This window comes from Xanthomonas sp. DAR 35659 (genome assembly GCF_041242975.1).
GTDB lineage: Bacteria > Pseudomonadota > Gammaproteobacteria > Xanthomonadales > Xanthomonadaceae > Xanthomonas_A > Xanthomonas_A medicagonis.
In genome coordinates, this window is sequence record NZ_CP162488.1 from 3284090 (window position 1) to 3341760 (window position 57671).

General features: G+C 67.9%; 34 protein-coding genes and 1 pseudogene (1 of these 35 cut by a window edge). 5 read left to right on the forward strand and 30 right to left on the reverse strand.

The annotated features are described in order from the left end of the window. From ggt to rsmD, 5 genes are all read right to left on the reverse strand, one after another. Positions 1-1507 carry the 5' portion of a gamma-glutamyltransferase gene (gene ggt, locus AB3X07_RS13710; RefSeq protein WP_369939153.1) on the reverse strand. It extends 242 nt beyond the left edge of the window, so the window shows 1507 of its 1749 coding nt (coding positions 1-1507); it begins with the start codon at positions 1505-1507; its stop codon lies off the left edge, out of view. Next, complete coding sequence (locus AB3X07_RS13715) at positions 1504-1788, reverse strand: YfhL family 4Fe-4S dicluster ferredoxin (protein WP_369939154.1); 285 nt, start codon at positions 1786-1788, stop codon at positions 1504-1506. The genes ggt and AB3X07_RS13715 overlap by 4 nt, the downstream gene beginning before the upstream one ends. 351 nt (positions 1789-2139) lie before the next feature. Beyond that, positions 2140-2631, reverse strand: coding sequence for a hypothetical protein (locus AB3X07_RS13720; protein WP_369939155.1), 492 nt, complete (start codon positions 2629-2631; stop codon positions 2140-2142). 37 nt (positions 2632-2668) lie between these two features. Continuing rightward, positions 2669-3175 (reverse strand): pantetheine-phosphate adenylyltransferase, encoded by a 507-nt coding sequence (gene coaD / locus AB3X07_RS13725; RefSeq protein WP_369939156.1) that lies wholly within the window; start codon positions 3173-3175, stop codon positions 2669-2671. After that, positions 3172-3777, reverse strand: a complete 606-nt coding sequence (rsmD, locus tag AB3X07_RS13730; protein ID WP_369939157.1) for a 16S rRNA (guanine(966)-N(2))-methyltransferase RsmD — start codon at positions 3775-3777, stop codon at positions 3172-3174. Before rsmD ends, coaD begins: the two co-directional genes overlap by 4 nt. Before the next feature lie 214 nt (positions 3778-3991). Between rsmD and htpG the strand changes: the two genes are divergently transcribed. Further along, positions 3992-5896 carry a molecular chaperone HtpG gene (gene htpG / locus AB3X07_RS13735; protein ID WP_369939158.1) on the forward strand — a complete coding sequence of 635 codons (1905 nt, stop codon included), beginning with the start codon at positions 3992-3994 and terminating at the stop codon, positions 5894-5896. 92 nt (positions 5897-5988) lie between these two features. Here htpG and AB3X07_RS13740 read toward each other — a convergent pair. The 4 genes and pseudogenes from AB3X07_RS13740 to AB3X07_RS13755 form a co-directional block, all read right to left on the reverse strand. Beyond that, positions 5989-6783: pseudogene (locus AB3X07_RS13740) on the reverse strand (IS5 family transposase). 459 nt (positions 6784-7242) lie between these two features. Beyond that, positions 7243-7677 (reverse strand): hypothetical protein, encoded by a 435-nt coding sequence (locus AB3X07_RS13745; protein WP_369939159.1) that lies wholly within the window; start codon positions 7675-7677, stop codon positions 7243-7245. A gap of 1 nt (position 7678) precedes the next feature. Further along, on the reverse strand, positions 7679-8632 hold the full coding sequence (locus tag AB3X07_RS13750; protein WP_369939160.1) for an RHS repeat domain-containing protein: 954 nt from the start codon (positions 8630-8632) through the stop codon (positions 7679-7681). 8 nt (positions 8633-8640) lie between these two features. Then, on the reverse strand, positions 8641-12480 hold the full coding sequence (locus AB3X07_RS13755) for an RHS repeat protein (protein ID WP_369939161.1): 3840 nt from the start codon (positions 12478-12480) through the stop codon (positions 8641-8643). Positions 12481-13843: 1363 nt separating this feature from the next. On the opposite strand from AB3X07_RS13755, the gene AB3X07_RS13760 reads away from it, so the two are divergent. Further along, on the forward strand, positions 13844-14059 hold the full coding sequence (locus AB3X07_RS13760) for a hypothetical protein (protein ID WP_369939162.1): 216 nt from the start codon (positions 13844-13846) through the stop codon (positions 14057-14059). Positions 14060-14329: 270 nt separating this feature from the next. Here AB3X07_RS13760 and AB3X07_RS13765 read toward each other — a convergent pair whose 3' ends face one another. From AB3X07_RS13765 to AB3X07_RS13810, 10 genes are all read right to left on the reverse strand, one after another. Then, on the reverse strand, positions 14330-17173 hold the full coding sequence (locus AB3X07_RS13765) for a TonB-dependent receptor (RefSeq protein ID WP_369944764.1): 2844 nt from the start codon (positions 17171-17173) through the stop codon (positions 14330-14332). Between the two features lie 712 nt (positions 17174-17885). Then, positions 17886-18419: a hypothetical protein gene (locus AB3X07_RS13770; protein ID WP_369939163.1), complete on the reverse strand. Its 534-nt coding sequence runs from the start codon at positions 18417-18419 to the stop codon at positions 17886-17888. Between the two features lie 245 nt (positions 18420-18664). After that, the gene (locus AB3X07_RS13775) at positions 18665-21076 is read right to left on the reverse strand and encodes a beta-L-arabinofuranosidase domain-containing protein (RefSeq protein ID WP_369939164.1); all 2412 of its coding nucleotides are present in this window, start codon (positions 21074-21076) and stop codon (positions 18665-18667) included. Between the two features lie 213 nt (positions 21077-21289). Beyond that, positions 21290-24190, reverse strand: a complete 2901-nt coding sequence (locus tag AB3X07_RS13780) for a TonB-dependent receptor plug domain-containing protein (RefSeq protein WP_369939165.1) — start codon at positions 24188-24190, stop codon at positions 21290-21292. 366 nt (positions 24191-24556) lie between these two features. Beyond that, positions 24557-26902 (reverse strand): DPP IV N-terminal domain-containing protein, encoded by a 2346-nt coding sequence (locus AB3X07_RS13785; protein ID WP_369939166.1) that lies wholly within the window; start codon positions 26900-26902, stop codon positions 24557-24559. A gap of 16 nt (positions 26903-26918) precedes the next feature. After that, positions 26919-28511 (reverse strand): family 43 glycosylhydrolase, encoded by a 1593-nt coding sequence (locus AB3X07_RS13790; RefSeq protein WP_369939167.1) that lies wholly within the window; start codon positions 28509-28511, stop codon positions 26919-26921. Then, positions 28508-32839 (reverse strand): Ig-like domain-containing protein, encoded by a 4332-nt coding sequence (locus AB3X07_RS13795; protein ID WP_369939168.1) that lies wholly within the window; start codon positions 32837-32839, stop codon positions 28508-28510. The genes AB3X07_RS13790 and AB3X07_RS13795 overlap by 4 nt, the downstream gene beginning before the upstream one ends. Beyond that, positions 32836-35667: a TonB-dependent receptor domain-containing protein gene (locus AB3X07_RS13800; RefSeq protein ID WP_369939169.1), complete on the reverse strand. Its 2832-nt coding sequence runs from the start codon at positions 35665-35667 to the stop codon at positions 32836-32838. The genes AB3X07_RS13795 and AB3X07_RS13800 overlap by 4 nt, the downstream gene beginning before the upstream one ends. 334 nt (positions 35668-36001) lie before the next feature. Continuing rightward, positions 36002-38371: a Tat pathway signal protein gene (locus AB3X07_RS13805; protein ID WP_369939170.1), complete on the reverse strand. Its 2370-nt coding sequence runs from the start codon at positions 38369-38371 to the stop codon at positions 36002-36004. A gap of 150 nt (positions 38372-38521) precedes the next feature. Continuing rightward, on the reverse strand, positions 38522-38830 hold the full coding sequence (locus AB3X07_RS13810; protein ID WP_369939171.1) for a flagellar basal body protein: 309 nt from the start codon (positions 38828-38830) through the stop codon (positions 38522-38524). 217 nt (positions 38831-39047) lie between these two features. Here AB3X07_RS13810 and AB3X07_RS13815 point away from each other — a divergent pair, with 217 nt between their 5' ends. Both AB3X07_RS13815 and AB3X07_RS13820 read left to right on the forward strand, forming a co-directional pair. After that, positions 39048-40004, forward strand: coding sequence for an IS1595 family transposase (locus AB3X07_RS13815; protein WP_369939173.1), 957 nt, complete (start codon positions 39048-39050; stop codon positions 40002-40004). Positions 40005-40092: 88 nt separating this feature from the next. Further along, positions 40093-41049 (forward strand): IS1595 family transposase, encoded by a 957-nt coding sequence (locus AB3X07_RS13820; RefSeq protein WP_369939174.1) that lies wholly within the window; start codon positions 40093-40095, stop codon positions 41047-41049. 170 nt (positions 41050-41219) lie between these two features. On the opposite strand, the gene AB3X07_RS13825 is transcribed toward AB3X07_RS13820, so the two are convergent. From AB3X07_RS13825 to AB3X07_RS13875, 11 genes are all read right to left on the reverse strand, one after another. Further along, complete coding sequence (locus tag AB3X07_RS13825) at positions 41220-43529, reverse strand: S9 family peptidase (RefSeq protein ID WP_369939175.1); 2310 nt, start codon at positions 43527-43529, stop codon at positions 41220-41222. Positions 43530-43629: 100 nt separating this feature from the next. Beyond that, on the reverse strand, positions 43630-45201 hold the full coding sequence (locus AB3X07_RS13830; RefSeq protein ID WP_369939176.1) for an APC family permease: 1572 nt from the start codon (positions 45199-45201) through the stop codon (positions 43630-43632). A 468-nt stretch (positions 45202-45669) separates the two neighbouring features. Beyond that, positions 45670-47490, reverse strand: coding sequence for a DUF885 family protein (locus tag AB3X07_RS13835; protein WP_369939177.1), 1821 nt, complete (start codon positions 47488-47490; stop codon positions 45670-45672). After that, a complete protein-coding gene (locus tag AB3X07_RS13840; protein ID WP_369939178.1) occupies positions 47487-49307 on the reverse strand; it encodes a DUF885 domain-containing protein in 1821 nt (606 codons plus the stop codon). The genes AB3X07_RS13835 and AB3X07_RS13840 overlap by 4 nt, the downstream gene beginning before the upstream one ends. Positions 49308-49380: 73 nt before the next feature. Then, positions 49381-50589 carry a M24 family metallopeptidase gene (locus tag AB3X07_RS13845; RefSeq protein WP_369939179.1) on the reverse strand — a complete coding sequence of 403 codons (1209 nt, stop codon included), beginning with the start codon at positions 50587-50589 and terminating at the stop codon, positions 49381-49383. Then, a complete protein-coding gene (locus AB3X07_RS13850; protein WP_369944766.1) occupies positions 50586-52172 on the reverse strand; it encodes an aldehyde dehydrogenase family protein in 1587 nt (528 codons plus the stop codon). Before AB3X07_RS13850 ends, AB3X07_RS13845 begins: the two co-directional genes overlap by 4 nt. Before the next feature lie 7 nt (positions 52173-52179). Then, entirely contained in the window at positions 52180-53085 is a 906-nt protein-coding gene (locus AB3X07_RS13855) for a dihydrodipicolinate synthase family protein (protein WP_369939180.1), read from the reverse strand. After that, positions 53082-54431, reverse strand: a complete 1350-nt coding sequence (locus AB3X07_RS13860) for an NAD(P)/FAD-dependent oxidoreductase (RefSeq protein ID WP_369939181.1) — start codon at positions 54429-54431, stop codon at positions 53082-53084. Before AB3X07_RS13860 ends, AB3X07_RS13855 begins: the two co-directional genes overlap by 4 nt. Next, complete coding sequence (locus AB3X07_RS13865; RefSeq protein WP_369944767.1) at positions 54424-54660, reverse strand: (2Fe-2S)-binding protein; 237 nt, start codon at positions 54658-54660, stop codon at positions 54424-54426. Before AB3X07_RS13865 ends, AB3X07_RS13860 begins: the two co-directional genes overlap by 8 nt. Positions 54661-54668: 8 nt before the next feature. Next, positions 54669-55769, reverse strand: coding sequence for an NAD(P)/FAD-dependent oxidoreductase (locus AB3X07_RS13870; RefSeq protein WP_369939182.1), 1101 nt, complete (start codon positions 55767-55769; stop codon positions 54669-54671). Beyond that, complete coding sequence (locus AB3X07_RS13875; RefSeq protein WP_369939183.1) at positions 55766-56707, reverse strand: 4-hydroxyproline epimerase; 942 nt, start codon at positions 56705-56707, stop codon at positions 55766-55768. Before AB3X07_RS13875 ends, AB3X07_RS13870 begins: the two co-directional genes overlap by 4 nt. A 177-nt stretch (positions 56708-56884) precedes the next feature. On the opposite strand from AB3X07_RS13875, the gene AB3X07_RS13880 reads away from it, so the two are divergent. After that, positions 56885-57592, forward strand: coding sequence for a PAS domain-containing protein (locus AB3X07_RS13880; protein ID WP_369939184.1), 708 nt, complete (start codon positions 56885-56887; stop codon positions 57590-57592). The last annotated feature ends 79 nt before the right edge of the window (positions 57593-57671 follow it).

Below are 57671 nucleotides of genomic sequence, written 5' to 3' on the forward strand. Positions count from 1 at the left end.
GCAGCCACTGGTGGTGGTAGCGCGGCAGCGCGGCGACCTGCTGCGCGCCCAGGCCGTCGTCGTAGCCGAGGATGCCCAGCAACACCATGGTGATGATGCGGCTGCCGCCCGGCGTGCCGAGCACGATGGTCTTGTCGGCGTTCTCCATGAAGGTCGGCGTCATCGAGCTGAGCGGGCGCTTGCCCGGCTTGGGCGCGTTGGCTTCGTAGCCCATCACCCCGAACGCGTTGGGCGTGCCGGGCTTGAGCGCGAAGTCGTCCATCTCGTCGTTGAGCAGCACGCCGGTGCCCTTGGGGATCAGCCCGGAGCCGAACAGCAGGTTCACCGTCTGCGTGGCGCCGACGCGGTTGCCCTCGCCGTCGATGATCGAGAAGTGCGTGGTCTCGTCGTCTTCCAGCGGGGTCGGCTGGCCCGACAGCAGGTCGCTGGGCGTGGCCTTCTCCGGATTGATGGTCGAGCGCAGGCCCACCGCGTAGTCCTTGCTCAGCAGGATCCGCTGCGGCACGTGGGTGAAATCCGGATCGCCGAGGAAGAAGGTGCGGTCGCGGTAGGCGCGGCGCATCGCCTCCACCACCAGGTGGGTGCGGTGCACCGGGTCCATCGTCTTCAGATCGTAGCCTTCCAGGATCTGCAGAATGCTGGCCAGGGCGATGCCGCCGGAGGACGGCGGCGGCGCGGTGGTGAGGGTCCAGCCCTTGTAGTCGAACCGGATCGGGGTGCGCTGCTTGACCGTGTAGCTGGCCAATTCCTCGGCGGTCCAGTGCCCGCCGGCCTGCTTCACGCCCGCCAGCAGCTTCTTGGCGGTGGCGCCACGGTAGAAGCCGTCGAAGCCCTTGTCGGCCAGCAGTTGCAGCGTGTTCGCCAGTTCCGGCTGCTTGAACAGGTCGCCTTCGGCGATCGGCTTGCCGTTGCGCAGATACACCTCGCGGGTACCGGGATAGCGCTCCATCACCTTGCGTCGCGACTGATACCCCTCGGCCATGCGCCGGTAGACCGGGAAACCCTCGCGGGCGATGCGGATCGCCGGCGCCAAGGATTGGCGCAGCGGCAGCCGGCCGTGCTTGGTCGCCAGTTCCACCAGCGCGGCCGGCAGGCCGGGAATGCCGGCCGACCAGGGGCCGTTGACCGAACGGTCGCGGTCCAGCGCGCCCTTGGCGTCCAGGTACTTGTCCGCGGTGGCCGATTCCGGCGCCACCTCGCGCGCATCCAGCATCACGTCCTTGCCGGTGCTGGCATCGTGCAGCAGGAAGAAGCCGCCGCCGCCCAGGCCGGAACTGATCGGTTCGACCACCGACAGCGTCGAGGACACCGCCACCGCGGCGTCGAACGCATTGCCGCCCTCGCGCAGGACCTGCAGGCCGGCCTCGGTGGCCAGGCGGTGGCCGCTGGCGACGGCGGCGCCGGGCGGATGCGCGGCGACGGGCGCGGCGGCAGGCGGCGCCTCGGCCCATGCGGGCGGCGCCAGGACCAGGGCGAGCAGAAGCACGCGGCGGATGAGGATGCTCATGCGGCGGGGGACTCCTGTGAGTACAACTCGGGATGGTCGCGCTGCAATCGCAGCAACTTGGCCAGCAACTGGGCGTGGCTTTCCGGGATCGCCGGATCCGGGTCGATGCATTCGACCGGGCACACCACCACGCATTGCGGCTCGTCGAAATGGCCGACGCATTCGGTGCAACGGGCCGGGTCGATCACATAGATCGTCTCGCCCATCGCGATGGCCTGATTCGGGCAGGCCGGCTCGCAGACGTCGCAGTTGACGCAGAGCTCGTTGATCTTGAGGGACATGTGGCGCTATTCGGCACTGACCGGTGCAGTTTACCGGATCGGGGCGAGGCAGCCCCGCGAAGGGGGCGCCGTGGCGCGGAACGCTGTATCGCCGCCGCGTCGGAGCGGAGGGGCGGACGGCCTGCGGCGCGCGACGCCGTGGTCGGCCACGCCTGGCACAGCGGTGGTGGTCACCGCGCGCGGTCTTGGGGATCGACAGGGCCTCGGCAGGAACGTGCGCGCTTGGCCAGCGACAGAACGCGCCCTCGCGGTGGTCGCAGGGCCCAGGACAGCATCCGCGGCGACCGCCCGTTGCGGGCGGCGCGGGGATCGCGGTGCCGGCGCGCATCGGCGCGCCGGCACTCGCGTGACTTACTTCGCTTCGACGAAGATGTACTCGGCGCCGGTCGGCTGCACCACGGTCTGCACGCGGGCGTTGTCGGCGGCGGCGCCGATGTAGACCACGCGCACGCCCTTCATCGTGTTCGGCTCCACCTTGGCGAAGGCGGTGGTGATCAGGTCGGCCATCTTGGCCGAGGCCGAGGACCCGAACGCCAGCATGTTGCCCGGCTGGATGCCGCGGCCGATGGCGGTGGTGGCGCTTTCGACCTGGCGGTCGTACTTGGCCTGGAACTCCGGGTCCGATTCCGGCGGCAGGTAGTACAGGAACGGGCTGTTGCTGATGTTGCCCATGTTCTGCAGCGCCACTTCCTGCAGGTACTTCTTCCAGCCGGCATCGTCGTCCTTGGAGGGCACGGTCAGCGCCGGCTTCGCATCGGCGACCGGCGCGGCCTCTTCCTTCTTGCAGGCGGTGAAGCCCAGGGCCAGCGAGGCGATCAGCAACGCGCGTACGGTGTTCTTCATGGATGGCTCCCTTGTTGTCTGTGAATGGCGGACGGGCTCAGCGCTGCGCCGCGGCCTGGCGGGCCTGGACCAGCGCCTGCACCACCGACGGCGGCACGAAGCCGGACACGTCCCCGCCCAGCCGCGCGATCTCGCGCACCAGCGACGACGAAATGAAACTGTGTTGTTCGGCCGGGGTGAGGAACAGCGTCTCCACTTCCGGGATCAGATGCCGGTTCATGCTCGCCATCTGGAACTCGTATTCGAAATCGGACACCGCGCGCAGGCCGCGCAGCAGCACCCCGCCGCCAACCGAGCGCACGAAATGCGCCAGCAGCGTGTCGAAGCCGATCACCTCCACATTGCGGTGCCCGGCCAGCGCCTCGCGGGCCAGGTCCACGCGCAGTTCCAGCGGCAGCGTCGGACCCTTGGACGGACTCTGCGCCACGCCCACCACCACCTGCTCGAACAGCGGCGCGGCGCGATTGACCAGGTCGATATGGCCGTTGGTGATCGGATCGAAGGTCCCGGGGTAGACGGCGATGCGGCTATGGGCCACGGTCATGCATTGGATACCGCGTGAAGGTCGCCGGGAAGTGTAGCAGCGGCGCGCCGGTACAGGGCAGCACGGACCTCGCGGCTGCCGCCCTCGCGGTACAGCGCCCACTCCGGCGGCGGCGCCGGCACGTGCCCGGCCGGGGATTCCAGGTACAGCCAGGCGCCGGCGGAGAGCCGCGCCGGCAGCCGCTGCAGCACCGCGTCCCACAGCCCGGCGGCGAAGGGGGGGTCGACGAAGGCGATATCGGCCGGGGCGGCGGCGCCCGCCGCATCCAGCCAGCGCAGCGCGTCGTCCTGCACCACCTGTACCTGCGCCTGCGCCTGCAGCCTGGCGACGCTGGCGCGCAGGCCGGCGGCCAGCGCCGGGTCGCGCTCGACCAGGCAGGCCGAGGCCGCGCCGCGCGACACCGCTTCCAGGCCCAGCGCGCCGCTGCCGGCGAACAGGTCCAGCACGCGCGCGCCGGGCAGCGCCGGCTGCAACCAGTTGAACAAGGTCTCGCGGACCCGGTCCGAACTCGGGCGCAGGCCCGGCAGGTCCGGCACCGGCAAGCGCGTGTTGCGCCAGCGCCCGCCGATGATGCGGACCTGGCCCGCGCCGGGCCGGCTCATCGGCGGCCTCGCACGGGCCGGGACACGGAAGCGGGGAGACGCAGGGACGGCATCGGCGGCGGGCAGGGCGGAACGGGGTCCGGATCATAGACCAGCACGCCGGCCGCCGTATGCGCCAGCCAGCGCTTGAAGCCGGCCGCGGCCGCCACCATGTCGGCCGGCAGAGCCGTGCCCTCCTCCGCGCGGCCGCCCATCCTTCATGGAGCACCTACCGATGAGCGTGGAAACCCAAAAAGAAACCCTGGGCTTTCAGACCGAGGTCAAGCAGCTGCTGCAGCTGATGATCCATTCCCTGTATTCCAACAAGGAGATCTTCCTGCGCGAGCTGATCTCCAATGCCTCCGACGCGGCCGACAAGCTGCGCTTCGAGGCGCTGGTCAAGCCGGAACTGCTGGACGGCGACGCGCAGTTGCGCATCCGCATCGGCTTCGACAAGGACGCCGGCACCGTCACCATCGACGACAACGGCATCGGCATGAGCCGCGAGGAGATCGTGGCGCACCTGGGCACCATCGCCAAGTCCGGCACCTCCGAGTTCCTCAAGCACCTGTCCGGCGACCAGAAGAAGGACTCGCACCTGATCGGCCAGTTCGGCGTGGGCTTCTACAGCGCCTTCATCGTCGCCGACCAGGTCGACGTGTACAGCCGCCGCGCCGGGCTGCCGGCCAGCGAAGGCGTGCACTGGTCCTCGCGCGGCGAAGGCGAGTTCGAGGTCGCCACCGTCGAGAAGGCCGAGCGCGGCACCCGCATCGTGCTGCACCTGAAGGACGACGAGAAGGGCTTCGCCGACGGCTGGAAGCTGCGCGGCATCGTGCGCAAGTATTCCGACCACATCGCGCTGCCGATCGAACTGCCCAAGGAACACCACGGCGAGGACAAGGACAAGCCGGAAACCCCGGAGTGGGAAACCGTCAACCGTGCCAGCGCGCTGTGGACGCGTCCGCGCACCGAGATCAAGGACGAGGAATACCAGGAGCTGTACAAGCACATCGCCCACGACCACGAAAATCCGGTGGCCTGGAGCCACAACAAGGTCGAGGGCAAGTTGGAGTACACCTCGCTGCTGTACGTGCCCGGCCGCGCGCCGTTCGACCTGTACCAGCGCGACGCCTCGCGCGGGCTAAAGCTGTACGTGCAGCGCGTCTTCATCATGGACCAGGCCGAGCAGTTCCTGCCGCTGTACCTGCGCTTCATCAAGGGCATCGTCGATTCCAGCGACCTGCCGCTGAACGTCTCGCGCGAGATCCTGCAGTCCGGCCCGGTGATCGACTCGATGAAGTCGGCGCTGACCAAGCGCGCCCTGGACATGCTGGAGAAGCTGGCCAAGGACGACCCGGAACGCTACAAGAACGTGTGGAAGAACTTCGGCCAGGTGCTGAAGGAAGGCCCGGCCGAGGACTTTAGCAACCGCGAGAAGATCGCCGGCCTGCTGCGCTTCGCTTCCACCCACAGCGGCGACGCCGAGCAGAACGTGTCGCTGGCCGAGTACGTGGCGCGGATGCAGGAAGGCCAGGACAAGCTGTACTACCTGACCGGCGAGAGCTACGCGCAGATCAAGGACAGCCCGCACCTGGAGGTGTTCCGCAAGAAGGGCATCGAAGTGCTGCTGCTCACCGACCGCATCGACGAGTGGCTGATGAGCTACCTCACCGAGTTCGACGGCAAGTCCTTCGTCGACGTGGCGCGCGGCGACCTGGACCTGGGCAAGCTCGACAGCGAGGAAGAGAAGCAGGCCAAGGAGGAAGCCGCCAAGGCCAAGCAGGGCCTGGTCGAGCGCATCCAGAACGTGCTCAAGGACGAGGTCTCCGAGGTGCGCGTTTCGCACCGCCTGACCGACTCGCCGGCGATCCTGGCCATCGGCCAGGGCGACCTGGGCCTGCAGATGCGGCAGATCCTGGAAGCCAGCGGCCAGAAGCTACCGGAGAGCAAGCCGGTGTTCGAGTTCAACCCGGCGCACCCGCTGATCGAGAAGCTGGACGCGGAAGCCGATGGCGAGCGCTTCGGCGACCTGGCCAAGGTGCTGTTCGATCAGGCCGCGTTGGCGGCTGGTGACAGCTTGAAGGATCCGGCGGCGTATGTGCGTCGGCTTAACAAGCTGTTGTTGGAATTGTCGGCGTAAGCCGACAACAGGCGACTGCGTCGAAGAACGAAGCCGGCAACTGCCGGCTTTGTTTTTGATTTGAGCGTTCCTACTAGGGCGTGTTATGAACTTTAAAATAGAGATGCAGCACTTTCGAGCATGAGGATGGTGAATACGACGAAATGGAGCCCTGCAAGGTTTCCGGCAGGCATTCGGAGTCACAGACCAGGCATCGGAAGCGATTGACCCAACCGAAACTGCGCTCCACGCCCCAGCGGCGAGGCAGCAGCACAAAGCCTTCTTGGCCTCCGGCAGCTCTACAACGTGCAGTTCAACGCCTTCCTCCTGCGCGGCTTCGGCCGGACCTTCGCCCGTGTAGCCTTGATCGACGAAGCCAAGTCTCACCGTCTCGCCCGCGACGTACTGAACTTCCTGCGCCAGTGATCGCACCTGGGCACGCTCCTGCTCGTTGGCCGGCGTGACCTGCACTGCTAGCAGATAGCCGAGCGTGTTCACCGCCATGTGCACCTTGCTGCCCTTCTTGCGCTTGTAGCCATCGTAGCCAGCACGTGGTCCGCTTTCGCATTTGGACTGCAGCGTCCGGCCATCCAGGATCACGACGCTGGGCTGCCCTTGCTTGCCTTGCGTCACTCACAAGATCGAACGCAAGTCGTTGACTATGGCCTCAAGCAGCCCGCTTGCAGCCACCGCTGGGTTTGCTGGTAGACCGCCTCCCACAGTGGAAACTCATGGGGAATCAGACGCCAGGGCGCTCCGGCGCGCGCCATCCAGCGAAATGCGTTGAACATCAAGCGCAGGTGATGCTTGCGCTGCCGTGCCTGCGGATCCATCAGCGTCAAGTAGGGCGCGGCGAACGCCCATTCTTCATCGGATACGTCGGTCGGATATGGGCGTGGTGGCTTCATCCGTTTACGATAGCCGCACGAGCTTCAAGCTCATAACACGCTCCAACCTCACCTTTAGATTTGGCACGATATTTACTTAAATTTAGGCCAGAAAAATACTAAGAAATCTATATTCTTAAAAAAAGATAGCCAATGGTGTTATTGACCTATGACCTACCCTCCAAAAAGCTCAAAGCCATGGAAGGCAGATTGCGTCTTCCGCAATATTTAATGTCACTGACCGGATCCGAACTGCAGCGAACTAAGGCACCTTCAATCAATCTGAAATTTGCCAACTCGATCACAGCAAATTTCGCATCTCCCTGATTACTTTAACAGCCAGTACGTGTAAAGTTAATTTAAATTTTCCAGTTTGCATGTGAATTTGCGCTTCACACCCGCCCGACTACACCGCTGCTTTACTCGCGCAAAATGATCCACGCTCACACCGCAGCGGAAAATTTAAAATTTGAAAAATTTTTAATCAACACGCCCACCCCGACAGGAGTCAGCGCTAATACTTGCTTTATAATTACCATTATTAACATATCTTCTGCTAATAGACGAGGAATTATCGAACTCCGTTTCAAGGTTATCAGATACGTACACTGTAAAAACTCCCGGCTCGGCAAAGGTAGCAGTCAAATTCTGCGCACCCTCTGAATCCCAATATATTCCAACCGATTTTGAAGGCACAATTAAAACCTTACCGTCCAAAACCGACACACCTTGACAATTAACCCCATCATTCCGCAAAAAAATAAATCTCCCGCCCGGCGTCATTACCCCCACCTCAACCGGACTTAATTTTCCAATTTCAATGGAAATTACTTCTTTTTTCTTATTTTCAGCGGCACCACATGAAGGTAGCAAAAAAAATAACGCAATCGCCAATATAAGCACCTTGCAATGCATGTTAGTACTCCACGTGAGTATGGGGAGGAATACCTTCTCTCAAGACATTTTTAGCGCCAGCTTCAACTGCAGATTCTCGCAAATTCGATTTATCTTTTTGACTCAAATCTCTATCGCGAAAGTCTGCGCCGGCACCGCTTAAATGCCTTGAAATATAGACTCCCTCACTTACCTGCTCTTGAATTTTCTCTGCCATCGCTGCAACTGGATCAGCCCCATTAGCTACAGCATTGGTATATGCAGCAAGAATGGCATTTGCTGCGTTCTTATTCCCATACTCCTTAACCCCAGCACCATTAGCGATCTTATAAGCCATACGTTTCGCCTGGTCTTTTGGCGTGCGCTCCCCATCTGTAACGACAAGCTTCTTGCCGGTTTTCTCGTTAAAGTTGTCCGCGGTATCAGAGACTTTTGAATAAGTTTCAGTACTCAATGAAACCTCAGGCTTTTTTGTGAAATTCACCGGCCTATGTGAACCCACTGCCCCGTCAGCAGGCCCCGCTGACCAAGCAAGTCCGCGACCACAAATGTTTGATCCCGTCGGCTTTTCGCACCTGCCATCTGGATCCTTAAATCTATAAGGATTGTTCGCAGTATAGGCATATCTATTAAATCCCTCGCCGTTACCTGGATTAACATTAATCGGATCGGTACTGAGCATTCTCCCAATCACCGGATCATAGTACCGCTGCTGCATGTACGTCAGCCCGGTGGCCGCATCCTGCACATGTCCCGTGAACCCAGGCCCGTCGGTCAGCGGGCGATTGAGCAGCTTGCCGTACGGTTCGTACTCGCTGGTCTCGATCAGATTGCCGCTGGCATCTGTGACGGCGATCGGGGTGCCGAGAGCGTCGGTGTGGAAATACTCCACCGTTTCGGCCGCCGCATGCAGCGGCAACGCCACAGGCAGCAGCCACAGCAGCTTAGCCAAGCGCTTTGCGATTCCCTTCATCATAGGTCCGTTCATTTGCCCTTCCCTCCCTCAAGCGACGGAGTGAAGACGGGGGACCAGGCCGAACATCCGTTCTCGTTGCAGGCACGGACCTGTACGGTGTTGACGCTGCCGGACTTGCTCAAGGTGACGAAGGTCTTGGGTCCGGAATAGCTGACCGCGCCGCTTATCTCGTAGCGCGTGGCTCGCGCACTGGCGTTCCAACCTAGTTCGAACGTGGCGGGCGACGTGTTGATGTAGCGGTAGCCATAACTGAACGATGGCGTAGCCGGCGGCGACGTATCTACCACGGTGGTTTGCGCATTGGAATACGGCCCGCAGCCAGCCAAGTTGCAGCCCTTGCTGCGGTAGGCATAGCTGCCATTGCCCTTGCCGGAGAACGCCTGGCTGGTGGCATTGGCATTCTGGGTGGCCGTCCAGCCACCGCCGTTGGCGCTTTCTTCCAGGATGTAGCTGCTGGCCGCCGCCACACCGCTCCAGCTCACCGTGTAACCGTTGACGCCGGCGCTGGCCGGGGCACTCAGGCTGGGCGCGCCGGTGGGGGCGAAGATCACCTGGGTGGAGGCATTACCGGAGTAGCTACCGCAACCGGCCGCGTTGCACGCCTTGACCCGATAGAGGTAGGTGCCGGCGCCGCGGCCGCTGACGCCTGCGCTGGTTCCGCTCACCGATGCGATTCCGCTCCAACCGCTGCCGCCGTTGCTGCTTTCTTCCAGGTTGTAGCTGACCGCAGTAGCGACCGTGCTCCAACTGAGCGTGTAGCTGCCGCTGGTATTGGTCGCCGGAGCGCTGAGCGACGGTGCCGAACCCGGTGCGTACACCGCCTGCACCGTGCCGGTGCCCGAGTACGGTCCGCAGCCGGCCGGATTGCAACCGCGCACGCGGTAGGCATAGCTGCCGGCGCCCTTGCCGCTGTAGGCATTGCTTTGCGCACTGCCACTGTAGGACACAACCCAATTGCCGCCGTTGGCGCTCTCTTCCAGCGAGTAGCTGGACGCGCCCGTGACCGTGCCCCAGCTGATGATGTAGTTGCCGACCACCCCGGTCCCCGGCACGCTGATGCTCGGCGCATCGCCGGGCGCAAACTGCACGACTGCCGTTGCAGTGGCGCTCCACGCACCACAGTAGCCCCCCACGCAGGCGCGGGCGCGGTAGCCATAGGTGCCGGCCGCCTTGCCGCTGATGGCCTGGCTGGTCCCAGTGCCGGAGTACAGGGCAGACCAACTGCCGCTGCCGGCTTGCTCCTGCAGTTCGTAGCGCGTGGCAGATGCCACCGCCGACCATTGCACGCTGTAGCTGCCGGAGCTGCTGTAGCCGGGCACCGTCACACTGGGCGAGGCCAGCGTCGGCTGGTTGCTGACCTTGGCCAGCAGGCTGCCGCCCAGGTACACATACTCGGAGATCTTGCCGACGCGCTCGTCGCGCTGGTAGCGCAGCACGCCGTCCTGCCCATAAAGCGAGACGATATTGCCCTGGCTCGGACTGCTGGCCAGCACGCGACGGCCCTGCGCGTCGTAGCGGTAGGTCTCCAGACCGGTGACCTCGCGCAGGCGGTTGCCCTTGTCGAACAGGTAACGGACGCCGTTCTTGTTGGCCAGGTTGCCCTGCGCGTCGTAGCTCAACCCGATCACCGCCGCGTTGTCCGAGCTGTTGTTCACGCTCAGCAACTGCCGGTTGGCGTTGTAGAAGTAGTTGTAGTCGCGGCTGCCGCCGACCTTCACCGCGGTCAGGTCGTCGAGCACGTTGTAGCTGTAGCGCGCCAGGTTGTCGCCACCGAACATCGCCGACTGCGTGGTGATCAAGCGGTCCAGCCCGTCATAGCTCATGCTGCGCGTTTGCCTGCCGCGCGCGTAGTCGGTGATCGCACCGACGTTGCCGTTGGCATCGTAGGTGTAGCCCAGGTCCAGGGGGTTGCTGGCGCCACTGTCGCTGCTGCGCGCCGGCAGCTGGCGCGCGTTCTGCGCCATCGTGTGCACGATCCCGTTGCCGTAGGTGAACTGCTTGATCGCGCCGTTCGGGTAGTAGCTCACGCCCAGCGCATAGCCGTTGGCCTGGGTCGCCTGCCCAAGCGCATTGGGAGCGTAGTTCAGGGACATTCCCGAGGGATAGGTGACACCGGCCGGATGCCCATTGGCGGTATAGGCATAGCTCAGGCCTAGCGCGCCCGACCCGGGCTGGGTCATGCTCTCGCTCAACGGCAGGCGACGCTTGTTGTAGGTGTACGCGTTGACGACCGGATCGCCGACATTGCTGTTGTTGGTGGTGACCTGCGCCGGCAATCCATCGGCGGTGTAGACGAAGGACTGGTTGCCGACGCCATCCGGGAACAGCAGCGTGGCCAGACGGTTGCGCGCGTCGTAGCCGCGGCTGACCTTGGCGTTTGCGGCAACGTCGGCACCGTTGCACGACGCGCTCGAGGTGTAGCTCTGCCCGCTCGCCGACCAGACCAGGTTGCCGGCGGCGTCGTAGTCCATCACCGTGGCGCCGGTTTCCGGCTCGATGGTCTTGCACAGTTGCTGGTAGCTGTCGTACACGTAGCTGCGGGTGACCGACAGCGAGCCATCCGCGTTGCGGCGGCGGATCGAGGTCGGCTTGCCGAACACGTCCAGCGAGATGTCTGTGTTGGCGCCCTCCGGATGCTGGATCCACACCGGCTTGGCGTAGTCGGGTCGATCGAACACCTGGAAGCCGCTCACGGTCTGCTGGCCGCGCGGGTTGGTCACCCGCGTCTGGTTGCCGGCGAGATATTCGGTGCGCGTGGTCAGCAGGCCTAGCTCGCTGTCCTGCGACACCGAGGTCGCGCGGCCCAGTGCGTCGTATTCGTTCCAGGTGCCGGTGCTGAGCGTATCGCTCGCCCCCGGATAGGAGCTGAACGTCGTGCGGCCATCGTAGTCGTAGGCCAGCTTCTGGAAGCGCTGGGTGCCGGCTTCGTTGCCGGCATCGAATTCGCGCGTGAGGACTGGGCGCCACAGCGCGTCGAAGTAGGTCAGCTTGCGACCGTTGCCGGTGGCCACAGTCTGCCGCCAATGGCCGGCACCCAGGCCGTACTCGCTGCCGTTGACCTGTTCGAACGCCTGCGTGGTGGTGTTCCAGGCCACGTTGTCGTTCGCCGGATAGGCGATGCTCGCCAGCCGACCCATCGCGTCGTAGCCGTAGGTGGTGGTGAAGCCGTTCTCGTCGGTGGTAGAGGTGATCCAGCCGCTGTCGTTGACCGTGGCCGATTCGGTGGCGCCATCGGCATAGCGGATCGACTGCGGCACGCCGCGCTTCCAGTTGGAGACGGTGGTCGTGTTGTTGTTGCCGTCCTTCACCGTGGCCAGCGTACCGTCGCCGTTGTAGCCCAAGGTCAGGCGCAGCTTGCCGAAGGACCAGCGCTGCGACGGTAGCGCATTGGCGTCGTAGCTCGTCTGCGACTCCACCAGCCCGGTATTGGCATTGGTGCTCTTGGCGGTCTGCCCGATGATCCACTTGCCGAGGTCGTCGTAGTACTCGGTGGCATCGGTGCGCGAGTGCCAGGGGCTGGCGCGGGTAACGCTGAGCACGCGTGCGAAGGCGTCGAAGCCGTTGGCGGTCCAGGTGTAGGTCGTGCTGTCCTGCTGCACGGTCTTGCTGCGCAGCGGACGCAGCACGTTGGTCAGCGGGTTGGGAATGCCAAGCAAGGACTGGCCCATCTCCGCCGGGAAGGGTTGCGCGTCCACATCGCCATCGGCGAAGTAGGTGTTGCTGGTCTTGGACACCACATTGCCATTAACGTCCAGCACCGAGGTGCTGAGCAGACGGCCATCATTGAGGCCGTACATGAAGCCGAATTCGTAGGCAGACGCGGTACCATCCGGGTTGATGACCTTCACGATCTTGCTCGGGATGCAAGTCGGGCATGGATCTGTCGCTTGGCCAGAGAGATAGAACTTCCTGTAGGGTGCATCACTGGAGTAACGCCAAACACTTTCCGCAAGGCCAGGACCACTGATTTTCTTCGACGACAACGCGTAACTATCAAGATAGCCAGGAACATAGGGGACGGGCACCTGCTGACCCGGAAGGTCGCATCGATGGATAGGCGTATGATTGCGATACTGACGCTCGTAGCCGAACTCGAATAACCCAATCGAGCCTGCAGGATGAGTAACCTGAAGAGTGAAATCGCCGACAAAAGGGTCCGGCTCGGAGATGCAGCTGGTCGTGTGGTCGTTGCCACTAAACTGCCGTTTTGGCATCAAATTGCCACTGACAACGGTGTAGATCCATTGCGATCCATCGGGCTGCGTGACGCTCTTTAAGCGGTAGGCGCCCGATGATGTTGGGTAGGCAGTACTGAATTCGTAACCATAGCTCCAGGTTTGGCCATTGGCCTGGACGCTACTGATCAGATCGCCATTGTAGGCCAGCGTAATGGATCGACCATCGCTTGATTGAATAGAGGCTAGCTTGCCATCCGTGTAGCTATAGACCACCCAATTACCAAATCTATCCTCCACCCGGCTAGCCATTAATGAAACGCGAGCTCGAGGAAACACTACCGATTGGGAGCCACTTCTTGGCAGAGCATAAGGCTTGATTGTGAACGAGGTTGCATAGTCGAAGTAATACTTCACCCCAGCCGGAGAAATAGCGAGAAATCCCTCGCCTACATAATTCGTGGTGCTTGCTAGGCAACCCAGCCGCCAGCCACCCTTTGTGATCCATGGCCGAGCAACACTATCCGTTGGACGCGGGGTCTTGGACTGGTTGTCTACCAACAGCTCCTGGTCTCCCTCGCCAGGAACATGCAAGTAGTAGCCATTCCATACTTCGTCGGCTGTACCTGGGTAGGTGATCCCGCCTACCGTAGCTGCTGCATCAGGCCGACCTGGCAATGAACAACGCGCTGTTGGTGAACTGCTTGTGGTAATCCACCCCTTGTCCGCCAAGAAATCTCCATACACGTGCGGCGTGTCAATTGCCCAATCCGCGAATCCCTTGGCGACATACTCGGATCGACGATTTGTGACCTTGAACTCACGACCGACCGCCACTGATAGCGCATTGTTACCTGGCAAGTCGACATCCGTGGCGCGGAAGCTAACACTACGATCGTACAAGCTGATGTTTTCACCGAAGATGTCGCCACTCAGCGGCCCGACGACCTGCGCCGCCTTGATCTTCTTTTCGTAGTCCTCGTAGGGCGAAATCTCGTCCCCCGCATGCGCGCGCGCGCCTAGGCACAGCAGCACCATGCCGATCACCAGCCTCGCCTTGAACATCCTTCCACCCTTCCCTTTCAGCCCGTTGCGGGCCAAATTCCCTGATGGATCGCGAGGCTTTTATAAGGATCGCGATGACGAATCGCAAAAAACGCAACGCCGCGCCATCGCGCCAAAGGCACGTGGCAACAACTCTAACGAAATCCCCTTCCGACCAGATCCTGATCGTGGCGAATTATCAGACTGACTCAGGGATATCTGTCAAGAAAAATTTTCAACCGACGAGAAACCGCCGTTTCTCATGGAAATCTCACGCCACAAGCTCACAGTTGTCGCGAGTTGAATTTCCACGGTATAGGTGAGCGCGAGCGCATCTGATTGCAAAATTCATCGGATCGATGCATCACCTTTGTGATCGGGCGCGCTCTGATCGCGCGCCGACATGTTCGACGTGCTGCCCTATCGCCAGCATGGCGGCAGGCCGCTGCCATGGCAGCGGCCACACCCAATCCGCCTTTCAGAACTTCACCGTCGCCCGAGCCCAGTAGTAGCGTCCGAGCAAATCGTAGGTCGCCACGTCGGTATTGGCATTGCCGACGTTGTTGGCGTAGTACAGCGGCGGCTGCTTGTCGGTGAGGTTGTCCACGCCGAACTCCACGCGGGTGCGCCACTGCGCGAACTGATAGCCGACCTGCGCGCTGTGGTAGACGTAGGCGCCGATGCCGCGCACCACGCCGGCCTCGCCGACGTCGGCCGACAGGTTCTGCCGTGCGTCGGCGCTGCCGATCTCGGTGGCGCCGATGTAGCGCATGCGGTAGTTGGCGCTCCAGTTGCCGAGGTTCCAGCCCAGGGTGCCGAGCGCGCGCCAGCGCGGGAAGTTGCCGTAGGCCTGGGTGTACTTGCCGGCGTTGTGGATGGTCACCGTGTTCGGGTCGGTGCTGTCCGGGTTGACGTCGTAGCGGATGGTGTACGTACCGTTGAGGCCGGCGGTGAAGCTGCCCCAGGCGGTGTCCGGCAGGCGGTAGTTGAGGCTGAAGTCGGCGCCGCGCGCCCACAGCTTGCCGAGGTTGACCGTGGGCTCGGCCACGTAGTTGATGGTGCCGTTGTCGTTGCGGTGGATCAGCGCGCAGAAGGCGCTGCCGGAGTTGGCGTAGCACTGGTTGAACACGGTCTGCGCGGACACGGTGGTGATGGTGTCGTTGAGGTCGATGCGCCACAGGTCGGCGCTGATCGACAGGCCGTCCAGCCAGCCTGGATCGTAGACCACGCCGAAGTCGTAGGACTTGCCGGTCTCCGGCTTGAGCTGGTAGCCGGCGACCACCGCGCCGGAAGCCTTGGCGCCGACCTGGTTGTCGGCCTGCTGGTAGCTGCCGTCGGTGGGCACGTTGGCGCAGGCGCCCTCGTGGCCGCCGGTGTAGCCGTTGCACGGGTCGTTGACCGTGGCCGAGTCGCCGACCACGCCCGAATACAGCTCGTTGATGTTGGGCGCGCGGAACACCTGCGACACGGTGCCGCGCAGCAGCAGGTTCTCGATCGGACGCCATTCCAGCGCGACCTTGCTGTTGGTCTTGCTGCCGACCGAGTCGTAGTCGGAGAAGCGGCTGCCGATGGTCAGGTTCAACGAATGCACCAGGGGCAGATCGGCCAGCAGCGGGAACAGCGCTTCGGCATAGGCTTCCTTGACGCTGAAGCTGCCGCCGAGCACGGTGGCGCAGTACTCGATCACGCCACACATGCCGTTCTCGTCGCCGGTCCACAGCGGGTCGGCGGCGGTGGAGGTGCTCTCCTTGCGGTAGGACACGCCGGCGGCCAGGCTCACCGTGCCGGCCGGCAGGTCGAACAGGTTGCCGTTGGCGTTGGCCTCGAACTGCTTGACGCGGTACACGCTGGTGACGATCGGGTTGACCACCAGCGCCTGCAGCGCGGCCAGGTTGCTGGGGCTGTTGAGGTTGAAGATGTCGATGGGCGTGCAGCCGGCGATCGCCGCGCCGGCGCTGCCGCACTTCACCGTGCCGTCGCTGTCCAGGAACGAAGGACCGACCGCGGCGTTGAAGCCGGCGTAGTCGAGGAAGCCGTTGTTGGTCGACTTCTGCTTGACCTTGCCGTAGTTGATGCTGGCGTCCCACTGCCAGGAACTGTCGCCGAAGCTGCCGCGCAGGCCGGGATTGATCTGGAAATTGTAGGTGTTGTATTCGTAGCGGCGATTGCCGAGTACGGTGGCGCGGCTGTTGAAGTCGTTGTACGACTGGCCGGTGCTGCGATCGGTGCCGAAGTTGAGCCCGAACGGGTTGTAGTAGCTGGCCGAGGACACCAGGTAGTTGTCGCCGTTGGCGAAGATCGGGATCGGCGCGATGATCGACGCCGAGCTGGTCTTGCTGAAGTAGGTGTTGACGTAGCCTTCCAGGTGGTCGTTGAAGCGGAAGTTGCCGATCATGAAGGCATTGGTGCGTTCCTGCGGGGTCTGCAGCAGGTTGTACGGCTGGTAGTTGTAGGAGTCGGTGGACGCGACGTAGCAGTGGTACTGACTGACGTTGGTCGGACTGCTGCTGCCGCCGTTGAAGGTCACGCGCCCGCAGCCGTTGCTGGCCGCCAGCGCCTTGGCCTGGTCCGAACCGTCGTTGAAGCTGATGCTGCCGGTCGGCGTGGCCGAGGAGCCCTGCTTCACCACCTCGCCACCGATCAGCGACAGCGCGTCCTTGGAATAGCCGCGCTCGCCGGCCGAGACCGGATCGATGTCGTGGTAGGACAGGCCGGCGATCACGCTGCCGCGGTCCCAGGTCTTGCCGGCGGTCAGCGAGAAATTACGGCGGTTGCCGTCGCTGCGCGAACTGGTGCCGAAATCGCTGCTGGCCTCGATGCCGTCGAAGCTCTTGCGCAGGATGAAGTTGACCACGCCGCCGATCGCATCCGAGCCGTACACCGCCGAGGCGCCATCGCTGAGCACCTCCACGCGTTCGATCATCGTCGCGGGGATCGCATTGACGTCGTTGCTGGCCAGGCGCGTGCCGTTGACCAGGATCAGCGTGCGCTTGTCGCCGAGCCCGCGCAGCGAGATGGTCGACGCACCGGTGCCGCCGCCGTTGTTGGTGTTGGGATTGGTCGCGTTGCCGGCGATCGACGGCAGTTCCTGCACTAGGTCGCCGAGGGTCGCCTTGCCGGTGGCCTCGATCTGCGCGCGGTCGATGGTCACCACCGGATTGGCGGTCTCGGTATCGACGCGGCGCAGGCGCGAGCCGGTGACCACGATGCTGTCCAGGGTCTGGGTCTTGCCGTCGCCCGCGCCCGCCTCCTGCGCCAGCGCCGGGCAGGCGGCGCTCAGCGACAACGCGGCGATAACCGCCAGCGCCAATGGCTGCGGCATCGGGCCGCGATGGTGGAAAGGATGGCTGGCTTGCGAGAACGGCATGGAGATCTCCTGGCGATGGCGACAAAACGGCATGGGCAAAGTGATGGGCCGAACGGTTCCACGCCGGCTTGCGCCAGCGAACGGAACGAACGGAAAAGCGACGCGTCGACGGCGCCGCCGTACTGCGCATCTGCGCCACGGTCCTGGGTGAGGACCGGACGCACGCTCGGGGATGCTTGCGGTCCTCCGCACGCTAGGCGTGCGTAGATCCCCGGTGCTGCGGTGAATGGCGAACGGTAGTGGCGGCTCCTGTTCCGCGCACGGGCACGTCGTGCGAAAAGCAAACGTCATCACGCCTTAACGCTGTGGCCACAATGTGCCCTGCCACGCGGCCGTCGTCTTGTCGCAATTAGCGCATCTGCATGCGGAAGAACGCATGGTTTCGTTGCCGCGCGCGCGATCCCTATGGTGGCGTCAACGGCTTTCCGGCTGCTGTACGTCAGCTAGAAGGGTCGTTGTGTCGACATGTGGCAAATGTGTATCCGTGCATGAAACACAATCGCGACACCACAGACATGCAATGCGCGACAGCACGTGCCGCGGCCTGCAGAGGCACCACCCATTCCAAGACTCGGGATCGAACTCCGGCGGCTGAGTCACACCGGCGTCCACTCACCGGACACCGTCCAGGCGCCCCCAGAGGTCAAGCCGCGGAAACCACCACGCGCTACAGCAATCGATCGAGCACGGGATGCGGACGCTGTCCGCATAGATGCGCGGACACCATCGCGAAGAGCTCCTCGATGGACCGACAGAACGGCGAGACATCCTCGTACTCCGGCGCGCTGCCGATCATCACCGGCGCAGAACCAGGTTCGGACAGGTCCAGCGCGAGGAAGGAGTAGCCATCCTTCAAGGAGATGAGAATCGGCAGGTGCCGGCGCCAGAAGCGCCTGATCTCTTCCCGCGCTTCCTCATCCAGTGCGGCCGCCAGGCTTTGCGCTTCGAATTCGTCCCAGGCGAAGGACGCATCCGTCGCTCCCGCATAGTCCTCGAGCATCAGGAACCAAGCGGTGGCGTCTGCATTGCCGAAGGCGCGGTACGCATGCAGGAAGCCCGCGTAGTCGCTAGGCAATCGCTCGAACGCGACCGGCGGCAGCCATGGGATGCCCGGGGCTGACCCAGGCGGCTCTCGCGCGATGACGCTCCAACCGTGCGCGCGTGTCGCATCGAGATGGGACTGCATTGCCAAGATCGTCATGCCTTCCACGCGTGTCATCGAAGCGACGAGTGCGGCGGACCATGCAACCCACCCGCTCCCCCAGGGGCGGCCACCGTATCACCCGATGCGCCCCGGACGGAAGCGCGACCCGGCCCTGTTGCCGACGCCGCGCTGCCGAAGGCTGGACAGTGCATGCAAGGACGGAAGCTCCTGGCCCGCCCACGACAGATCGACGCGCACTGCGACGCCCGCAAGCGGTGTAGCGCCGCTTCGATCGGTCGCCGCTAAGCCGGAATCAGCCAGCCGCCAAACAACGGCCCGGCGGTGTCGCCGTGCTGCGGCTCGATGCGGAAGGTGAGCTGCGCCGCGTCGCGGGTCAGCGCCGGCGGCAACGGATAGTCGCGATCGACGAAGTCGATCACCTGTCCGCGCTCCACCTGCACTTCCACCGCCAGCTTGCCATTGACCAGGATGTTGAAGCGGCCCTTGTCGCTGCCCCAGAAGCGCAGGCGCAAGGCCAGCGGCTGCGCGCTGCCGCGCATCTGGAATTCGACGAAGCCCTTGCCGCGCACATCGCGACAGAGCTGGCGACGGTAGGCGCCGCCGAAGGAGGTATCGCTGCGCAGCTTGTGCGCCTGTTCGGAGGCCTCGTCGCCGAACTGGATCATGTCCACCGCGCTGGCGCGCAGCGCGTCGTGCTCGGCCTGCTGGCGCGCGCGCCGCGCCGCTTCCTGCGCCCATTGCGCCGGCGCCATGCGCTTGAAGTACAGCGCGCTGCGACGCTCGTACTGGGCATAGAACGGCACGAAGGTCAGTCCTGGCGGCTGCGTGCTGCCGGACAGGAAGTGACCGGGTTGCGGCAGTTCGGCGAAGCCGGCCAACGGATCGGCTGCGGCGACCAGCGCCGGGTCGGGTGCGTCGTAGGGCGCCGCGACCGGCCCCAGGTCGGCCGCCAGCGCCAGCGGCCCGCGCATCACCACCACCGTCTCGGCATCGCCGGCGGCGTGCTCCAGGCGCAGCGGCATGGCCAGGTCCAGTTCGATCACATCGCCGCTGCGCCAATCGCGCTCCAGCGCCAGGTAGCCGTCGGCGACCGTGCCGCGCTGCGCCTTGCCATTGAGGCGCAGGGTGTAGCCGCCCTGGCACCATGCCGGCAACCGCAACACCAGGCGCCGCGGCGTGCGCGCGCCGGCGCGGCGCAGTTGCAGCCGCACCTTGCCGTTGTCCGGCACGCCGCTATCCAGTTCCAGTGCCAGGTCGCGCTCGGGCCAGTCGAGGGTCGAGGGAATGTACAGGTTGACGTAGAGCGACGCGGCGTCCTGCCAGTAGATGGAATCGCCGAATTGCGCATGCGCCTCCATGCCGCTGCCGACGCAACACCAGAACGAATCGAACTTGTCGGAGTAGCCGCGCTCGCCGCCGCTGATCATCGGCGTCATGTAGGTGAACATGCCGGTGCCCGGATGCTGCGCGGCCATGATGTGGTTGTGCAGGGTGCGCTCGTAGTAGTCGAAGTAACGCGCCTGCGGGGTCCACTGGTACAGGTGCCGGGTCAGTTTGAGCATGTTGTAGCTATTGCAATGCTCGCAGGTCTGCTCTGTCAGGAACGCGGCGATGGTGTCCGGTTCCTGGAAGTACTCGCGGTCGGCGTTGCCGCCGATCACGTAGCTGTAGTGCGCGGTCACCGTTTCCCAGAAGAAGCGCGCCGCCGCGGCCGCGTCGGCATCGCCGGCGACCTCGAACTGGCGTGCCTCGCCGATGAACTTGGGCACCTGGGTGTTGGCGTGGATGTGCGGCAGCGCGTCGCGCCCGGCCGCCGCCGGGTCGATCACCTTCTCGTGGCGCAGGCGCTTGCCGACGGCGATCCAGCGCGCGTCGCCGGTGCGCGCGCCCAGTTCGATGTAGGACTCGTTGAGGCCGCCGAACTCGGTGTCCAGCAGGGTCTGCATCTGCGCGTGGTCGAGCGCGTCGAACACGCCCGCGAAGTAGCCGGCCACCGGCACCAGCACCGCCAGCGCCTGCGTGCTGCCGGCCAGGGCGTGCGCGTCCAGCAAGCCGGCGAACAGCTTGTGCTGCGTGTACAGCGGCGACCAGCTGCCGTTGAGGTTGAACTTGCTGCCCTTGATGATGCCGCGGCGCACGTCCTCCATCACCGCCTTGCCGCCTTCGATCTCGCCCTTGTCGTTCTTGCGGGTGAAGCCGCCGACGTAGCCGTCCGGGTCGCGTGCCTGCGCGCGCGCCAGTTCGGCGACGATGTAGTCGATGCGCGTGCGCAACTCCGCATCGCGGGTTTGCGCATGCATCTTGGCCAGCGCGCTGAGATAGTGGCCCAGGGTGTGGCCAGCGATGGTGTCGCCTTCCCAGCCGCCGTAGACAGCGCCCTTGGGCGGCAATCCGGCGTACTGCAGGAAATTGTGCAGCAGCCGGTCCGGCTCCAGTTCCAGCAGGTAGCGGCGGTTGGTCTGCAGCGAATCCAGGAACAGCGAGGGCTTGAGCGTGACCTGCTGCAACGGCACCGCCTGCACGCGACCGGCGCTGGAAGCCGCCGCGTCCAACGGGAAGCGCAGCAGCCCGGCGGCCACCGCCAGCGCGCTCCATTGCAGGAAACGACGCCGCGACGGGTCCAACGCGGCCGCGTCGGCCTCGGCGGGGTGTGCGCGGTTCGCGCCGTGGGCATGATCGAAACCGGGGCTCATCGCGCAGCACCCGGATGGATCGCAACGAGGCACGACGAGGATAGGCGACGGTACATGGCTTGCTCCTTTGCTGGGCGGCGGCCGGCAGCTCCGACCGCGGCCACGACAAGGCGGCCTGTCACCACTGTGTCATCGTCGCGCCAGCGCGTCTTGTCGCCACGGCCGCGCACAGATGCGGATTTGTGCCGAATCCCGAAGGTCGGCACGCGGCCGTCACAGCGCCAGGCGGATCCCGCCGTAGTACATCCGCCCGATCACGTCGTACACGCCGGCGTGGTAGCCGAGTTCGAAATTGGCGCCACCGGCCTCCGCGCCCGGCACCCGCGGCGGCGCGCGGTCGAAGGCATTGGTGATGCCGCCGAAGAACTCCAGCCCCGACTTGAGCCGGTAGTAGCCGGACACGTCGCTGTAGAACACGTTGCCGGTCCACACCTTTTGATAGTCGGTATCGGTGATCTCGGTGCTGCTGCGCATCTTGGAGATGTGCCGCAGCGACCAGGTCGCGCCCGCGTGCGCGTTGGACCAGGTGGTGCGCAGCACGCCCTTCCACTGCGGCGAGCCGAACACGCCGGCGAAGCGGGACACGTTGTCCGGCTGGTCCGGATCCAGCGTGTAGTCCTGGCGGATCAACCGCGTGTAGTTCAGATCGAACGACAGCGCGCCGGCGTTATCGCCCCAGTGCTCGGCCAGGTCGTAGCGGTACTGGGCGGCGAAGTCGACGCCGCGGGTCAGGTAGCGCGACAGGTTCAGCTTCTGCGTGATCACGTCGAGCAGGTTGCCGCCGGCATCGCGGCCGACGAAGGAACAGAACTGGTTGTCCAGGGTCGGCGCGTCGACGCACTTGTTGACGATGGTCTGCGCCGGGAACGAATCGATCGCGCCGCGCAGGTCGATGTTGTAGTAGTCCACCGACAGCGAGAAATCCTCCAGGAAGCGCGGCCGCAGCACGATACCGACGGTGCGGGTCTTGGCGGTCTCGTTGGCCAGGTCCAGGTTGCCCTTGGTGATGATGTCGCGGTACAGCCAGTAGGTGGACTTGTCGGAGGGGTTGAGCTGCGCGCAGTTGGCCGCGGCGTACTGGCTTTGGTCGCTGCGGTAGCGCAGGTTGTAGGTGTTGCACGGATCGGTGATCCACATGCCGCCGATGCTGCTGGCGGTGTACAGCTCGCCGATGTTGGGCGCGCGCACCGCCTTGCCGTAGGTGCCGCGCAGGGTAATGTCGCGGATCGGCGACCAGTCGATGCCGAACTTGTTGGTGACGGTACGGCCGGCGGTGTTGTAGTCGGACACGCGCACCGCCGCATCCACGCCCAGGCGCTCGGCGAACGGCTTGCCGGCCAGCAGCGGCAGGTGCAGTTCGCTGTACAGCTCCTTGACGTCGTACTGGCCGCGCAACGGCAACTGGGTGGTGCCGAGCGAGGCGTCGTAGGCGGGGTTGGCCGGATCGTACTGGGCGATGGCACCGATGTCGTTGCGTTCCTTGCGGTATTCGCCGCCGAACACAATCTGCGCCTCGCCGCCGGGCAGGTCGAAGATGCCGCCGGAGGCATAGGCCGACAGCACCTGCTGGGTCATCGTGGTGGTGGCCCAGTCCGAGGTGTAGCGGATATAGGCGATCTCCTCCGGCGTCAGCCGCTTGAACGGGTTCAATGGCACGCAGCCGTTGCCCGGATCGTCGAGCGTGCTGCGGCAGATCGCGCTGCCGTCGGCGGCGGTGGTGGAATCCACCGCCAGGTAGTAGCGGTCGTAGGCCACCGTGTCGATGTCGCGGGTACGCTGGCGAGTGCGGCCATAGGAGTAATACGCGGAGTAGTTCCAGGCACGCCCGCCCAGGCTGAAGTCGCCTTCCAGGCCGACCACGCCCTGCAGCAGCCGGCGCCGGTATTCGCTGCCGCCCTGCCCCAGTTCGTCGTCGAAGTGGCGGGCGAAGTAGACCCCGTCGGTGATGGTGCCGCCGTTGGCCGCGCGCATCTCGTCGGTGATGAACGGGCTGTCGGCCGGGACCGCCTCGCTGCCGAACGCGCTCAACGCGCGCCAGGCCGAGCGCGAGCTGGTCTGCGAGTAACCGACGTTGGCGAACAGGCGCAGGCTGTCGCTGACATCGAAATTGAAGGTGGCGCGGCTGGAGAAGCGGTCCGACGGGACCGACAGGTACCACGAATCGTAGCGGCCGCCGTATTCGCCGCCGTCGGTGAGCAGGCTGCCCAGCGCATCGACCGGGTTGGCCAGGCTCAGTGGCGAGGCGTTGACGTATCCGCCTGGCCCCAGGACCGGCGCGCGCAGGCGGCCATCGGCGGTCATCGCGTAGTGGCGCCCGCCCAGGATCAGCTGTGCGTCCTCGGCGTTGTTGATGTTGCGGTTGTTGTCGGAGATCCAGTAGCGCTGGTTGCGGTTGTTGCGCGTGTACATCGGATAGCCCATCGCGGTCCATGGCCGGTCCTGCCCGGACACCGAATCGGGTTCGCGTTCGTAGAAGCCGTACACGGTGAAATTGCCGCGGTTGTCGGCGAAGTTGCGGCCGAACAGCGCGTCGAAGCTGGTGCTGCGCATGTCGCCGCGGCTGGACGCGCCGTAGCGGGCGCTGGCATCCAGACCCTGGAAATCCTTCTTGAGGATGAAGTTGGCCACGCCGGTGACCGCATCGGCGCCGTACAGCGCCGAGGCGCCGCCGGTGATGACTTCCACGCGTTCGACCAGGCTGGAGGGGATATTGCTGACGTCCACCGCCGAGGTGCCGGGAATCGCCGGCACCTGGCGGCGCCCGTCGACCAGCACCAGGGTGCGCTGCGTGCCCATGCCGCGCAGGTCCAGCGCATTGATGCCGGGATTGCCGGCCAGGTTGCCGGTCTGGTTGGTCTGGGTCAGCGCCAGGCTCGGCAACTGGTTCACCACGTCGGCGATCTCGGTATAGCCGGCGGCGCGGATCTGTTCGGCGCCGACCACGGTCAGCGGCGTCGGCCCGTCCAGCGCGTCGTTGCGGCGGATGCGCGAGCCGGTGACGACCACGCTGTCCAGGGTCTTGGCATCGGCCGCGGCGCTGTCGCTGCCCTCGGCGGTGGTACCGGCCTTGTCGCGCACCGCCGTCGTCTCCTGCGCCGCGGCGGGGAGCGCCACGGCCAATGCCAGGGCGATCGCGCCGCATAGCCGCGTGCGCCCCTGCACGCGTCGATCGCAAGAGGAAACCGGAAGAAGGGAACGCAGGCGGACGTGGCGCATGAAGTGTCTCTCGGTTGGACGGCCCGCATGGATCCGGGCCGCACGACGCCACTTCGCCGCTGGGCAACGCGGCGAAGACCGGCATCGATCGATGAAAGCCGTGCATCCCCGCACGGCGCAAAGTGCGGTACGCGTCACTGCGCATCGCACTTGCAGGGTTTCATGCCTGCGTGCGCAACGTCTTGTGCAAAAACATCACATTTGATGTGGAAATCTGTCGATCCGTTGCAGCGCATGGCAACGCCGGCAAGCACGGCGCCTGCGTCAGCGCGCGGCCGCCTCCGTTGCGGCCGGCTGGCGGTTCCAGTCCGGCGTCGGCGCCTGCTGCAACCAGCGCACGAAGAAATCCAGCAGCCGCCGCTGGCCATACGCGCCGCCGGCGCCGTGATCGCCGCCCGGCACCACCAGCAGATCGAAGTCCTTGCCGGCCTTGATCAGGCGATCGGCGACCTGGAAGGTACTGGCCGGATCGACGTTGTGGTCCATGTCGCCGGTCACCAGCAGCAGATGCCCTTGCAGGCGCCAGGCGTTGTCGACGTTGGACGAGGCCGCGTACCACGGTCCCACCGGCCAGCCCATCCACTGTTCGTTCCACCAGATCTTGTCCATGCGGTTGTCGTGGCAGCCGGAATTGGACACCGCCGCGACGTAGAACTCCGGATGGAACAGCAGCGCGCCGAGCGCGCTCTGGCCACCGGCGGAGGTGCCGTAGATGCCCACGCCCTGCTCCGCCGCATACCACGCATACCGCGCGGCGGCGGCGCGGTGCCAGGCGATGCGATCGGGGAAGCCGGCGTCCTTGAGGTTGCGCCAGGCCACGTCGTGGAAGGCGCGCGAACGGTTGTTGGTGCCCATGCCGTCGATCTGCGCCACCGCGAAGCCGAGCGCGGTCAACGCCGGCACGCGCGCACTGAAGCGCTTGGGCACGAAGGAGCCGTGCGGGCCGGCATAGATGTCCTCGACCACGCGGTAGCGGCGTTGCGGATCCAGCCCCTGCGGACGATGGATCACCCCCCAGATCTCGGTCCTGCCGTCGCGGCCCGGCGCATGCAGCGGCAACGGCGGCTGCCAGCCGGCGGCCAGCAATCGCGACAGGTCGGTGCGCTCGATCTCGCGCACCAAGGCGCCGTCGTCGCTGCGGCGCAGTTCCAGCACCGGCCCCAGGTCCACGCGCGAATACAGGTCGAGCAGCCAACGGCCGTCGGGCGAATAGACCACCTGGTGATCGGCCGGCGCCGGCGTCAGCGCGGTCAGGCCGCGGCCGTCCAGGCCGATGCGGTAGGCGTGCTGGTAGTACGGATCCTCGCCCGGGCGCATGCCAGCGGCCATGAAATAGACCTGCTGCGCGGCTTCGTCGACGCGATCGACCTTGCGCACCACCCAGTCGCCGCGGGTGAGCTGGCGCGGCGCGGTGGCGCGGCGCGTGTCGTACAGGTACAGATGCTCCCAGCCATCGCGCTCGGAGGCCCACAGGATGCGCGCGCCGTCGGCGAAATCGTGGCGATAGCGCTTGCCGCCGTTTTCGTTGCTGCCGCTCAGGTCCGAGTATTCGACGAAGGTCGGCGAGGTCTCCTCGATCAGGGTGCGCGCCTGCGCGCTGCGCCCGTCGGCCTCGATCACCCGGTAGCGCTGGTGGCCGCGTTCGTTGTATTCGAAGGTGAAGCCGCTGCCGTCGCGGCGCCACTGCGGCCAGCTCAGCGTGAAGGCGTTGGGGAACAGCGTCGACGGCACCGGTTGCGCGCGCCGCGAGGCGAGGTCGAACAGCACCGGCTGCAGCACCGGCAACGCATCGCCGGGCTTGGCGTAGGCCTGCTCGTGCAGCTTGGGCTGCAGTTGGTCGGGCGGCGCCGATTCGATGTAGTACACCGTGCGCACCGGGGCCGGCGTGACCCGGTAGGCGACCAGCCGGGTCGAATCCGGCGACCAGGCGATGCTGTCCGCCGCGTAGTACGCGGCGGCACTACCGTCGCGGCTGAGCGCCGTTAGCGCCCCGCCGGCGGCCGCGGCGACCACCACATTGCCGGCTTCGACCCAGGCACGCCATTTGCCGTCCGGCGAGGCCTGCGCATACGCGGGCCCCTGCTTCAGCGGGATGCGCATGTCGTAGGCATCCGGCTCGGGCGCGCCCAGGTCGGTCCGCGTGCAGCGGTAGTCCGGCAAGGCGCACCGCCAGCGCACGCGCTCGCGTTCGAAGTCGAGCTGATGCTCGCTCAGCGTGATCTCGGTCAGCTGCAAGGCCGTCGCATCGACCGGCGGCGCGCCGCTGGCGGAGATCGCCGCGGCCAGGCGCGCATGATCGAAGGCGAGCGCGTTGTCGCCACTCTCCACGCCCACGCGCCGGTACTCGATCGCCGGTGCCGCACCGGCGCGTGCCACCGAGCGCCGGTACAGGAAATGTCCGGCATCCAGCCATACCGGCTGCGACGGTTCGCGATCGACCAGCGCCTCGTAGCGGCGGCTCAGCGCCTGTGCGTTCCCGTAGTCGTCCGCCGACGGCGCGGCCGCCGCGCACGGCGCCAGCGCGAGCAGCAGCAACGCGATCGCGGCATGCCCGCGGCCGCGCAACCAACGGGGGCTGCACCCACTGCGCTGTCCACACTGCACTTGCATCACCCCACTCTCCCGTTCATCGATCGTCGCAGCGCTGCGCCGCCGTCGCGTCGGCCTGCGCCAGGCGTTGCGCGCGCGTGGCCCACATTTCCCATTCCTGCACCGCGACGGCGGCGTAGCGCCCATCGCCGCCGGACGCGTCGAACACCGCACGCACGCAGCGCGTGGTCACCGGCGCGAACCGCAGCGTCTGCACCCGGTCGGCCACCGGCGCGCCGGTCGCCTGCGCCAGCGGCCGCCACTGCCCATCGCTGCGGTACTCCAGGCGCCAGCGCGCCGGCGGCGCCACGCCTTCGTTGGCGCCAGGCGCATGATCGGCCCAGAACACGATGCGGCCGCGCTGCAGCGTCACCGGCTGCGCCCAGCTGTACTGGATCCAGTGCTGCGGCGGATTGTGCGCGGTCCAGCTGCCCCACATCTGCGGCGGCAGCGGGTTGCGCTTGACCACGCCGTCGTTGAGCGCGGCGATCCAGTACTGATGCGGGATGTCCGGGCCGTTGGAGGCGCTGGCGTGGGCGTAGCGGGCGACGTTGCGCTGCGGCGGCAGCGGCGGCTGCGGCGCGCGCGTGGCGACCACCCGGCGGATCCGCGCCGGCCGCTGCGTGTCGTCCCATTCCATCTTGTCGATCGCCACGCTGCGGCGGAAATGGCCGCCGCCCTTGGCATCGGCGGTGTGGTAGACCAGATACCACTGGCCCTTGAACTGCACGATGCCCGAATGCGAGGTGGTGGAGGACACCGGCGGCAGGATCACCCCGCGGTAGGTCCACGGCCCCAGCGGCGATGGCGCCGTGCCGTAGGCGATGCAGGCGTGGTAGAGCGTCGGCGTGCAGTCCGAGGTCGGCCCGGCGCGATTGCCGGCGTAGGCCATGTAGTAGGTGCCGTCGCGCTTGAACAGCCACGGCGCTTCGAAATAGCCGTCCAGCGTGGTCACCGCCACCGCCGTGCCCTTGGGCGTGACCATGTCGGGTTCGAGCTCGATCCCGAACAGCTTGCCGAAGGTGCCCCAGTACAGGTACACGCGGCCGTCGTCGTCGACCAGCACGGTCGGGTCGATGTTCTGGATCGTATTCCTGACCGGCAACGACTGCGACAGGATCGGCCCTTGCGGATGCGCATCGCGCCATGGCCCCAGCGGGCTGTCGGCGACCGCCACGCCGATCGCGAACGGATCGGCGTTGGGCGACGCCTTCTCCTGCACCGGCGCGTACAGGTAGTAGCGCCGGTCCGGCCCCTGCACGATCTGCGCGGCATAGGCGCGGCCCGCGGCGGCCCAGGCGAACACCTGCTCCGGGCGCAGCAGCGACGGATAGTGGGTCCAGTTGCCGCTGCCGACATCGTCGGTCACCAGCATCTGCCAGCGCTGGATCACGAAGTCGTTGACGTCGGGCGGCGCCTCGTCGCGGCCGGCGATGATGTACAGCTTGCCGTCGGCGACCAGCGGCGCCGGATCGGCGGAATAATCGCGGCCATCGGCCAGGATCGGATTGCCGGCGCTGTGCACGCTGCGTGCGGGCAACGGCGCCGCCTGCGCGCCGGCAACGGCGAACGCCAACAGCAAGCAGGCGAGGATGCGCCGGGCAAGGCAAGCGGCGCGGCGCGGACTCATGGCGCCACCGCCGCGTCGACCACGATCTGCAGCCGCACTGGCAACTGCCCGCTGCCGCCACGCCCTTGCGCGCTGCCGACGAGACTGGACGTGCCCGGCGTGGCATACGCCGCCGGCGACAACGGCGGCCACTGCACTGGTACGCGTTCGCGCGAACCGTCGTTGTACTGCACGCCGACGAATGGCGGCAGCGCCGGCACCTGGCCGACGCGCACGTGCAGCGGCGGCAGTGCCTGCACCGTGTTGATCTGGCCTGGCGCCGTGGCGCGCACCCAGATGCTGGCGCTCACCGGCACGCCGCCATCGGCCAGGCCCTGCACTTGCACGCGGCCCTCGCCTGCCAGCGCGGCGGGATCGAGTTGCGGCCAGCGCACGCCCAGCCAGGCCCAACTACCGTCAGCGAAATAGCCGGCGATGCGCTGCGGCAGCGCCGGCATCTCGCCCGGCGCCACGCGCACGTCGATCGGCTCGACCGCCGTGGCGCGCTCGGCGAACACCTGCCATTCGTCGAGGCCGACCGCGGCATGGCCGTCGCCCTGCACCGCGGTGTCCAGCACCGCGCGCAATGCGGTGGTGACCACCGGCGCGAACGCCACGCGGCTCGCTTCGCCGCGCGCAGCGACCGGATAGCCGCCGCGCACCGCGATGTCGCGCCACTGCGCGCCATCGCGGTATTGCAGCTTCCACGCGCGCGGCGGCGCCACGCCGCCATCGGGTTGGTCGTCCCAGAAGTAGAGTGCAGCTCCGTTCAAGCGCTGCGGTTGCCGCCATTGGTACTGCACCCACACCGACGCCGGTTGCACGCGGCCCCAACTGCCCCAGCGCCGGTCCGCGGACGGCACCTGATCCGGCGCGGGCAGCAGCCCGTCGTTGAGCGCCTGCAGCCGATGGTGGCCGGCGGTGACCTGCGCGCTGGCCTCGGCCTCGCCCTGCACTTCCAGGCCCTGCCCTGCCGGCATCGGCGCGGCGACCACGGCCACGTCGGCATGGCCTTGCAACGCGCCATCGTCGGCCTGCAAGCGCAGCGTGTAGGCGCCAGGTGCGGTGAAGCGCACGCTGCTGTTGGCCGCCTGCGGTTCCTCGAAGATCGCCGCGCCACCCGGCGGTGCCTGCAGCACGCGCCACTGCAGCGCCAACGTGCCGTTCGGCAGCGCGTCGTCGCCGACGCGGCCAACGACACGCAGCGCGCCGCCACCGACGCCATCCTGCTGCCAGGCCTCGACGTGCGGCGCCTGGTTAGGCTTGGCCGCCGGTTCCCGCGCGCCGCTGGCATAGGCCTGGATCTCCTTGATCCCGGTGCGCAGCGCGCCGGCATGGGTCACCAGCACGCGCAGCCGCTGCACGCGCAGCGCGGGGAAGCGCACCCGGTTGCGGTTGCCCTGTGCGATCGGCGCATCGCGTACCTGGCCGGGCACGGCCGCCCACGCGTGGCCGTCGAAATACTGCAACTGGTACAGCCACGGCGGCGCATAGCCGGCGCGCGTGCCCGAAGGGAAGCCGTGCTGCTCGCCCGGCGGCGAGGAGCTGCGGTAGAAGTACAGGCGCACGTCGTCCAGCCGCTGCGGCCGGCCCAGGTCCAGCTCGATCCAGTCGCTGCGCGAGGGCGAGCCGGCGGTGCCCCAGAACGGTTCGTTGGCGGTGCTGCCGTCCACCGCCGCGGCGGCCGGGAAACCGTCGGCGGCGTAGCTGGCGCTGACCGTCGCGCCCTGCGCCAGGTTGCGCGCGCCGGCCGGCAACGCCGTGTCCACGCCGGCGTCGGCCAGCACCGCCGCCACCCGCGCCTCGGCGGCGAAGCGCACTTGCGCCGGTGCCTGCAGCGCCCGCGCGTGCGCGGCGAGGATCCGCACCTGCGCGGCATCCGCGTTGACCGCATCCGGTAGCGCCTGCACCTGGCCGCTGGCCGGGTCGTAGAGCACGTGCGCGAGGCGATCGACGGTGAACGCCAGCGTCCCATCCAAGTACACCGAATAGCCCTTGGGCACCGCGCCGCCGTAGTGCCGGCCGTCGCGATCCCAGACGATGGACAGGTCGCAGTCGCGATAGCGCAGGCCGTCGGCGGCGAAGTGGTCCCAGCCGATGGCGATCGGATACAGCTCGATCCTGGCATCGTTGCGCGGGCGCAAACCCATCGCGTCCTCGATCACGGTGAAGTTGGTGGCGCCGAGCTGGGTGTGGTGGATCCACGAGCGGTAGCCGATGCGGCCGCCGTCGGCGGCGCTGCCCTGCGCCCAGAATTCGTTCTGGTCGGGATAGCGGTTGTCGCCGTCGATGTAGTGCGCCCAGGCGTTCCAGTACAGCAGCTTGCGGTAGCTGGACGCGTCCAGGTAAGGGCTGGGATAGTCGCGCAGCGCACTGCCGAGCAGGCGGAAGGCCACGGTGGAGTTGATCACCGAGAAGTTGTTGCTGCCGCCGTCGCCGCGCGCCTGCTGGTCGGCCTGGTTGGCGGTGTAGAACGGGAAGATCGGGTACTGGCGGGCATCGGCGAACAGGCGCAGCGCGCGCACGTACTTCGGGTCGTAGTCGGCGTCGCCCTGCTTGGGCATCAGGCCGACGCTGAACGGGTAGTAGTTGTTGGTCTCCTTCCAGTCCACCGGCAAGCGCGCGCCGTCGGCCTGGCGCTGCTTGAGCAGGTCGCCGTGCAGGCCCATGCCGTCGGCGAGGTCGCTGCGATCCTGCCAGAGCACATCGAGCACGGCGCGGCGGATCTTCGCCGCCAGCGCCTGCATCCGGGTCGCGGTGGCCTGGTCGCCGGCGAGCTGCGCGGCCTGCGCCGCGGCCTGCGCATTGGCGTAGACGTAGGCGCTCTCGCTGCGGTCCATGCGGATCTGGCCGTGCCGCTTGGCCCAGTCGAAGGACACCGCGTCGGCATCGTTGCCGGTCATCGCGGCCCAGTCGTACTCGATCAGGCCGTTGCCGTTGCGGTCGTAGGCGCGTAGCAGCGCGTCCACGTCGGCGCTGGCGTAGCGCGCCAGCGTGCCGGCCACCGCCGATGGCCCGCCATGCACCTGGTAGGCGCGCCAGGCGGCGGCGCTGAGGTATTGGGCATAGGAATTGGACCAGTTCTCCGGCGCGCCGGGATTGTCCACGTACTTGCCGCCGCCGGCGGTCTCGCCGGCGCCCAGCCAGGACCCGTAGGCATAGACCGGATCGCGCAGGTACTTAAGGTCGTCGATGAACATGCCGGTGGTCAGCACGATCGCGTTGTCGTAGCCGAGCACGCCCTCGATCGCCACCGGGAACTGGTAGTCGTTGCCGGGCACCGCGGCATCGAGGAAATTGAAGCGCAGCAGCCACCAGCGATAGAACAGCGTCTTGTCGATGTTGTCGTCGGGCGTGTCCAGGTACGGCAAGTTGTCGGCCCACCAGCGGTTGTAGGCGACCACGTGCTCGGTGTACGCCTGCCGCGGCGTCTGCGCGGCGATGCGCCGGTACTCCTGCAGCGACGCCGGCAGCTCGCGCGTGACCAGCCCGAGCTGCACCTTCAGCGTGGCCGCCTCGCCGTGCGCCGGCAGCGTCACGCGGCGCGCGATGCCGCCGCCATCCACCGCGAAGCCGTCGCCGGACAGGCGCGGGAACACCGTGGTGATCGCGTTGTGGGTGGTGAACGCGCCGGTCAGTTCGGCGCCGTCGGCATGCGTGGCCATCGGCGAGGTGGCGCGCAGGGTCAGCGTGCGCGCCACGCCGTCGCTGCTGGACAGCGTGGCCTCAGCCACGGCCACGTTCTGCGCGCTGATGAACTTGACCAGGCGCAGCCGCACCCCGGCGGCGGCATCGGTGTAGACGCTGCTGAAATAGCTCGGCGTCTGCCGCCGCTGCGCGCTGTCCTCGACCAGTTGCAGCGGCTTGCCGTCGATCTCCGCCTGCAGCCGGAACAGCGCATCGTGGCCGGTCTTGTGCGCGTAGGCGACGTCGCCGACGAAACCGGGCTGCTCGGGCCGGTGGGTGTACATGTACGCGGCGCGGCCACGGGTGAACAGCCAGTTGTTGCTGTCGTCGAAGCCGCCGCCGGTGCCGCTGCGCGCGAGCATGCGGTCGATCCAGAAATCGGTACCGGGCGCAGTGCCGGCACCGGCCGCCAGGTCGGCGGCGAACACGCGTTGCAGATGCCTGCCCGGCGCGAAGGCCACGCCGCTGTCGGGGATCGGCGTCGGCGTGCCCTTGAAGCGCGGTTCGCCGAGCGCGGCGTTGCTGGCCTGCAGCCCTTCGCTGTCGGCCGAGACGAGGTCACCGGCCGCCGCCGTGCCGCACGCCGCATTCAGCCACGCCGCGAGCAAGACGGCGGCGACGCGCGGCCGCCGCCGTGCCGCGGCGCCTGCGCGCAGCCTCAAAACTCGGTCCTGAGCCGGGCCCAGAAGTAGCGCCCCAAGGTGTCGTAGGTGAACGCGTCGGTGTTGGCCGCGCTCGCATAGCCGTAGTACTGCGGCGGCTTGCGGTTGCCGACATTGTTGGCGCCGGCCGACAGCGTGGTGTGCAGGCTCTCGAATTTCCGGCTCAACGAGACATCGTGGTAGGTCACCGTGCCGACCCGGAAATAGACGCAGCTGCCGTCGGCGGCGGTGTTGACGCAGAAGTCCTCGTAGGCGCTGCCGACCGTGGTCGGGCCGATCAGGCGCGTGTTCCAGCTGGCATGCCACGGGCCGTTGTCCCAGCCCAGGTTGAAGCTGGCGCGCCAGCGCGGCATGTTGCCGTAGCTGGAGGTCTCGCCGACGTAGTTGTGGCTGTCGCCGCTGAACGTGTAGCTGGACAGGAAGGTGGCATCCACGCCGGCCTGGAAGCTGCCCCAGGCGGTATCGCGCAGCGCGTACTTGATGCCGATGTCGTAGCCGCGGATGTCGACCTTGCCGCTGTTGATCGCGAACGGCACGGTCACGCTGACCAGTTGCCCGCTGCCGTTGCGCTGGATCAACGGACAGTACGCGCTCTGGCCGTCGTAGCAATTCTGCAACACCTGATCCAGGCCGACGCCGTTGATCATGTCGTCGAGCGTCACCCGCCAACTGTCCAGGTTCAGCGACAGGCCCTCGGCCCAGCCCGGATCGTAGACCGCGCCGATGTTGTAGGAGCGGCCCTTCTCGGGCTTGATCGCGAAGCCGGCGTTGGCCGAACCGGTGGTCAGCACGGTGAACGAGGCGGTGTTGGTGAAGCTGCCGTCGGTGGGCACGTTGGCGCAGGCCGCGGCGTTGCCGCCGCCGGTGTAGCCCTTGCACGGATCGGTGTAGTCGCCGCTGGCATCGACCACCGTGTTGTACGGCGAGCCGTACAGGTCGCCGAGCGCCGGCGCGCGGAACACTTCCGAGCCGGTGGCGCGGATCAGCAGGTTGTCGATCGGCCGCCATTCCAGCGCGACCTTGCTGTTGGTGGTGTTGCCCCAGTAGTCGTACTTGGAATAGCGCGTGCCCAGGTTGAGGTTCAGCGCCTGCGCGCCCGGCACGTCCTTGAGCAGCGGGATCAGCACCTCGGCGTAGGCTTCCTTGATCGTCTCGTCGTGGCCCTGGTTCATGATGCAGCCGTCGTTGTAGTCGCAGTTGCCCTCGGCATCGGCGGCGGCGACCGGATTGCTGGTGCCCTGCGAGAAGCCGTTCTTGCGGAACGACAGGCCGAACGCGGCCTGCACCATGCCCGCCGGCATCGCGAACAGGTCGCCGTTGATGCTGGCCTCGGCGAACTTCATGGTGCTCTCGTCGATCAGGTCCACCGCGCTCTGCGTGGCCTTGATCCCGGCGATGGTGGCCGGATCGTCCGGATTGAACACGTTGATCGGGGTGCAACCGGCGATCACGTTGCCGGGCGTGCCGCACTTGACCACGCCGTCGCTGTCCAGGAACGAGGCGCCGACCGCGTTGTTCAGCGCCGAGGTGATCGAGAAGCCGTTGCGCACCAGGGTGTCCTTGTAGCGCGCATAGCCGGCCGCCGCGTCCCATTGCCAGTTGGTGTCGGCGAACTTGCCGCGCAGCCCGGCCACGATGTTGGTCTGGTACATGGTCGAGGAATAGACGCGGGTGTTGGCCGGCACCGAGCGCAGCAGGTAGCGCGACAGGCTGCTGCCGAAGGGGTTGTAGTAGTTCTGCGACGCGTTCGGCAGCTCCAGGCCGTAGGCGGTGAGCTGCGAGGTGGTCTCGCTGCGGGTCCAGAACATGTCCAGGTAGCCCTGCACGTTCGGGGTGAAGTCGAAGCTGGCGTGCGCGGAGAAGTTGGTGCGCTCGACCGGGGTGATCAGGTACTGGCCGAAGTAGGAGTTGTAGCCTTCCACCGCCGCGTTGTAGGGGTGGAAATCGCCGGCATCGACCGGGCCGGGCGCCAGGCCGCTGTTCGGGGTCAGCACGCTGCCGTCGCCGAGGAACGCGCGGGTGCCGTTGCCGCGGCGCTCCACCACCTGGCCGTTGAGATAGTTCACCGCGGTCCTGGCGTAGCTGCGGTCTTCGTCGTACAGCGCGTTCATCGAGCTGCGGCTCAGGCCCAGGATCAGCCCGCCGCGGTCCCAGGTCTTGCCCCATTCCACGCCCAGCGAACGGCGGTTGCCGTCGCCGTGGGTGCTCTGACCGTAGTCCACGGTCGCGGCGGCGCCGTCGTACTTGTCCTTGAGGATGATGTTGACCACGCCGGCGATGGCATCGGAGCCGTACACCGAGGACGCGCCGTCGGTCAGCACTTCGATGCGCTCGACCATCGCCGCCGGGATCGCGTTGATGTCCACGCCGGGCGCGGCGGACACGCTGCTGGCTGGGCCGGCCATGCGGTGGCCGTTGACCAGGACCAGGGTGCGTTCGGCGCCGAGATTGCGCAGCGAGACCAGCGCGCGGCCGTGGCTGAAACCGGAGTTGAGCGCGATGTTGGGCATGTTGCCGGCCATCGCCGGCAGTTGCTGCAGCAACTGCCCGAGCGTGTTCTGGCCGCTGTCCTCGATCCGCTGGCGGTCGATGGTGATCACCGGACTGGCGGTTTCCGCATCGACGCGGCGCAGATGGCTGCCGGTCACGGTGACCCGTTCCAGCGTGGTCGCCGCATCGGAGGCGGTGGCGTCCTGCGCCAGCGCGCACGGCGCCGCCGCGACCAGGCTCAAGGCGGTACAGATCGCCGTCGCCAGCGGCCGCGGCCGCTGCGCGCGGCGCCAGGACGACGGGAACAACGGCGCAACGCGTTCGGGCAAAGACGACATCGGAATCTCCTGGGCGACGAGGCATGACGAGCGGCCGGGCCGGCACCCCACCCGGGCGGCCGTCCCTGTCGCCAGCGTTCGGTGGCGAGTACGGAAGGACGTGTCCGCGAACGCGGCGACAGGTGCGAGGCGCCCACCGCCGCGTGCGCCGCCGGGCATCCGAAGACACGCGGCGTGCGACACGGTTTCGTGCAGGAATCTCCCCCGGAGAATTCATTGCACGGCCACAATGTGCGCGTAGCGTTAAGGCCCCGTCTTGACGTATTTAACGTGAAAACGTGCGGAATAGCGCATTGCGCGGCGCGCGGCGGGACGTTTCCGACTTTTTCGCCACTCAGCCGTAGGCGGCCGAAATCGTCATTTGCCCGGCGGCGCCGGCCGGCACCTGCACGCGCTCGTTGCGCGGCCCCGACAGGGCCACCGCGCGGCCGTCGATGGCGACCTCGCGCAGGCGCGTGCCGGCTGGCACGCGCAGGGTCAGCCAGGTACGCGGCGGCGCCTGCGCCGGCAGGGTCAGGCGGCCGGCGATGCGCTTGGCCGCCGGATCGGCACGCAGCGACAGCGACACCGCGCCCCAGCGGGTCGGCGCCGCGACGATCGCGATCGTCTCGCCGCTGCCCAGCCATTCGCGCGGCAGCGCGCGGGCCAGGAACAGCGCCTCGCCGGCGCTGTCCTCGAACACCAGCATCCAGCGCAGCAGCAGCGGGATGGTCATCTGCGCGGGGATGCAGAACAGCGGCATACCGCCGGTGATGCCGCTGACCTCGCCGGCGGTCCAGCTGCCGCGGGTGTGCACGTGGTAGCGGTGCGCGTACAGGAACAGCAGGTATTCCTCGATCCGGTCCAGGCGCAGCAGCTGCTGCGCATAGCCATAGGAAATGAACCCGAGCAGGTCGCGTCCCTCCGGCGTGGGCGGCGCGATGTTGCCGACCACGCCGAGGCTGGTGCCGCCATGGCCGCGCACGCAGTCGATGACCAGGTGCGCGAGATCGTCGGGCAGCACGTCGGCCTGCAGCAGTTCGGCGTAGGCGCGGTGCGGCCAGCCCTGCTCGCTCGGGCTCTCCTGCTGCAGCGACTGGCGGAAGGTCAGCTTCACGCCGGGCAGCGGGCCGATGTAGGGCGGTTGCAGATCGCGGCGGACATTGGCGCGCAAGGTCTTGTGCAACTGCGCGGTCAGCTGCTGCGCGCGCCGCCGCCACTGCGCCGCGGTGGCCTGCGCGCCCGCCCCGGCGATGGTGGTCCACACCGCGGCGAGGTCCTCCCAGCCGCGGATCGCCAGCGCGCTGTTGGCGTAGTACGGCTTCCACCACAGGGTCGGATCCGGGAACAGGCAGGCATCGGATTCGTTCCAGCCGTGGATCAGGCCGTGCCCCGGGGATGTCGCCGGCAGCTTCAGGCTGGCGTCGTGCAGTTCCAGCAGGATCTGCGCGGTGGCGGCGATCTTGCCGCGATGCTTGCGCAGCAGCGCCGCATCGCCGGTGTAGCGCAGGTAGCGCGCCAGCAGCGACAGGGTCAGGCCGAACTGGCCGGTCTCGGCGCCGCGCATGTTGACCATGCCGTCGTCCTGCACGAAGTCGCTGAAGTACCCATCCAGCACCGCGCCGGCCTGGGCGAAGCGGCCCCATTCCAGGTTGGCGTACAGCGAACTGGTGAAGGTGTCCTGGAAGCCGTCGTACTCGTTGCCGTAGTAGTCGCGGTCGACCGCGCCGTACTTCGGATAGGTGCCGCCGGGGCGCACCACCAGTTCGCGGGCGAAGGCGAAGCGCGCCATGTCGCTCCAGCTGGCATCGGGCAGCTGCGCCTGCACGGTATCGGCGAGCAGCCCTTGCCAGTAGCCGGCGAAGGCGAGCAGGCCGCGGTAGAAGTCCTCGGCGCTACGCGGGCCGCGCCGCGGCGGGTAGTCGGGATAGCTGTAGCCGTACACCACCTTGGTCACCTGACCGTGCTCGACCAGCGCGCTGCGGTGCCAGGTCTGCACGATGAAGCGATCGGTGGCGAGCACGTCGGCGAACAGCAGCACGTCGTAGTAGCGGCCCTCGCCGGCCGGCACCCGCTTGCGTACCGCCGGCATCCAGCCGCCGAGCAGGCCCTCGTGGCGACGCGCCACCAGCTCGGCCTTGCCCAGTTCGGGGAAGGCATGCAGCGCGCGATAGCAGCGGGTGCGTCCGTCCGGATACACCGGCATGGTGTCGGCGCAATCGCGCGTGCCGACGAAGGTGGTCCACGGCAGGCGCCCGTTGTAGTCCTTGGGATCCAGTTGCGAGGCCGGCGGCGGCGCCGCATCGCGCACCTCGTCCATGCGCGGATCGCCATCGCGCAGCAGGCGCTCGGCGAGCAGGTCGGCCTCGGCCATCGCCACCTCGGCCAGTTGCATGCCGAAGTACGGCGCCTGCGCGGCCGGAAAGACCGGCTCGGTGCGTTTGCCCAGGACCAGCGCGCCGCCCGGCCCTAGCAGGGTCAGGTCGCCATCGGGCTGGCGCAGGTCTTCGTACACCGCCCAGGACGCCCCGGCCTCGACGAAACGGCACTGCAGGGTATGCCCGGCGAGCGCATCGGTGGCCAGCGGTCGCAATTGCGGTGCCGCGACGGACGCGTGTGCGGCGGTGCCCGCCGTTGGCGCGGCGGCGGCAGGGCCAGCCAGCGCCTGCACGCCGGCCACCGCGCCGACCGCCATTCCCTGCCGCAGGAAGTCTCTCCGATCCATGCACTGTCCCCGATACGCTGCGATCGTTGCATCGTGCGCTGCAGGCGTCGCAGCGTCTTGTGCGCTGTGCCGAGGATCGATGCGGAAAACCGCACAGCGGCGCAGGCGCGGCGGCGCCGTGGCGCGGGGCGCGACGGCGCGTGACGCGGCTTAGGCGAGTACGTCGAGCAGGCTGCCGATGCTGTCGTCGGCCGCGCGCAGCACCCGCGCATTGGCCTGGAACGCGGTGCGGTCGGACACCGCGCCGACCATGTCGTCGACCAGATCGCTGCCCTGCCCGCCCGCGGCCTGCACCTGGCCGACCACCCCGCCACCGGCCGCCGCCTGCGGCACCGGCACCGCACGCTGGAAACCGTCGGTGGCGAGGTTGGCGACGTTGTTGGCGCGCACCTGCAGGCCGGACGCCGCGGCGCGCATGCCGGACAGCGCGATCGAGGAAGCGGGGGCGATGGCGGTCATGATGGGCCGGGGCGCAGGGAGACTTGCCGGGATATCGGCCGATCTCGCGGGGACTTTAGTGGTGGAGATTCGGGAATCGGGAATGGGGATTCGCAAGAGCAGACGCGTCGGCGCCGATAGCCAAAGCCCCTCTCCCCTCGGGACCTGATTAGCGCTGTGTCTCAGCTGGTGATGCTGCCTAGGTTTAGAAATGCAGGATCTTCAGTGAGATACGGCGATGACGTTCAATCGGATCCAGTTCCAGAAGGGGCTTTCGATTCCGGCTTTTCTGAGCCGCTACGGCTCCGAGACGCAATGTGTCGAGGCGTTGATTCAGGCCAGATGGCCTGCTGGCTTCGTGTGCCCGCAATGCGGTCACACCCATGCCAGTCGTTTTGAGCGAGGCCACCAGCAGCTGTGGCAATGCACGCGCTGCAGGGTACAGACCAGCTTGACCGCCGGCACGCCCATGGCAGACACCAAACTGCCCTTGCGAGCGTGGTGGCTGGCCATCTATCTGGTGAGCCAAGCCAAGAATGGAGTTGCTGCGTTGGAACTGGCTCGGCAGTTGGGCGTCTGCTATCGCACTGCATGGCGGATCAAGCACAAACTGATGTCGGCGATGGCCGATCGTGAGCAGTCACGGCGGCTCGAGGGAGAGGTCCAGATCGATGATGCCTATCTGGGCGGCGAACGCGCCGGTGGCCCAGGAGAACCGCAGTGGCGGAACAAGGTGCCGTTTATCGCAGCGGTTTCCCTGCATCAAGGGCGCCCGCGCCATCTGCGCCTGGACGTGGTCTCCAGCTTCCGGAGAAGCGTCGTGAACACGTGGGCCCAGCAGGCACTGGCACCGGGCACCCATGTCGTCAGTGATGGGCTGACAGCGTTCACAGGTGTGGGCTGGGCAGGCCTGACACACGATGCCATCGTGACCGGAGGCGGCCGCAAAGGCGCCCAGCAGCCTCGTCTGCGGTGGGTCAATACGATCCTGGGCAATCTCAAGACCGCGCTTAGCGGTACCCACCATGCGGTGGACTTCCCGAAATACGGCGCGCGCTACCTGCGCGCGCATGCCTATCGGTTCAACCGCCGCTTCAACCTGGCGGCCATGGTGCCGCGCCTGGCCCGTGCCTTGGCCAGCACGGGACGGCTCACAGAGCGGCAACTGCGTATGCCAGCTGAGACACAGCGCTAATCAGGCCCTCGGGACCTGATTAGCGCTGTGTCTCAGCTGGTGATGCTGCCTAGGTTTAGAAATGCAGGATCTTCAGTGAGATACGGCGATGACGTTCAATCGGATCCAGTTCCAGAAGGGGCTTTCGATTCCGGCTTTTCTGAGCCGCTACGGCTCCGAGACGCAATGTGTCGAGGCGTTGATTCAGGCCAGATGGCCTGCTGGCTTCGTGTGCCCGCAATGCGGTCACACCCATGCCAGTCGTTTTGAGCGAGGCCACCAGCAGCTGTGGCAATGCACGCGCTGCAGGGTACAGACCAGCTTGACCGCCGGCACGCCCATGGCAGACACCAAACTGCCCTTGCGAGCGTGGTGGCTGGCCATCTATCTGGTGAGCCAAGCCAAGAATGGAGTTGCTGCGTTGGAACTGGCTCGGCAGTTGGGCGTCTGCTATCGCACTGCATGGCGGATCAAGCACAAACTGATGTCGGCGATGGCCGATCGTGAGCAGTCACGGCGGCTCGAGGGAGAGGTCCAGATCGATGATGCCTATCTGGGCGGCGAACGCGCCGGTGGCCCAGGAGAACCGCAGTGGCGGAACAAGGTGCCGTTTATCGCAGCGGTTTCCCTGCATCAAGGGCGCCCGCGCCATCTGCGCCTGGACGTGGTCTCCAGCTTCCGGAGAAGCGTCGTGAACACGTGGGCCCAGCAGGCACTGGCACCGGGCACCCATGTCGTCAGTGATGGGCTGACAGCGTTCACAGGTGTGGGCTGGGCAGGCCTGACACACGATGCCATCGTGACCGGAGGCGGCCGCAAAGGCGCCCAGCAGCCTCGTCTGCGGTGGGTCAATACGATCCTGGGCAATCTCAAGACCGCGCTTAGCGGTACCCACCATGCGGTGGACTTCCCGAAATACGGCGCGCGCTACCTGCGCGCGCATGCCTATCGGTTCAACCGCCGCTTCAACCTGGCGGCCATGGTGCCGCGCCTGGCCCGTGCCTTGGCCAGCGCGGGACGGCTCACAGAGCGGCAACTGCGTATGCCAGCTGAGACACAGCGCTAATCAGGCCCTCGGGAGAGGGGTTGGGGTGAGGGTCCGCCGCGAAAGCGACGCGCGGAGGTTGGGTGCACGAGGCTGCGCTCGCACCCTCATCCGCCCCTGCGGGGCACCTTCTCCCGAGGGGAGAAGGAAGGGCCGCGCTTTTGCGAATCCCCACTCCCCAATCCCGACCGCTACAGCCGATTCCAGGCCGGCGTCGGCGCCCCAAGCAGATGCCGCACGAAGAAGGCGTACTGGCGCCGCTGCACGTAGTCGATCGGGCCGGTGGAGCGGCCGACCGTATGCTCGCCGCCGGGCACGTTGAGCAGATCGAACTCCTTGCCGGCGCGGATCAGCGCATCCACCACCTGCGCGGTCGAGGCCGGATCGACGTTGCTGTCCTGTTCGCCGACGATCAGCAACAACTCGCCGCGCAGCTTGGAGGCATTGTCGACACCGGAGGCGGCGGCATAGCTGGCATCCACCGGCCAGCCCATCCACTGCTCGTTCCAGCTGATCTTGTCCATGCGGTTGTCGTAGCAGCCGGCATAGGCGACGCCCACCTTGTAGAAATCCGGATGCCGCTCCAGCGCGCCCAGCGTACTCTGCCCGCCGGCCGAGGCGCCGTAGATGCCGACCCGGGAAATGTCGTAGGACGGATCCTGCGCCGCCAGCGCGCGGTGCCAGGCGATGCGGTCGGGGAAGCCGGAATCGCCGAGGTTCTTCCAGGCCACGTCGTGGAAGGCCTTGGAGCGGTTGGCGGTGCCCATGCCGTCGATCATCACCACGATGAAGCCCAGGTCGGCCTGCGCCTGCATGCCGATCTGCTTGTCGCCGCCGGAGTGGTAGCCGAACGGCCAGAAGGTCTTGGGCACGAAGCTGTCGTGCGGACCGGCGTAGATGTTCTCGATCACCGGATACTTCTTGCGCGGGTCGTAGTCGCGCGGCCGCACCACCATGCCCCAGATGTCGGTGCGGCCGTCGCGGCCCTTGGCCACGAAGGTCTGCGGTGCGCGCCAGCCGGCCGCCTGCAGCTTGCCGATGTCGCCGCGCTCGACCACCTGCAGCAAGGTGCCGTCGATGGTGTGCAGCTCCATCACCGGCGGCAGGTCCGGGCGCGAGTAGACGTCCACGTAGTGGCGGCCGTCGTCGGCGATGGCCACGTCGTGGTCGGCGTCGGCGCTGCTGAGCCGGGTCAGGTGGCGGCCATCGAAATCGACCGCGAACAGCTGGCGGAAGTACGGATCCTTGCCCGCGTCCATGCCGCTGGCGCTGAACCAGATGCGGCGCTGCGCATCGTCCACGCGCAGCACCTCGCGCACGATCCACTGGCCCTTGGTGATCTGCGTTTTCAGCTTGCCGCTGGCGCCGTCGAACAGGTACAGGTGGCGCCAGCCATCGCGCTCGGAGATCCACAGGATCTCCTTGCCCAGCCCGTCCACGTCGTGGCGGAAGCTGCGGTCGGCGTAGACGAAGGTCTTGGCGTCCTCGCCGACGGCCACATGCGCGCGACCGCTGGCCGCGTCCACCGCGATCGCGCGCATGCGCTGGAAGCCGCGCTGCACGTAGTCGAACGCGAAGCTGGCGCTGTCGCGGCGCCACTGGATCGGCGACAGCTGGTAGGGATTGGCGAACAGCCCAGCGTCGACGGCGATGCGCCGCGGCGCGCCACCGGCGGCCAGCGCGCTCAGGTCGAACAGCACCGGCCGCTCGATATCCACCGCGTCGCCGGGCTTTGGATACAACTGCGTGCGCACCCGCGGCTGGCCGCCGCCAGGCGGCGCCGCCTCCACCCGCGTGACCCGCCGCGCGAAACCCGGCCGCACACGGTACAGCGCCAGACGCCGCGAATCCGGCGACCACGCCAGCGTCTCCGGATCGTAGTAGTCGTCGGCGCGCCCGTCCTCGCTCAGGCGCAGCACGCGGCCATCGGCGACGCTGCGCAGCACGATCTGGTCGCCGTCGGCGAACGCCTCCCAGCGCCCGTCCGGCGAACGCCGCGGCGTGTTGTCGGCGGCCACCGCCGGATCGCGGACCACGCCGAAGCCGCGCGGGCGCGGCTGCGGGCCGGCGTCGGCGCGCGCGCAGACATAGTCGGAGAGCGTGCAGCGCCACGGCGCATAGTCGATCTGGAACACGATCGCGGCATTGTCGCGGCCGGCGTCGGCGGCATAGCGGAAGCGCTCGAACGGTAAACGCAGCGCCGAATACTCGGTCCCGGCGGCGCTCAGCCCGCGCGCCAGGCGCTCCGCGTCGAATGCAGGCTGCTTGAGCTGGCCGGCCACGTCCTCGCGCACGAAGGCGAAACCGCCGGGCACGGTCTTGCGGTAGTAGAACGTGCCGTCGTCGCGCCATTGCGCCGGCCAGGTCACGTTCTCGGTCAAGGTCATCCACGCCTCGCGCAGGCCGAGCGAGCGTTGGTAGTCGGCGGCGCTGGGCGCGGCCTGGGCATGGGCAGCGAAGGACGCGGCGGCCAGCACGAGCGATGCGGCGAATCTGTTCATGGCGTTACGATCTTCCCGAATTCTGCTCTTGTAGGAGCGGCTTCAGCCGCGACAGGATGCCTGTCGCGGCTGAAGCCGCTCCTACACAAAACGCGCGGCGTTATTCCCCGTCGTCCTCTTCCAGCGCCAGCTCATCGCTGCGCAGCCCGGTGCGCGCGCCCCAGTGGTAGCAGCCGAAGGCGATCGCCGCCACGCTCAGCGTGTCCCAGGGATGGGCGATCGCACCGATGCCGCCGAAGGTGCCCAGGTAGGACACCAGCAGCACCAGCGCGAAGAAACCGATCAGCCACAGCGCGCCGCGCACCTGCCGCCACAGCTGCGCGCGCCCGGCCGCGCGCGGCAGCTTGTACAGCACGTACAGCGCGAACATGGCGATCTGCAGGCCGAGCAGCCACGACAGCGTGTTCCAGGTGGACCAGTACACGATCAGCGCGGCGACGATGAACGACAGCGGCCCGAGCACGCCCATGCCGCGCAGCAGGAACGGCCGCGGCAGGTCCGGTGCGCTGCGCCGCAGCGCGGCCACGGTGACCGGCGCCACCGCGTAGCTCAGCACCAGCGCCGCCGACACCACCTGGATCAGCGTCTCCCACGACGGGAACGGCAGGGTCCAGAACACCGACATCGCCAGGCTCAGCCACAGCGCCGGGCGCGGGATGCCGGACTTGGCGTCGACCCGGGTCAGCACCGGCAGGAAGCCGCCGCTGCGCGCCCAGCCGTAGACCACGCGCGGCGTGGCGTTCATGTAGATGTTGCCGGTGCCGCTGGGCGAGATCATCGCATCGCAGATCACCAGCGCCGCCAGCCAGCCCATGCCCAGCGCCAGGGCGATGTCGTGGTACGGCAGCGAGAACGCCTTGTCGATGCCGCCCCAGCCCTGCGCGAGGTGCGCGGCCGGCACGCTGCCCAGGAACGCCAATTGCAGCAGCACGTAGATCACCGTGGACAGCGCCACCGACAGGATCAGCGCGATCGGGATGTTGCGCTGCGGGTCGCGCACCTCGCTGGCCACCGAGACGATCGGGGTCAGCCCGAGGTAGGCGAAGATGATGCCGCCGGCCGAGATCGCCGCCTCCACGCCGGCCGCGCCGAACGGCGCGAAGCCCTGCACGTGCAGGTTCTGCGGATTGAAGTGCGCCATCAGCAGCACGATGATCAGCACCGGCACCAGGAACTTGAACACGCTGACGATGTTGTTGGCGGTGGCGAAGGTCTTGACGCTGTAGTAGTTGAGCAGGAAGAACAGCAGCAGCAGCGCGAACTGCAGCAGCCAGCCGGCCACGCTGGGGTGGCTGCTGCCGGTCTGGTTCAACACCGGGAACCACGCCGCGGCGTACTGCCGCGCGGCCTCCACCTCGATCGCGATCAGGCTGGAGAACGCGATCAGGGTGATGAAACCCATCAGCCAGCCGAGCAGCGCGCCGTGCGAATACTCCGGGTAGCGCACCACCCCGCCGGCGCGCGGCAGCGCCGCGCCGAGTTCGCAGTACACCAGGCCCAGCAGCAGCACCGCTACGCCGCCGGCGATCCACGACACGATGCCGGCCGGGCCGGCGATGGCCGACACATGGCTGGCCGAGAACAGCCAGCCGGAGCCGAAGATCGAGCCGAGTCCGATGAAGGTCAGATCGGTCAGGCTCAGGCGCTTGTGGAACTTGCCTTGTGTGGTCATGGTGTCCCCGCTGAAAAGGTGTAACCGACGATGTCCAACTGCTGCTGCCCCCTTCTCCCCTCGGGAGAAGGTGCCCCGAAGGGGCGGATGAGGGTACGGGCGAAGCCTCGTGCACCCAACTCCGCGAGACGCTTTCGCGCCGTACCCTCACCCCAACCCCTCTCCCGGGGGGAGAGGGGCTAACGCTTTTCCTTCTCCCATCGGGAGAAGGTGCCCCGAAGGGGCGGATGAGGGTACGGGCGAAGCCTCGTGCACCTAACTCCGCGAGACGCTTTCGCGCCGTACCCTCACCCCAACCCCTCTCCCGAGGGGAGAGGGGCTAACGCTTTTCCTTCTCCCATCGGGAGAAGGTGCCCCGAAGGGGCGGATGAGGGTGCGAGCGAAGCCTCGTGCACCCAACTTCGCGAGACGCTTTCGCGCCGCACCCTCACCCCAACCCCTCTCCCGAGGGGAGAGGGGCTTTCAGGCTCACTGTTTTGGCGCCTCCTCCGCCCAAGGCGACTTCCCACCCTCGGCGATGAAGCGGTCGATGCGCCGCTCCAGTACCGGCAGCGGCACCGAACCGGTTTCCAGGATCGCGTCGTGGAAGGCGCGGATGTCGAACTTCTCGCCAAGCGCGGCTTCGGCCTTGCGGCGCAGCTCGATGATCTTCAGTTCGCCCAGGTAATAGGACAGCGCCTGCCCCGGCCAGGCGATGTAGCGGTCGACCTCGGTGGTGACCTCGTGCTCGCTCAGCGCGGTGTTGTCGCGCAGGTAGGCGATCGCCTGTTCGCGGGTCCAGCCCTTGTGGTGGATGCCGGTGTCGATCACCAGCCGGCACGCGCGCCACATCTGGTAGGTCAGGTAGCCGAAGCGGTCGTACGGGGTGTCGTACATGCCCATCTCCTGCCCCAGGTACTCCGAGTACAGCGCCCAACCCTCGCCATAGGCGGAGATGTAGCCGTAGCGGCGGAAGTCCGGCAGGCCCTGCTGCTCTGCCGCCAGCGGCATCTGCAAGGCATGGCCGGGCGAGGATTCGTGCAGGGTCAGCGCGGTCAGGTTGTACAGCGGGCGCGACGGCAGATCGTAGGTGTTGACCAGGTAGATGCCCGGGCCGCCGCGGCCGCCGGTGTAGAACGGCGCCAGGTCCGGCGGCACCGGCTCGATCGCGAAGCGCTGCCGCGGCAGCCGGCCGATGTAGTCGCCGACCTTGGCGTCCACGCGCTTGGCGATCCACGCCGCCTGCTTGAGCAGTTCTTCCGGCGTCTTCGGATAGAACTGCGGATCGGTGCGCAGGAAGTGCAGGAACGCCGGGAAGGTCGCCTGCCCCTTCGGCGCGACGAAGCCGCTGGCGGCGATGGTCTGGTCCATCTGCTTGCGCAGCTTGGCCACTTCCTGCAGCCCGATCTGGTGGATCTGCTCGGGCGACAGCTCCAGCGTGGTGTATTCGCGGATCTGCGCGCGGTAGTACGCCTTGCCGTCGGGCAGCGCCTCGCCGGACAGCGTGGTGCGCGCCTTGGGCTGGTACTCCTCGCGCATGAACCGCAGCAGTTCGGTGTAGGCAGGCACCACGCTGTGCGCGATCGCATCCAGCGCCTGCTTGCGCAACTGCGCCTGCACGTCGGCCGGGATGCTGGCCGGCATCTGCTTGAACGGCGTGTAGAACAGGTTCGCCTCGCCGCCGGCGTTGGCGACGTCGGCGATGGACTGGTCGCGGCCGGCCAGGGTCACCCGCGGCTGGCTGAAACCGCGCGCCAGGCCGGCGCGCATGTTGACGATCTGCTCGTCGAAATAGCGCGGGATGTCGGCCAGGATCTTCAGGTAGCGCTGGTAGTCGTCGCGGGTGCGCAAGGTGGCGCGGGCGCTGAAGCCCAGGTTGCTCCAGAACGCGGTGTCGCTGTTGAACGGCATTTCCCAGGCGCGGAAGCGCTGCTGGTCCAGGAACACCGCGATCTGCTGGCGATAGACCTGGTAGTTCACCTGGTCCTGCGCCGACAGTTGCGCCGGGTCGATCGCGTCCAGTTCGCGCAGCACCTGCTGCCAGTACGCGGTGCGCTGGTTCTGCGTGGCCACGTCCACCTTGGGCAGGTGGTCGGCCGGCGCGCCCTGGCTGTCCTCGTCGTCGGCGCCGGCCGATTGCTCCTGGCGCCATTTCCACTCGCGCAGATAGAGCGCCTTGAAGCGCGCCGCGGCGTCGCCGGGCGTCGCGGCGGCATGCGCCGGTTCGGTGGCGATGGCGGCACCCTGCCCTGCGAACGCGCCCAGCATCGCCAGCAACAGCGGCGCGCGGAATCGGGAAGTCAGGCTCATTGCGATGTCTCCGGAGTGGCGGGGGCGCCGGCCTCGACCTGCGCGATCCAGGCGTCGATGCGGGCGTCGAGCAGGTCCAGCGGCATCGCGCCGCCGCCGAGGATCTGGTCATGGAAGGCGCGGATGTCGAAGCGCGCGCCGAGGGCGCGCTTGGCCTTCTCGCGCAGCGCCAGGATGTCCAGCTCGCCGAGCTTGTAGCCCAGCGCCTGGCCCGGCCAGGCCACGTAGCGGTCGGTCTCGGCCTGGATGCTCGGCTCGTCGTCGGAGGGATGCGCGTGGAAGAAGTCGATCATCTGCTGCCGGGTCCAGCGCTTGTAGTGCACGCCGGTGTCCAGCACCAGGCGGTTGGCGCGCAGCAGTTCGCCGGCCAGGCGGCCATAGTCGCTGTAGGGATCCTTGTAGAACCCCACGTCCTTGCCCAGCTTCTCGGCGTACAGCGCCCAGCCTTCGACATAGGCGTTGTAGGCCGACTGCTGGCGGAACGGCGGCAGCGGCAGGCCCTGCGCGAGCGAGATCTGCAGGTGATGGCCGGGCACGCCCTCGTGGTAGGCGGTGGCCTCGATGTTGACCAGGGTGCGCTGCGCGTGATCGCTGGTGTTGACCATCACCAGCGCCGGCTTGCTGCCCTGCGCGTCGCTCTGCCAGTACTCCGCGCCCGGCGCGGTGCTACGGAAGTCGGCCATCGCGCGCACTTCCAAGGGCGTCTTCGGCAAGCGACCGAACAGCTTGGGCAATTGCGGCTGCATCTGCGCGATGTCGTCGCGGTAGCGCTGCAGGATCTGTTCGCGCGAGCTGGCGAAGAATCTGCGGTCATGCGCCACCGCCTTGCGCAGCGCGGCCAGGTCGGCATAGCCGAGCTGCCTGGCGATGGCGCTCATCTCGCCTTCGATGCGCGCCACTTCGGCCAGGCCGATCTGGTGGATCTGCTCCGGCGACTTGTCGGTGGTGGTCTGGGTGTGGATGGCGTAGCGGTAGCGGCGCTCGCCATCGGGTAGCGCCCACAGCCCTTCCTGCGCACGGCCCTGCGGCGCGTACTCGTCGGCGACGAAGTCGGCCAGCTTGCGATAGGCCGGCCGCACCTGCTGGTCGATCGCCGCCAGCATCGCCGCGCGCAGGCGCGGACGCTCGGCCGCCGGCACCGCCTCGGGGAAGCTCTTGAGCGGCAGCGCGAACGGGCTGTCGGCGCCGGCCGGCGCGGCGATCTCGCGCACCTGCGCCGGAATGCGTTCGAGCAGGTATTTCGGCTGGATCAGCCCCTGCTTGGCGCCGGCGCGCGACAGCGCCACCACCTGGTCGAGCAAGGCCGGGATCGCCTGCAGGCGCTTGATGTAGTCCTCGTAGTCCTTGACGCTGGCGAACGGGAACGCCTGCGCATAGCCCGGCAACGTCAGTTGGATCCCGCCGACCGGCTCCAGCGGCATCGCGTCGTTGTTCAGTGCGATCGCCTCCAGCCGGTCGCGCAGTTCGCGCCGCATCATCTGCAGGCTCAACTGGTCCTGCGCCGACAGCGCCTTGGCGTCGATCGCCTCGAAGCGCTTCAGGAAATCCTGCGTGGCCGCCTGCTCGGCCTGCAGCGCCGCCGGCGAATAGTCGCTCCAGCGGTCGTTGTAGCGGGTATCGCCGATGATGCTGGCGAACTCCGGGTGGAGCGCGAGCTGGTACTGCCACTGCGCATCGAGCAAGGCGGCGAAGGCCTGCGCCGGCGCCTGTGCAGGCGGTGCCGCCGCGGCGGTCGGTGGCGGCGGCGATGCCGGCTGGCAGGCGACCAGCAGGACCGCGACCAGCGCGGCGGGAACGAACAGGCGGGCGCGGCTCATCGACAGGCTCCGGAAGACAGGCGCACCGTGCGCACGACGGCACGGTGCAGAGGCGAGACGGCCGCCACGCGCATCAGGCGAACGGCCGGTCGATCGCCGGCGACGGTGGGGTGAACCACTGCGCGCCGTGTTCGGTGACGTAGAAGTGGTCCTCCAGGCGCACCCCGAACTCGCCCGGCACCACGATCATCGGCTCGTTGCTGCAGCACATGCCCGGCGCCAGTGGCAACGCGTTTCCGCGCACCAGGTACGGCGCCTCGTGGATGCTCATGCCGCAGCCGTGACCGGTGCGGTGCGGCAGCCCCGGCAAGCGGTAGTCCGGGCCCAGGCCCGCGGCCTGCAGCACCTCGCGCGCGGCCTGGTCCACCGCCGCGCAGCTCACGCCTGGACGCACCGCGGCGAACGCCGCCGCCTGCGCGTCGTGTTCCAGTTGCCAGATGCGCCGCTGCTGCTCAGTGGGCTCGCCGAAGATGTAGGTACGGGTGATGTCGGAGTGGTAGCCCTGCACGGTGCAGCCGGTATCGATCAGCACCAGGTCGCCGGGGCGCAGCGCCTGCACCCCGGGGATGCCGTGCGGATAGGCGGTGGCGTGGCCGAACTGCACGATGCAGAAGGTCGAGCCATTGTCGGCGCCGAGCGCGCGGTGCGCCTGATCGATGAAGCGGACCAGTTCGGCGCTGGTGATGCCCTCGTGGATCAGACCCGCGGCCAGCCGCTGCACATGCAGGGTCATGTCGCAGGCCTGCTGCATCAGCGCCAGTTCCGCCGCCGACTTGCGCATCCGGCAGCCGTCCACGATCGGCGCCGCATCACGGATCGCGATCTTTTCCAGCACCTTGCTCAAGCCGCTGTGCACGGCGAAGGCCGCGCCCGGGTCCAGCGCCAGCGCCTGCGCACCGAGGTCGCTCAGCGCCTCGGCGACCAGCGCGTGCGGGTCCTCATGTTCTTCCCACAGCCGCTTGCGCACCGCGATGTGCAGCACCGCGTCCAGCGAGCCCTCCTCGAACGCCGGGCAGATCAGCAGCGGGTCGCCCTCGGCGGTGAGCAGCATCGCCACCAGCCGCTCGCTGGCGCCCCACGGCACGCCGGTGAAGTAGCGCAGCGAGGCGCCGGCGCAGATCAACAGCGCATCGGCGCCGTGCGCGCGCAGCAGGTCGCGCGCGCGCGCCAGCCGCTGCTGGTACTCCTGCGGCTGGATCGGCGGCGCCGGATGCGGCCACGGCGCCAGTTGCGCCTGCGCCATGGCCAGACTCAGCCCGCCGATCTGCGCGGCCGCGCTCATGCCGTGCGCTCCACGTCGGCCACGCTCCACTGGCCGTCGATCAGCCGCTGCACGCCGCCGGGATTGCGGTCGCGCAGCAGCTCCGGCAGCAAGGCGTCGGGCAGGCCGTCGTAGCTGTGCAGCGCGGCGAAGCGACGGATCGCCGCCGGCATGCCGACCGCGGTGAAGCCCGGATGGCCGGTGCTCGGGTACGGCCCGCCATGGTTCATGGCCGGACTCACCGCCACGCCGGTCGGCATCTTGTTGCAGATCAGCCGACCGACCCGCGGCCGCAGCGCCGCGGCCACCGCGGCGAAGGTCAGATCGTCGCTGCCGTCGGCGGCGCGGTACACGGTGCCGGTGAGGTTGCCTTCCAGGCTGTGCGCCAGCGCGGTCATCTGCGCCAGGCCGGCGGCGCGCACCACCAGGCTGACCGGACCGAACGCCTCGGTCTGCAACGCCTCCGGCTGCTGCAGGAAGGCCTGCGCCGACACCGCCAGCAGGGTCGGCGCATGCCGGTAGCCCGGCTCCGGCGCCGCGTCGCCGCCGGCCAGCACGCTGGCGCCGGCGTTGCGCAGCGTGGCCACGCCGCGCTGCAGGTGCTCGAGCACGCCGCGCGAGAACAGCAGGCTGGGCGCGGCCGCGGCGAAGTGCGCGGCCGCGGCGGCGACGAAGGCATCGCCGTCCTCGCCCTCGGGCACCACCAGGATGCCGGGATTGGTGCAGAACTGGCCGCTGCCCATCGTGCACGAGGCGAAGAACTCCTGCGCCAGCGCCTCGCCGCGCTCGGCCAGCACGCCCGGCAGCAGGAACACCGGATTGACGCTGGACAGTTCGACGTAGGCCAGCACCCCGGCGCGGTCGGCCGCGGCCTTCAGCGCCAGCCCGCCGGCGCGGCTGCCGGTGAAACCGATCGCGCCCAGCCGCGTATCGCCGGCCAGTTCCAGGCCCAGCGTGCTGTCGAAGTGATACAGCAACTGCACCGCCGCCGCCGGCAGGCCGTTGTCCAGCAAGGCCTGGTGCGCGAGTTGCGCCAGGCGCTGGCTGGTGGCCGGATGCGAGGGATGCGCCTTGGCGATGACCGGGTTGCGCGCGGCGATCGCCGAGGCGAAATCGCTGCCGGCCACGGCATTGAAGGCGAACGGGAAATTGTTCGGCCCGAACACCAGCACCGGCTTGTGCAGCGGCCCCAACTGCGCGCGCAGCCCGGCCGCGGTGTCGATCACCGGCTGCGTCCAGCTATGGCTGCGCACCGCCTGCGCGGCCTGGCGCAACTGCCCGCTGGCGCGCGGCAGTTCCACCTTGGCCAGGCGCGGCTCGGTCGGCAGGCCGGTCTCGGCATGCGCCAGCGCGACCAGGCGCTCCAGGTCGGCCTCGATCGCCGCGGCGTAGGCGTCCAGAAAACCGGCGATACGCTCGGGCGAAGCGGCGGCCAGCGCGTCGGCGACCAGCACCGCCGCGCTCAGCGCCGCCTCCAGGTCGGCGGCGCCGCTGATCGGGAACTCCGGCCCGAACGCGCCGCCGTCGCGCGGATCCTCGGCGCGGAAACCGCCGCGCGCTTCCAGCGACGGCTGCCAGTGGCCGGCGAGCAACAGCGGCTGCATGCTCACCTCAGACTCCGGGATGGGTGGCGATGGCGTGGTCGATCACCTTCAGCGCCGCTTCGCGCTCGGCGCCTTCGATGACCAGGCGCGGCGCGCGCACGCGCTCGCTGCCCAGGCCGACCTTCTCCTGCACCAGCTTGATCAGCTGCACGAACTTGGGCACGGTGTCCAGGCGCAGCAGCGGCAGGAACCAGTCGTACAGCGCCTTGGCCGCCGGGTAACCGCCGTCGCGGGCCAGTTCGAACAGCTTCACCGACTCCTTCGGATACGCGTTGACCAGGCCGGCGATCCAGCCCTTGGCGCCCATGCTGATGCCTTCCACGATCGCATCGTCCATGCCCACCAGCAGCACCAGGCGATCGTTCAGCAGTTCGCCCAGCGCGGCGAAGCGGCGCACGTCGCCGGAGGATTCCTTGACTGCTTCCAGGTTGGGGAACTCGGCTGCCAACTCGGCGATCTGCGCCGGGCTGAAATCGGTCTTGTAGGCCACCGGGTTGTTGTACAGGATCGCCGGCAGATCGGTGGCGGCGATCACCGCGCGCATGTGCGCGCCCATCTCGCGCCAGTCGGTGGAATACACGTACGGCGGCAGCACCATGATGCCGCCGCAGCCGACCTGCTTGGCCGCCTGCGCCAGGCGCACGGCCTCGTCGGTGGACAGCGCGGCGATGCCCGGCACCACCGGGATGCGGCCGCCCAGCGCCTGCACCAGGGTCTTCAGGATCGCGACCTTGTCGTCGAAGCTGAGCGTGGCCGCCTCGCCGAGCGAGCCCAGCGGCACGATCGCGGTGCAGCCGGCGTCGGCCATGAGTTGCGCATGCTTGGCCAGGAACGCGTGGTCGATGCTGCCGTCGGCATTGAACGGGGTGGTGATGGCCGGCAGCACGCCGTACCAGAAGGAAGCCTTGCTCATGGAATGACACCTTGGTCTTGGGTTGTGACGGGAAGTGCGGCAGGAAGCGGCGCGTTCGGCGAACGGGCCAGCGCCTCCAGGCGCACCGGAAACAGCGGCGGCCGGCGGCCGTCGTCGGAAAAATCGTCGGGGCGCGGCGCCAGGCCCAGCTCGGTCAGCGCGCTGCCGCAGATGCGGCCCTGGCAGGCGCCCATGCCGCAGCGCGTGGCCAGCTTGGCGTCGCGCAGGTCGCGGTAACCGCGCAATGCGTCCAGCGACACGTCCTCGCAACGGCACACCAGCGTGTCCGGCGCGGCCAGCGTGCGGATCCGCGGGTCCAGCGCGAACTGACGCTGCAGCAGCGCGGCGAAGGCGCGCGCACGCCGCCGGCGCGGCTGCAGCGCCTGCGCCGCGGCGCCCTTGCCGGCCGCCAGATGCCCGGCGATCGCGCCTTCGATGCGGGCGCAATCGAGGCCACCGATGCCCAAGGCCTCGCCCGCGGCGTAGATGCCGGCGACGCTGGTGCGCAGTTGCGCGTCCACCGCCACGCACGGATGCGCGCCGCTGTGCGCCAGGCGGCAGCCGAGCAATTGCGCCAGTTCCACGTTCGGCACCAGGCCGTAGCCGATCGCCAACTGGTCGCAGTCGATGTCGCGGCGTCCGCGCGGGCCGTCGATGCGCACCGACTGCAGGTGGCCGTCGCCCTGCGCCGACAGCACCACGCTGCCGCTGTGGTAGGCCACGCCGACCAGTTCCGCGCGCAGGCGCAGCGCCTGCAGCGCCTTGTCCGGCCAGCGCAGCGGCAGGCGCGCGGCGAAACCGGCCAGGGCGCGCAGCGACGCCTGTTCGACGATGCCCAGCACCTGCGCGCCATGGCGGCGCAACGTCGCCGCGCTCGCCAGCAACAGCGGCCCGCTACCGGCGACCAGCACGCGCTTGCCGGCCAGCGGCCAGCCCTGCTTGGCCAGCGCCTGCGCGCCACCGGCGCCGGTCACGCCGGGCAGCGTCCAGCCCGGGAACGGCAGCAGCAGTTCGCGCGCGCCGGTGGCCAGCACCAGCGCGTCGTAGCCGAGCCAGCGCGCGCCCTGCGGGCCGTCGGCCAGCAGTTGTTGGTCCTGCGCCATCAACAGTTGGGTCTGCGACAGGAACTCGATCCTGCTCGCCGCCAGTTGCGCCAGCGTGCGCGCCGCCAGCCGCGGCGGCGCATGCGTCACGTCGTGGCGCCAGACCTGGCCGCCGGCGCGCGTCTGCAGGTCGACCAGCGCCACGCGCCGGCCATGCCCGGCCGCGGCCAGCGCCGCGGCCAGCCCGGCCGGACCGGCACCGGCGACGATCACGTCGTACTGCAGCGCGCACGGCTCAGCCATCGGTCCATACCTGCATGCCCTCGCGCGCCGGGGTGACGCAGGCGCGCAACTGGCCGACGCCGTCGATGCGCACCCGGCATTCGCTGCACACGCCCATGCCGCACAGCGGCGCGCGCGGCTGGCCGCTGCGCGAACGGCGGAAATGCACCGCGACCTGCGCCACCGCCGCGGCCACGCTGCTGCCGGGCAGCACCTCCAGCGGATGGCCGTTGACCTGCAGGCGCAGCATCGGCGCGCTCACGTCAGCGCCCGCGCCGGCGCGAACGGTGCCGGGTCCAGGGCGGGGGTGCGCTGCAACAGCAGGTCCAGCAGCAAGCGTGCGCTGCCCAGCGCGGTGGTCACGCCCAGGCCCTCGTGGCCGGCCGCGACGAACACGCCGTCGCGCTGCGGCACCGCGCCCAGGTAGGGGCGGCCATCGGGCGTGGCCGGGCGCAGCCCGGTCCACACCCGGATCGCCTGCAATTGGCGCAGCGCCGGCAGGAACGCGAAGGCGCGCTCGAGCATGCGCTGCAGCATCGGCATCGATACGCCGCGGTCGCTGGCGTCGAACTCGCGCGAGGAGCCGATCAGGATCTGCCCGGTCGGGCGCGGCTGCACGTTGAACGCGACGCTGCTGCCGTCGCTGCCGTGCGCGCTATCGGCATAGCCCAGTTCCAGCAACTGGTGGCCGACGAAGCCGGGGTAACGATCGGTGATCACCAACTGGCCCTTGCGCGCGCGCATCGGCAGTTCCGGCACCAGCTCGGGCAGCGCGCAGCCGGTGGCGACCAGGACCGGGCCGCTGAGGCGGCTGCCGTCGTCCAGGCGCACCGCGCCGCCGGCCAGGGCCAGCGCGCGGCGCCCGGCGAACAGCTGCGCGCCGGCGGCCAGCGCGCGCTCGACCAGGTGCCGCGCCATCCGCGGCGGATACACCACCGCCTCGGCGGCCACGCGCATGCCGCCGGCCAATCCCGACGCCAGCGCCGGCTCCAGCCGGTACAGCGCCTCGGCATCGATCGCCTCGGCGCGCACCCCGGCCGCGGCCAGGCGCTGGATCTTGGCCGGGATCGCCGCCAGTTCGCGCGCTTCCCGCGCCACCCACAGCGTGCCGCAACGGCTGTATTCGGCCGCCGGCAACTGCGCGAAGTCTTCCCACAGGCGCAGCGAATAGGCCGACAGCGCCAGTTCCGCCGGGTCGTCGTCCATCGCCACCAGATGCCCCATCGCCGCGGCGGTGGAGCCGCCGCCGATCGTGCCCGACTCGACGATCGCCACGCGCAGGCCGGCGGCGGCGGCCGCATCGGCGCAGGCCGCGCCGACGATGCCGGCACCAACGACGATCAGGTCGAATCCGCTCATGCGGCGCCGATGCCCCAGGCGAACGGATCCTGCGCATCGATCAGCAACTGCGCGCGCGCGGTGATGTGGGCCTGCCCGGTGATCCGCGGCAATACGCCGCGGTCGCCGGGCACGTAGCTGCCCTCGAACACGCTGCCGAGGATGCCTTCCTGGCGCCACACCTGGCCCGCGGCCAGCTTGCCGTCGGCGGCCAGGCACGCCAGCTTGGCGCTGGTGCCGGTGCCGCAGGGCGAACGGTCGTAGGCCAGGCCGGGACACAGCACGAAATTGCGCGCATCGGCGGCGCCGTCCGGCGCCGGTCCGTTGATCTCGATGTGGTCGATCTCGCCGCCGTCGGCGCCGCGGATGCCGGCCGCCTCCAGCGCCAGCCGCAGCGCCTCGGTGTAGGCGGTCAGCGCGCGCTGGTGGCGCAGCTCCAGCGCGCAAGGGGTCTGCTCGGTGATGAAGAACCAGTTGCCGCCCCAGGCCACGTCGCCGCGCACGCGGCCGTAGCCGGGCACCTGCACCTCGATGCCGGCGGCGTGGCGATAGCTCTCCACGTTGTCCACCGACACCCGCCCGTCGCCATGCAGTTCCACGCCGACCGTGCCCACCGGGGTCTCGATGCGGTGCGTGCCTGGCGCCAGCCGGCCCATGTCGGCCAGCGTGCGCACCAGGCCGATGGTGCCGTGGCCGCACATGCCGAGATAGCCGACGTTGTTGAAGAAGATCACCGCCGCGCACGCGTCGGCGGCCACCGGCGGCAGCAGCAGCGCGCCGACCATGGTGTCCGAGCCGCGCGGTTCGCAGGCGATGGCGCTGCGCCAGCGATCGAAGCGATCGCGGAACAGGTCGCGCCGCTGCGCCAGCGGACCGGCGCCCAGGTCGGGGAAGCCGGCGACGACGACACGGGTCGGTTCGCCGCCGGTATGCGAGTCGATCACATCGAGTGTATGCATAGGTCCATGCTCACATTCCGGGCGGACACGGGCTAGCAGCGTTTGCCTGACATAAATGCGGAAGTTCGCACAACCTGAGCGTCCCCGGAGCCCCGACTTAGGCTAGGATCGGTCAACGGGGACAGACCTGCAGCGGCAGGCCTGCCGCTGCAGCCCACAACCGCCCGGTGAGTGCAGATGGATACTTTGATTTCCGCGATGGAAATGCAGACGCTGTTCGATGCGCTGCCCGACGTGGTGTTCTTCGTCAAGGACCGCGACGGCCGCTACACCCACGTCAACCTGACCCTGGTGCGGCGGCTGGGCAGGAAGTACCGCGCCGACCTGATCGGCAAATCGGCCGCGGACGTGTTCCCGCTGCCGCTGGGCGGCAGCTACCTGATGCAGGACCGGCGCGTGCTGTGCGGCGAGGTGATCGAGAACCAGTTGGAGGTGCACCTGTTCCCGAACCGCACCCCGGGCTGGTGCCTGACCTTCAAGCGCCCGCTGTGCGAGGGCGACGAGGTGATCGGCGTGGTCGGCATCTCCCGCGACCTGGGCCAGCCCGACAGCCGCCATTCGGCCTACGAACGGATCAGCCGCGCGATGGAGCACATGCAGAGCCACTATGGCGACAACCTGCGCGTGCAGACCCTGGCCGACCTGGCGGAACTGTCGGTGGCGCAGTTGGAGCGGCATTTCCGCCGCGTGTTCCAGCTGACCCCGCAGCAGTTGCTGACCAAGATGCGGATCGAGGCGGCGATGCGCCTGCTGCACGGCGAGGACAGCATCGCCAGCATCGGCCAGGCCTGCGGCTTCGCCGACCAGAGCGCGTTCGCGCGCCAGTTCAAGGCCACGGTCGGCATGACGCCGCGCGATTACCGCTCGATGAAAGGCAAGCTGTGAGGGGCTGGGATTGGGGAATCGGGAATGGGGATTGGGGGCTGACTGCGGGCGTTGGGGTCGTCGCACGTCGCCCGCCCCT

Coding starts and splice junctions, on each gene's coding strand:
- AB3X07_RS13750 (WP_369939160.1), bottom strand. CDS start 8,632: ATGATGAAGGGAATCGCAAAGCGCTTGGCTAAGCTGCTGTGGCTGCTG.
- htpG (WP_369939158.1), top strand. CDS start 3,992: ATGAGCGTGGAAACCCAAAAAGAAACCCTGGGCTTTCAGACCGAGGTC.
- AB3X07_RS13815 (WP_369939173.1), top strand. CDS start 39,048: ATGACGTTCAATCGGATCCAGTTCCAGAAGGGGCTTTCGATTCCGGCT.
- AB3X07_RS13775 (WP_369939164.1), bottom strand. CDS start 21,076: ATGAGCCCCGGTTTCGATCATGCCCACGGCGCGAACCGCGCACACCCC.
- AB3X07_RS13760 (WP_369939162.1), top strand. CDS start 13,844: ATGCCGATCACCAGCCTCGCCTTGAACATCCTTCCACCCTTCCCTTTC.
- AB3X07_RS13875 (WP_369939183.1), bottom strand. CDS start 56,707: ATGCATACACTCGATGTGATCGACTCGCATACCGGCGGCGAACCGACC.
- AB3X07_RS13765 (WP_369944764.1), bottom strand. CDS start 17,173: ATGCCGCAGCCATTGGCGCTGGCGGTTATCGCCGCGTTGTCGCTGAGC.
- AB3X07_RS13865 (WP_369944767.1), bottom strand. CDS start 54,660: ATGCTGCGCCTGCAGGTCAACGGCCATCCGCTGGAGGTGCTGCCCGGC.
- AB3X07_RS13805 (WP_369939170.1), bottom strand. CDS start 38,371: ATGGATCGGAGAGACTTCCTGCGGCAGGGAATGGCGGTCGGCGCGGTG.
- AB3X07_RS13845 (WP_369939179.1), bottom strand. CDS start 50,589: ATGAGCGCGGCCGCGCAGATCGGCGGGCTGAGTCTGGCCATGGCGCAG.
- coaD (WP_369939156.1), bottom strand. CDS start 3,175: ATGACCGTGGCCCATAGCCGCATCGCCGTCTACCCCGGGACCTTCGAT.
- AB3X07_RS13855 (WP_369939180.1), bottom strand. CDS start 53,085: ATGAGCAAGGCTTCCTTCTGGTACGGCGTGCTGCCGGCCATCACCACC.
- rsmD (WP_369939157.1), bottom strand. CDS start 3,777: ATGAGCCGGCCCGGCGCGGGCCAGGTCCGCATCATCGGCGGGCGCTGG.
- AB3X07_RS13830 (WP_369939176.1), bottom strand. CDS start 45,201: ATGACCACACAAGGCAAGTTCCACAAGCGCCTGAGCCTGACCGATCTG.
- AB3X07_RS13720 (WP_369939155.1), bottom strand. CDS start 2,631: ATGAAGAACACCGTACGCGCGTTGCTGATCGCCTCGCTGGCCCTGGGC.
- AB3X07_RS13790 (WP_369939167.1), bottom strand. CDS start 28,511: ATGAGTCCGCGCCGCGCCGCTTGCCTTGCCCGGCGCATCCTCGCCTGC.
- AB3X07_RS13810 (WP_369939171.1), bottom strand. CDS start 38,830: ATGACCGCCATCGCCCCCGCTTCCTCGATCGCGCTGTCCGGCATGCGC.
- AB3X07_RS13715 (WP_369939154.1), bottom strand. CDS start 1,788: ATGTCCCTCAAGATCAACGAGCTCTGCGTCAACTGCGACGTCTGCGAG.
- AB3X07_RS13860 (WP_369939181.1), bottom strand. CDS start 54,431: ATGGCTGAGCCGTGCGCGCTGCAGTACGACGTGATCGTCGCCGGTGCC.
- AB3X07_RS13800 (WP_369939169.1), bottom strand. CDS start 35,667: ATGTCGTCTTTGCCCGAACGCGTTGCGCCGTTGTTCCCGTCGTCCTGG.
- AB3X07_RS13840 (WP_369939178.1), bottom strand. CDS start 49,307: ATGAGCCGCGCCCGCCTGTTCGTTCCCGCCGCGCTGGTCGCGGTCCTG.
- AB3X07_RS13825 (WP_369939175.1), bottom strand. CDS start 43,529: ATGAACAGATTCGCCGCATCGCTCGTGCTGGCCGCCGCGTCCTTCGCT.
- AB3X07_RS13880 (WP_369939184.1), top strand. CDS start 56,885: ATGGATACTTTGATTTCCGCGATGGAAATGCAGACGCTGTTCGATGCG.
- AB3X07_RS13850 (WP_369944766.1), bottom strand. CDS start 52,172: ATGCAGCCGCTGTTGCTCGCCGGCCACTGGCAGCCGTCGCTGGAAGCG.
- AB3X07_RS13820 (WP_369939174.1), top strand. CDS start 40,093: ATGACGTTCAATCGGATCCAGTTCCAGAAGGGGCTTTCGATTCCGGCT.
- AB3X07_RS13870 (WP_369939182.1), bottom strand. CDS start 55,769: ATGAGCGGATTCGACCTGATCGTCGTTGGTGCCGGCATCGTCGGCGCG.
- AB3X07_RS13770 (WP_369939163.1), bottom strand. CDS start 18,419: ATGACGATCTTGGCAATGCAGTCCCATCTCGATGCGACACGCGCGCAC.
- AB3X07_RS13785 (WP_369939166.1), bottom strand. CDS start 26,902: ATGCAAGTGCAGTGTGGACAGCGCAGTGGGTGCAGCCCCCGTTGGTTG.
- AB3X07_RS13745 (WP_369939159.1), bottom strand. CDS start 7,677: ATGCATTGCAAGGTGCTTATATTGGCGATTGCGTTATTTTTTTTGCTA.
- AB3X07_RS13835 (WP_369939177.1), bottom strand. CDS start 47,490: ATGAGCCTGACTTCCCGATTCCGCGCGCCGCTGTTGCTGGCGATGCTG.